Source organism: Kitasatospora sp. NPDC058478 (assembly GCF_042720345.1).
Lineage (GTDB): Bacteria > Actinomycetota > Actinomycetes > Streptomycetales > Streptomycetaceae > Kitasatospora.
On record NZ_JBHXML010000020.1, the window covers coordinates 74,750 to 115,357 of the forward strand.

Genomic DNA, 40,608 nt, shown 5'->3' on the forward strand with positions numbered 1-40,608 from the left:
ATCTGCGTGCGCAGGGTGAGTTGCAGCGGGAGCTGCGTGCGCAGGCTGAGAAGGCTCGCCAGGCGAGGGAGGCGTTGAATCCGTCGCAGGCGGACGGTGACGGGGCCAAGAAGCCGGGTGATGGCGAGAAGGAGCCGCTGCCCGACCCCGGGTATTCGTCGCAGGCCGAGGCGTTCCGGCAGCTGCGTGAGCAGGGCGAGAAGGATCGTGCGGCGGCTGCTGAGGCTGCTCGTAAGGCGAAGGAGGAGGCGTCCGGTCCGCCGAAGGCGGATGAGGAGGCGCCCAAGGAGCCTGGCGGCGACGGTGAGAAGGAGCCGCTGCCCGATCCCGCGTACTTGACGCAGGCCGAGCTGCACCGGCAGCAGCGTGAGCAGGGCGAGGCGGATCGCAAGGCGAAGGCGCTGGCGGATCCGTCCTTCGTGGAGCGCGAGGAGGCCAAGGCTCTGGCCGACGCCAAGAGGCCGCGTTCGACACGGGAGCTCAAATTCCGCACGATCGACGATCTGAACGCCAAGAAGGAGAGCGACGGCTCCGGTGCCGGCGCGCCGGACTCCGGCTCGGACGGGCGGCCCGAGGGCGGGCCCGGCCCTGCCGGTAGCGGAGTGCAGGACCGAGGACGGTCCGAGGGCAGCCAGACCCAGGTGGAGCCGGCCCCCGCCGACTCCGAGGGTCCGGGTGGTGGCGAGCAGCAAGGTCCGGATCGGAAGTCCGGGGTTCACGGGCTCGGTGACCTGAAGGATTCGGGGAAGGGTAAGGCTCCGGCGGAGAAGTTCCCCGGCGCGGGGCACTTGTTGACGGATGATGCTCCGCCGGTGCCGCCGAAGGACGGGGCGGAGGGTTCGGGTGGTGGCGAGCAGCTGAGCCCGGATCGGAAGTCCGGGGTTCACGGGTTCGATGACCTGAAGGATTCGGGGAAGGGTAAGGCTCCGGCGGAGAAGTTCCCCGGTCAGGGGCGGACGGCTGCTGGTCCGCCGGCGGTGCCGCCGAAGGACGGGGTGGTTGAGGGTTCGGGTGGTGGTGCTGGGACGGTGCCTCCGGATCGGAAGTCCGGGGTTCACGGGCTCGGTGATGTGAAGGGTCCGGAGGTCAAGGCTCCGGTGGAGAAGTTCCCCGGTCAGGGGCGGACGGCTGCTGGTCCGCCGGCGGTGCCGGCGAAGGACGGGGTGGTTGAGGGTTCGGGTGGTGGTGCTGGGACGGTGCCTCCGGTCCGGAAGACGGGCGTTCACGGGCTCGGTGATGTGAAGGGTCCGGAGGGTAAGGCTCCGGTGGAGAAGTTCCCCGGCGAGGGGCACCTGCTGACGGACGAGACCGTGGCGGGCCCGCAGGAGGAGCACCCGCCGGCGGTGCCGCCGAAGGACGAGGGGTCGAAGGATTCGGGTGGTGTCGGGACGGCGCCCCCGGTCGTGAAGACCGGGGTCCATGGGTTGGGCGACGTGAAGGGCGGGTCGGAGTCGGAGGGCAAGACCCCGACGGAGAAGTTCTCCGGCAAGGGGGAGAAGCTGGGCGGCGAGGACGCCACCCGGGACGGGCGGGTCACCGAGTCGGGCCAGCGGGACCAGCGCCGCGACGTCGCCGAGCAGCGCCGGGAGGAGCAGAAGAACGATCCGGTCTTCCAGCAGGAGGCCGCGCGGCGCGAACGGGAGGCGGCGGAGGCGGAGACGAAGCTGGCCGAGCGCCGGAAGCAGCGGGCGGCCGACGCGGCCACCCGCGCCGAGGCCGACCGGCAGGCCCTCAAGGAGCGGGAGCGTCTGCGCGCCGAGGAGGAGGCCCGCGAGCAGCAGCGGGAGACCGAGCGGCAGCGTCTGCGGGCTGAGGAGGAGGTCCGCGAGCAACAGCGCGAGGTCGAGCGGCAGGCGCGCCGGGAGGCCGCCGAGGAGGTCGCATGGCAGCGGCAGTTGGCCGACATGAGGGACAAGTCGGGTGGCAGCGGTGGTACGCGCGGTGACGTGACCCTGGCCGAGGCGCGGAAGCTGCTCGCCGAACACCGCGCCAACGGGGTGGCCGACCCCTGGCACCGGCTGGCGTCCGAACTGGGCGTCAACGTCGAGTCGTTGCGGCGTCGTGACCTGATGCCCGAGTTCCCGGGCACGCAGGGGGAACGCGAGCACGTCACCAAGGTGGAGGACACCGAGCCGGCGTCCTCCCGGAACCGCTTCGGCGAGGACGACGCGAGCCTCGCGCCCAAGAAGGCCGCGAAGAAGCCCGCTGCCCCGGCGGCACCGGAGGCGGTCGTCACCCGTGGCATCGACGGCACGGGCGGCACCGTCGACCGCGACGCACTGGACCACGCCGCCGGGGAACTCGCCAAGGACCTGGACGCTTCGACGACGGTCCCGTCCGGCGAGGAGTCCTCGTCGTCCGCACCGTCCTCGAAGGAGCGGTTGGCCGCCGGGGCGCTGCTGAAGATCCACGACGACCTCTACCACCGGGACGATTCCCCCGGCGGGATCACCCGCGACTTCGACAAGGTCCGTGCGCTGCGCCGCCTGGAGAACCTCGCGCGCGACGAGTACCGGATGCGGGTGCCCTCCCTGACCGGTGGCTGGCTGGCCGGCATGGCCCATGAACTGAACGGGCTGCCCGACCGGCAGCGCCCGCTGCCGGAGCACCTGCGGGCGCTGGTGGACGCGACCGCGCAGAGCGACCCGGCCCTGCGCGGGGCCGCCCTGCGCGCCGCCCTGCGGAACGTGCTGTCGCCGCATGCGCCGACGAAGGAGCCCGCCCCGGTCGCCGCCCCGGTCGACCCGGCGCCGACGAAGGAGCCCGCCCCGGCGCCGCCCCGGTCGATCCGGCGCCGGGGGAGGAGACCGTCCCGGTCCCCGCCCCGGTCGACCCCGCGCCGAAGACCGAGCCCCCCCCCCAGGAACCGGCCCAGAGCCAGGACAGCGTCCCGGTCCCCGCCGGGACCGCCCCCGAGCAGCAGGCACCGGAGAAGCGCAAGACCCGCTACCAGACCCGCCCCCTGACCACGTCCGGCGGCGCCACGGTCGGCATCGTGGTGCGGGGAGGGCGCTGGCCGGAGACCGAGCCGGTGGCGGCCGAGGACGTACGGGCCGTCTATCACTGGTCCGAGCCCGGGAAGCCGTCCAACGGCGCCCCCGAGCCCGTGCAGCGGCCCGGCGACCAGCCGGGCGAGGACACGCAGGAGAAGAAGGACAAGCACTACAGCCTGACCGAGGTCACCGGGCACGAGCCGTTCCTGGTGCTGATCCCCAACAAGCTGGACGAGCTCGACCCCGAAGCGCTCGCCAAGGGCGTCGCGGCCGACCTGCCGCACGACGTCCTCACCCCCGAGACCCCGCTGGTGCTGGTCGGTCCGGGCGCGCTGGGCACGGAGCTGGACTTCCCGCGGGCGATTGCCAAGGCCACCGGCCGCACGGTGTGGACCAACTCCGTGGGGACGTCGCTGACCGACGGCCTCGTCAAGGTGAAGGCCAAACTGCGGTCCGAACTGAAGGACAGGAAGCACACGAAGGCCGAGCGGGGCTTCTGGATCAAGGAGGTTCCGCCGGACCCGGCCCTGCCGGAGAACGACGAGGACAGCTCCATCCCGACCAAGGGCGTCCGCTCGGAGAACGGCCGCATGGTCGACTCGAACACGCCGGACGTGGTCGACGAGACGGACCTCGACAGCCAGCCCATCCTGTTCCCGCTCGGCCGGCAGTCGGGCGGCCGCTTCTACCGGGACAGCTCCCTCACCCGGAAATGGGAGCCGGTGCGGGACGGGTTCGACCCGACCAGCCCGCACTTCGAGTACCTGCCGTCCGACTACTTCGACCGGAAGGACACCAGGCCCGCCGCCGAGTCGGACAACCCCGACCTGAGCACGATCGGGCTCGTCCCGTGGAACGTCTCGGACCCCCTCTACACGGTCATGACGCACGCCACGCACCTCGCGGCGGCACTGACCACCCTGTCGGAGCAGCCCTCCGGGAAGAAGCAGGTCCACGTCTCCGGTGAGGGGCTCGGCAAGGTCGTCCGCCGGCGGCCCAGCTTCCGGCGCATGCCGCCCGGCACCCAGATCGTGTTGCTCGCCTGCCAGGCGGGCGCCCGCGGTGACAACGGGAAGGTGGTGGCGCAGGAACTCGCCAACGCCACCGGGCGCGTCGTGTGGGCGTCCACGACCACGATCAGCCTGAGCATCGGGCAGGGCGTCGCCCCGCTCGGCATCCTCAGCGACGAACACGGCACGCGCGGACGCTGGGTCAGGTTCGAGCCGGGCACGGAGGACCCGGACACCGAGCAGGGTTCACACCGGCCCGTGGTCGTGGAGAGCTCGGAGAAGTCGGACAAGAAGGGCAAGAGGGGATCCCGGTACGACGGCACGTTCGGCGAGACCGGGCAGGGCGGCGTCCCGGCCGCGGCCCCGCAGGCGCCGGCCACGCGGGAGTGGCCGGTCTCGGGGCAGAGGTCGACGGCCGACGGGTCGCAGTTCGACGTCCTGCGGGTCCCGGGCGACGGCAACTGCCTGTTCACGTCGATCCTGGCCAGCGCGCCCCGGCAGCTGGACTCCTGGGACCACGGGCACCTGGACGTCAGGGGCGCGCGCACGGCCGTCTCGCAGTGGTTCCGGGGGGCGGAGGGCACCACGCAGCGGGAGGACCTCAACTCCCTCGGGATGAGTCCCCTTCGGTTCCTGCTCTCCGATCACGACCTCACTCATCAGCAGTTGGAGGCGATCGCCGGTGCGGAGGGCCTGGGGCTCACCAGGGAGGACGTGCTCGAACAGCTCCTCATGGTGCTGGGTGCGGACGGGCCGCAGCAGGAGCCGGCCTGGGCCCGACTGCTGGAACGGATCCCGGCGCTCCGGGAGCGGGTGTGGGTGCAGCCGGGGGACAACGATCCCCGGCACCTGACGCTGTCCGACCTGACCGATCGGCTGCTCAGCGATTTCGTGGACATGGCGGTACGCAACCGCGTGCTGTGGAGCACCCCGTTCTACGACGAGATCGCGGTGGTAGCCGCCCACGCCTTCGGCATCCAGCTCAGGGTGCACGACCAGAACCCCGTGCCCCGGCTGATGAACGAGGGGTCGGGGCGGATCGTCAACATCCTCCGCTCGAACGAGGAGGACATCCGGGTCACCCACTACAGCGCGATGCGGCCGACGACGACGCCTCGGCCCACCACGCAGCGCCCGGCCGAGGCGCCTGCGGTCACCGAGTCGCAGACCGAGCCGACTCCGCCGCCGCTGAAGGTGCCTGAGCCGACGCCGATGCCGACGCCCGCGCCGAAGCAGGAGGATCTGCCGAGGGAGCCGGAGCAGGAGCAGCCGAAGCAGGAGGATCTGCCGAAGGAGCAGCAGCAGGAGCTGCCCAAGGAGCAAGACCTGCCGAAGGAGCCGGAGCAGGAACAGCCCAAGGAGCAGCAGGAGCTGCCCAAGGAGCAGGAGAAGCCCAAGGCGCCGCCCCTGCCTGCCCCGCCGGGCCGGATGACGCAGCAGGGCCGGATCGGTGCGGGCGACCGGGTGATGAAGGTCGAGGGGGCGGACGACCAGGTCGTGGCGGCCGTGCTCGGGCAGCTGCCCGCAAGTGTCTCGGCGAGCCGGCGGGAGGAGATCCGGCAGCGGCTCGCCGAGCAACTCGACGTCGGGATACTGAAGCCGAACCTGTCGCGGATGACCCGGGGCGACGATCTGCTGGTGCCCCTGGACCTGGGTGGCGGCACCGGGACGCTGCGGATCAGTGCCACGCTGGAGAAGCCCGTCACCAAGGATCAGACGGAGAAGTTCGAGTTCGAGGACGGCGGCGACTCGTCCGCCGGAGCGGGCACCCTGCGCGAGAGCCGGTCCCGGTGGGCCGGGGGTCTGGTGGTGAGCGGCAAGCCGGCGTCGAACACCGGCTTGTCCGGGCCGGTGAGCGGGACGGTCGACCGGAGCAAGGCGGAGACGGTCGCCGCGACCGGCCGGATGACCCACCGGAGGAAGACCGCCGAGCCGGTGCTGTGGGTGGACGGGACGGTCCGGTTGGACCTCGACTTCTCCGGCGTCCCGGGCGTTCGGACGCTCACGCCGCCGTTCTCCCGGACCCCGGTGGTGGACACCGGGCGGACCGGCGCGCAGGAGCGTCCGGAGCCGCTGCGGGTCCCGTTGTCGGTGCGGATCGTCACGCCGGTCTCCGAGGCCGCCCCCGCCGGGTCGTCGCCCGAGCCGACCCGCCACGCCCCGCCGCTCCGTGTGCTGCAGACGGCGGGGCTGGGCGGGATGGACGTGGTCAAGGACGTCGACACGCTGTACGGGCGCGGGGACGCCACCGCCGGTGACACGGCGCTGTTCGGACCGGCGTCGGCGCCCTCCGGGCTGGAGGCCTTCGGGCGGCAGCGGTTCGGCGACGCCTGGAGTTCGGTGCGGCTCGAGATCCTCGCCCAACTGGACCTGCCCAGCCTGCAGACCCAGCTGAGGTCCATGACGGCCGGTGAGCTGCTGGAGATTCCGCTGTCCGGAGGCCGGGGCAGCATCCTGGCGTCGGCGAAGGTGCTGGAGCTGTCGCACCTGCGCAACACCGACAAGGGAGAGTTCAACACCGGCTCCGACGTCACCAGTGCCGTCACCTCGTCCGACGCCAGGACCCGGACGTTGGCGCTGGGGATCTCGGCCAAGCAGTCGGACGGCGGAAAGGACTTCCTCGGTGGCACCGGTACGGGGGGCCTGAACGGACAGCGCGGCAGCGACCGGAACACCATCGGGCAGAGCTCCCAGCGGACCGGAACGGCCCTCAAGGCCAAGGTCGAGGGCACGATCTTCGACGGCACGGCCGAACTCAGCCTGGTGCACCAGGACGCGGAGGGAACCGTCGTCGCGGGCCGGGCGACCACGCGGCTGAGCTTCAAGGTGCTCGTCGAGACCGCGGAATGCCGACCCCCCGGGGCCGAGAACACGTACCGTCCCGACGCCGAACCCGGTCCGCTCCAGGCGCCGGAGCTGAATCCCGGCTCCGCCGCCCGGGAGCCCAAGCCCGAGCTGTGGGGGTCCGACCCGGCGAAGGGCAAGAACGGGCTGCCGCTGGGCACCGTCGTGCTCGACGTCGTCCCGTCCGCTCCGGGGCACGGCACCACCGAGTCCGTCCGGCCGCTCAGGGAGGTTCTGGAGGCGCTCGGGCGCCGGACCTTCGGCGCCCAGGACTGGAGCGAGCTCGGCCCGCTGGTGCGCGGGGCCTTCCGCCACGAGCGGCTCGGGGCCCTGCTGACCGGGATGAGCCACGGCATCGACCTCCGCTCGCCACTGCTGGTCAGGACCGGTGAGCGGGACGCCCTGGTGCTGGCCGGGGCGAAGGTCCAGAAGCTGGAGTACGTCCGGGAGTTCGAGAAGGACGCCGAGCTGAACTTCGTGAACGAGTGGGCGGCGGGCGGCGGCGTCCGGGAGAACTCGTTCCACGCGGCGGGCGGCCAGTTCCAGGGCGGGCCCGAGTTCAAGGCCCCCGGCACCGTCATGGCGGCCACCGGCGGAGCCGGCCGCACCACCCGGTGGCGCACCGGCGACCGGGCGGCCGACTCCGTCAGCGGCACCGCCAACGCGAAGTTCGCCGAGAAGATGGTCGTCTACCTGGCCACCGTCGAACTGGACGTCAAGGTCGCCGAGAACGGCGGGGACGGTGCGACCGCGCCCGAACGGGCCCTGGTCCGAGCGCTGTTGGCCGTTCCGCAGTCCCTGACGGCACCGCACCGGACCCCGGAGGGCGAGGGCCTCGCCCCGGCCCGCCTGGCGTTCGACCGCCCGAAGGTCCAGCACGTCGACGAGACCCCGCACGCTGAGGAGGCCCCGTTCGTCGAGGGAGGCGAGGGAGCGGCGGGAGTCGAGAACATCCCGCTCGTCCCGAAGATCCCCAAGCCGATCCTCGCGCCGGACCGGACGCCGAGCGTGCAGCCGCCGTCCCGGGTGTCCCGGACCGGCGAACTCGGACCGTCCGACCCCGTGCTCGGACTGCACGACGCGCGGGCCGTCCTCGACGCCGTGGGCGCCAAGCTGAAGCCGCTGTTCGGCCGTCACTGGGCCTGGGTCGAGGCCGCCCTCGCCCCCCGCCTCGACGAGACGGCGCTGCGCCCCCGGCTGTCGGCCCTCACCACCGGAGGCGGCCTGAGCGTCTCGGTGTCGCATCAAGGGTTCACCGTCGAGGTCCGGGTCGTCCGGGCCAAGGTGATCATGCGGGATTACCAGGACCTGATCGAGAAGTGCGAGTTCGAGCGCGGCGGTGAGACGGTGTCGTCCACCGGGACGCTCCGCGACGTGCGCAGCGGAACCAGTGTGGCGGCATCGCTCGACGCGAAGCTCCCGTACGTCGCGGTGACGCTCGGTCAGTCGTCCGCCGTGCAGGAGACGGTGGGCTCGACGCGGGACGTCGTGACCGGCCGGTCCGAGAAGGAGAAGACCGTCGAGCGGGCGGCCCGGTTCACCGGTGACGTGGGCTTCGACGTCGAGATCGTGGCGAAGCCGACGCGATCGACGGTGCTGCTCGGCCGGTCCGAGCGGCAGAAGCTCGACCAGGCCTCGGGCCGGACGACCGCCGTCACGGCGGCCGACTTCGTGTTCCCCGTCCGCGAACTGCCCATCGACCCGAAGACCGGTGTCGCCCCGGCCCCCGGCACCTTCCGTTCGGTGCCGGAGCGGATCGTCTCCTCCGGCGTGCTGAGCGGCTCCGACGTGGTGCTGCGGGTCTGGGCACCGGAACCCGAGGGCGGCGACGCGTCCGGCCAGGAGGACGGGACGCCGAAGCCCCCCGTCGGCGCCCAGCCGGCGGGCGGTGGCCAGGTCGTCCGCACCTCGTTGCTGGACCAGCTCGACGGCCGTGGACGGGAGGTGTACGGCGCGAGCTGGGGGCGGGTCCGGCGGAGGCTGGAGCCTGCCCTGCTGCCGGGAGCGCTGCAGTCCAGGCTGCGGGCGCTGATGGCCGGTCAGGAGCTCTTCGTGAAGGTGCCCGGTGGCACCGTCGTGCTCCGCTGGGCCGGGGTACAGGAGATGCGGCACACCGCCGACACGGCCGAGACCGAGTTCGCGACCGGCGGCAGCAGCGGCGTCGCCCACGGCGGCCCCGACGGGACGGCCGGCCAGAACCGCGGCACCGACGACACCTTCACCGGGCGGGTGGTGGGCACCACCGACCCGCTCGGGGCGGTGCCCGCCGCCATCGTGGCCGGCGGCACCCTGAGCCACGTCCGGGGCCAGGAGCGGACCGCGGAGCACGACGGCGTCGGCCGGACCGGCGTGGCGACCAAGACCAAGGTCGCCGGCAGCGTGTTCGAGGGCACCGCGATGATCCAGGTCGAGATGCGCCGCAAGGGGTCGGCGCGGCCCGTCCACGGCGTGGCCCCGCAGGAGGCGCGGGGCGAACGGCTGCGCCAGGAGGAGCTCCGGCGGCAGAGCGAGAAGCTGCCTGAGGGCGCCCCGCTGCCCAAGCCGTTCGAAGACGAACTCATTCGGCAGGGTCAGCGGATCCAGGACGCGGCCCGCGCCTGGCGGGAGAAGGAGAGCGCGAAGGGGACCTCGAAGGAGGAGGCTCCGAAGGACGGCAACGCGGAGAACACCGGTCCGAGCGCGCCCGTCGCGCCGCCGACGCCCGGGCGGGGCCGCCGTCAGGCCACCGTCCCCGTCGAGCTGGGCTTCGAGGTGCTGCTGGAGACCTCCGACACGCAGCCGGTCCCCACCCGGGAGCAGGCCTCCTACCGGGCCCCGCGCCCCGGCCAGGAGACGACCAAGCCGAAGCGCGAAACCGCCGAGACCACCCACCCGGTGCCGCCCAAGGAGGTCTGGCAGGGCCTGCGCGCCGAGGACATGGTCGTCGACCTGCCCGACGTCGGATCGCTGCGTAACCTGCTCACCACCCTGGGCCGGCGCGAATTCCGGCTGGACGAGAACTCCGCCGCCATGCGCAAGCTCAAGCGGATGTTCGACCGGGGCACCCTGATCGACGCCCTTCCGGACCTGACGGCGGGAGGGGAGTTGGCCAAGACCCTTCGACTGGGCTTCCTCGACACGGTCAGCGTCACGGTCAAGGCCGAACTGGTCGGCCTCGGCCAGGGGCGTGAGGAGAAGAAGTCGGAGATCTCCCAGTCCGCCGAACTGGCGACCCGCTTCACCGAGCGGGCGCTGTCCTCCCGGATGACCCAGCTGATGGGCCAGCTCGGCGTCGAGTTCTCCAAGGTCAAGGGCAAGATCATGGCCGGGATCACCTTCGGCGGCGGCGCGGGCCGCCGCACCGGCGGTGAACGCACCCTCGCCGAACGGGCCGTGGCCAACTCCAAGTTCCCCGAGCCGCTGGTGAGCTTCCAGGGACGCGTGAAGTTCACCTTCTCGTTCCAGCACCGTTCCGGCCCATGGTCGTGGCGGCCGGAGGTAGTGGCCGGCAACGTCCCGGTCGTGGTGGGCATTCCGAAGCGATCGGTCACGCAGGAGCACACCGGGCCGAGCGACGTCTACTTCACCAGGGAGAACTGGCGCACGGGCCGTCGGCCGTCCGACCGGTACGACCTTCCGCCGGACACGGAGGACGTACCGAAGTCCGAGGAGCTGAAGCCTGCGGAGCCCAAGCCTGCGGAGCCCAAGCCCAAGCCCGAGGAGCTGAAGCCTGCGGAGCCCAAGCCCGCCGCCCCGGCGTCGAACGACATCGCGGGGCAGGCCGCCGAACTGCTCGGTGGCGCCGCCGGACCGCTGAAGCCGTCTGCCCCGAAGCCCAACGAACAGCCCAAGCGGCCTGAGCCGGAGCGTCAGGCCGAGGAGCTGTCCAAGCAGCCCGAGCCGGAGAACCAGGAGCTGTCCAAGCAGCCCGAGCCGGAGAACCAGCAGAAGAACCAGGCCGAGGAGCTGCCCGAGCTGCCCAAGGTGCCTGAGGCGCCCGAGGTGCCTGGGGCAACCGTTCCGCAGACCACCGCCCCGGTGGTGCACCGGCCGGGCGAGGGTGCCGTCCTGAGCCGGTCGCTCAGCGAGTTGGCTCCGGGTCTGCGGGGCCACTGGATCGTCGATCCGGCGATGCCGGAGGCCCGCCGGGTGGAGATGGAGCGCGCGCTGGCCCGGTTCCCCCAGGACCCCGGGCGGTTCCTGCTGGTCGTCGACACGGGAGCGGACGGACTGCCGCAGTACAACGGGAAGCCCGTCACGCCGGCAGCGATGGTGGACCTGCTGGCCGGGCTGCGTCGGAACGACTCCTGGAACGGGACGGACGAGCTGGTCTTCGTGGCCTGCGGCCTCGTCCGCGGCCTGAACTCGACGTACATGCTGGAGCTCATGCAGCTGCTCGTGAAGGAGAGGCTCGGCACCAGCGTGGTGGCTCCCGACCGGCCGGTGTGGTTCGGTCCGGCGTTCGGCCCCGACGGCACCACGCCGGTTCCGGGCTCCGGTCACCTCATGGTGTCGGCCAAGGTCGGCATCGACGGCAACGGCCGACCGGTGATCGAGACCGGCGGTGACTGGATCCGGTACCTCCGGACCGAGGACGGCGCACTGGATCCGCTCCACCCCGTGCTCGGCCCCTACCTCCCGCCGACGGGCCGCGAGCACGCGTCCCTCCCGGAGCACTACCAGGAGGTCACGGAGGCCACCGGCCTGGATCCGCTCCCGGACGCGATCCGCTTCGGCACCGACGACGAGGAGCCCGCGGGCGGCGCGGCAACCCCGCGCCCGCGGAACCTGTGGACCGGTACCAGGCTGTACCGAATCCTCGAAGTGGCGGGCGACGGCGACTGCCTGCTGAACGCAGTCCTCGACAGCGCGCGGACGCTGGACGGGTGGCAGCACGGTGCGCTCGATGCCGACGGGCTGAGGGCGCTGGCGTCGGAGTGGTTCCAGGGGGAGGGCGGCGCGGACCTTCGCCGGGCCGTCAACAGCCGGAGCGAGCACCCCGAGGTGGCGGCCACGGACTCCTGGCAGGTGTACCGGGCGGCGGGGGACCGGGAGTTGTCGACGATTCGCGGGGACGAGATCGCGTCGATGCCGATGAGCGACGTGTACGACCTGGCGCTCCGGAACCGGTCCCTGTGGAACACCCCGTTCTACGACGAGGCGGCGATCATCATCGCCCGTGCCCTCGGCATCTCCCTGACCGTCGTCGAGGGGGAGGGCCACACCGTCGTCGGCGGCGAGGGCTCCCCCGTGGTGTACCTCTACCGGGTGCCCGGACCGGGGGGGCTCACCCCGCACTTCTCAGGGCTGCTGCCGGACGAGCGGAGGGCGGTGGCGGCGACCGTCGCGGAGTCCGTTCTTACCGGTGTGCGGAAGGAGTTGAACTCGCGGATCAAGTCCGGGGAAGGTGAGAAGGGCATCGTCGTCGTCACCCTGCCGGCCGACACGACGGTCTTTCGGGTGACCGACGCGATGTCGGTGCGCGGATACCTGCTGGAGGGCGAGTTCGGCAAGGTCAACAACAAGAAGGGCTGGGCCCAACTGGGGCCGGGTCTCTACACGGGCGACGACTTCAGTCACGCGGCCAACTACAGCGACGGGCTCAAGGGTCTGCCGGTGGTCATGGAGTTCCAACTCACCCGCCCGGCCAAGGGCGTGGACGTGGACACGAAGTCGAACAAGGACTGGACGGCCGGCGACATACCGAAGACGCTGGCCGAGTACGACTTCGTCACCGACGGGTCGCAGTTCAAGTTCCACCCGCGATTCTTCGACGGGCTCATCCGCGTTCCCGAGGCAGGCCTGGCACCCGGGGAGGAGGAGAGCGGCCTCAGGGTCACCGGTCTGAAGGTGAAGGAAGGAGCGAGGATCTGGAACCACTACGAGACCGAGGACTTCGTGCCCGAGTTCGAGGGGTACCTGATCTCCTCGCACCAGCAGAAGGCGGGGGAGCGCCTGGACGCCGAGGCGCTGTCTGCAGCCGACCCGACGGCGACCCCGACCCCGACGCCGGAGTCCGACGCCCTGCGAGACGCTCCGCCCGCCTGGCCCGACGACCTCCAACGCATGCGCTACCTCGACCACGCCGAGGCCTTCGAGCGGCGGCTCGCCACCTACCTGCTCGGGCGCGAGGACGTTCAGCGCGAGGTCGCGAAGCTCGTGCGGACGGCGTGGGACCTCACCGCCAAGAAGGACAAGAGCAGTCTCGGGACCAGGTTCACCACCGTGACCGGCATGGTGGGCACCGACCGGCACATGCTGGAACGGGTCGTCGAGCAGGGCAACATCCGGGAACGGATGGCCCTCCTCTACAACGGCTACACCTCCCACCACTTCGCCAGGCTCATCGGTGAGAAGGAGCTTGCGCGGCCGAAGGAGCTGGACGCGGAACGGAAGGACCGCAATCGCGTCGAGCCGACGGTCGTCACGCCGCTGATCGCGGAGATCAAGGAGCGCTACAAGAACCTGCTCAAGCCGCCGGCCGAGGGTGCCGGTGAACCGCTGGAGCCCTTCAACCTGTGGTCAGGGCCGGTCGTCGACAAGATCAGGAGCGACTACGCGGAACTCCGGGCCCAGGCGCTTCCGAAGTGGCAGCTGGAGCAGGAGGCCCCGATCAAGCAGAAGGCCGCGGAGCGGGCGGCCCGAGGCCTGCTCGAAACGGACCTCAACCCCCGCGACGTGCGACCGTCACTCAGCCGGGACGAGTGGTACAGCGCCGTGGACAAGGACGGGCGGCTGGGTTGGCAGCCGGGCGCCAAGTCGGCCTACTACAAGCTGAAGTCCGAGCTCCACGAGGGCGCCCACCTGAGCGGAGGTCTGGCCAGCACCGGTACGTCCGGCACGGCCTACGGGCTGCTCCAGGCCGCCGAGGCGATCCGCAAGGCGGCGGAGAAGCAGGGGATCAAGGACTTCGCGGTCGACAACCAGCTCCTGAGGCTGGCCCTGCTCGGCTGGATGCTGGAGTCGGACGACCACACCTTCCACGAGATCATGGCCGGATGCCGGCTGTACGACGAGGGTCTCGCCTATGACGAGTCGTACTTCCGCTACCGGTCCCTCGCGCCGCTGACGGAGGACGAGCTCCGCAACGAGGTGGCGCCGGACCGGCGCTTCCCGGACGAGCACCTGGGGGACTGGGCCCCCGCATCGGCAGTCCATGAGCAACCCCCCGTGACGGCAAGCTCGTTGAGCGGGATCGGTTCGCGGGCACGCGGGCTGTGGATCGACGATCCGGCCGCCTCGCAGGAGGCCAGGGACCAGCAGCGGGAGGCGCTCAGGAGCTTCCCGGCGCATCCGGGGCGCCACCTGGTGGCGGCGCACACGGGGGCGGACGGTCAGCCGTCCTGGATGGGTCGGCCGGTCAGCCCGGAGGAGATGGCCGAGCTGCTCGCGCAGGACACGGACTGGAACGGGACGGACGAGTTGATGTTCGTCTCGTGCAACCTGGCGTCGGCACTGAAGGCGGGGTACGTGCCGGAGGTGTTGAGGCTGCTGAAGGAGAAGGCGAAGGGGACGTCGGCACTGGTACCCAACCGGGTCGCGTGGTTCATTCCGGGCCAGGACGGTGCCGGGAATCTGGTCGTCACGAGCGGGATCGGCGTGAACGAGCAGGGGCAGACGGTGGTCCTGATGGACGGTGGATGGGCCAGGCACCTCAGCCCCGCAGAGGGTGCGGAAGGTCCGCCCCCCGTGCAGAACCACGGGCCGTACCTGTCGCCGACGCAACCGGATCCGCAGGAGCAGCTGCCGGCCGGTCTCCACGCGGCCGGGGAGAACGGCGTTGACGGCATGCGGCTGCCGCCCAATGCGGTGTCCTTCGGGCGGGTGATCGACAACGGCCCGGCCGTCACCGACTCGCACCTCGCCGACTCGGGCCGCTCCGGGGGCCCTTCGTCCCGGAACGCGGACGTGGGTGACCAGCAGCCGGGCGGGCCGGTCGCGACCCCGGCCGGCGGCCCCGTGGTCAGGCGCCAGGCCCCGGCCCGTCGCGTCCCGGCGTTCTCCGCCGGGGCGGGACCGGAAGGACGGGACCTGCACAAGGTGCTGGGCTCGGACCTGCGGGTGCAGAGCCGCCCGCTCGGTGACGGCGGGCGCGTGCTGGGACGTGCCTTCCTGGAGCCCGAGGACTTCCTGGACCTGGATGCCGGGCACGCCGAGGGGGAGTCGGAACTGACCGCCTTCCACGGCGGACTGCCCGACTTCCGGCACGCCCTGGTGGACGCGGACCGGGAGCCGGACGAGCCCGGCTACGTCCAGGAGGACCTGGGGCGGTCAGCCGTCCCCTGGGCGGCCGGTCCCGACCCGTACTTCGTGCTGTCGGCCTCGGCCGACGGCACGCTCCGGCTGACCGACGAGCACGGCAAGGTGATCCTCGTCGAGCGCGACCGGTTCGCGGCCATGGTGGCGGACGACCCGGTGCTGGCCGACCTGCCCGAGGACGTCCCGGTGGTGCTGCTGATGCCGCGCGCCGGAGCGGGCGGGCTGGAGATGCCCCGGCAGATCGCGACCTGGACGGACCGCACGGTGTACGCGATCACCGGGGACATGGACATGGTTCCGCATCCCGGCGGCGGTTGGGAGTTCGGCCTCAAGGCCGCAGCCGTCGGCGCGGACGGCCACAGCGAGCCGCGCGGAACGATCATCCGGGTGGAGCCCCCGTCCAGGGGCGGAGCCGACCCGGAACTGGGCGCCGCCGGCGGGAGCGTGCGCACGGTCGACGGCCAGGTCATCCCCGACGAGCGGATCCGGACCCGGACGATCCCCTCGGCCGCCCGCCCGCAGACCATCGGGCGGGCCTCCTTCACCGACCGGGACTGGGTGTTGCGCGAGGGGGTCTACCCGGAGCTGGACCGGATGGACACGTTCGAACCGACCGGATCGGGACTGCACCGTCCCAACCCCTACGACCCGGCCCACGCCTACTTCTTCGCGGGGCACGCGAGCGACCGCGGCTTCGCGCTGGAGGTGGCGCCCGACCCGGGAACCGCCAACCCCGACCCGGCGCACGTGGTGGTCAGCGGCGCGGAGATGGGTGCCTTCCTCAGGCGCAGGCCCAGTGTCCAGGCGCTGAAGCAGGCGGCCGACGAGGGCCGGCCGGCCTCGGTCGTCCTGCTCGGCTGCCACTCGGCCGGCCTCGCCCAGGACGTGGCGGAGGAGGTCGGCCTCAGGGTGCACGCGCCGACCGAGTCGGTCGGCGTCGAACAGGCCGACCCGTCCAGGCCGTACGACCGGCCGCAGGACGCCTGGCTCTTCATCGACCGTTCCGCCGGGAACGGGGAGGGGGAGTGGCGCACCTTCGAGCCCGGAGGCGATCCGGCCCGGCCCGCCGTGACCCCGGTCGCGCCGACCGGTACCGAAGGGCGCCCGGACACCCCGACGGGCGATGGCGCCGCAGCGGTGATCCGGCCGAGCGGGGCGAGCAACACCCTGCCCACGCCGCCGTCCGGCCCCCACGAGGGCGACGACGGCCAGCAGGCCGTGCCGGCGGACGCACCGGCAGACGCACCGGCACCCGAGGCTGCGCCCGCCAACGGGGGGAACGGCCCGTACACCGACGCGGGGGAACTCGTCCGCGACCTGACCACGCGCACGCGGCCGGATCTCGCCACCAGGGAGGGGGCCCGGGGCCCGCTCGGCCCCGACCTCTTCGGCCTCCGAGCCCCCGCCGACACCCCGCCCTTCCTGGTCGGGATCGACCACTCGGCCCTGACCGAGGACCGACAGCTCGACTACTTCGCCTTGCTGGACCTGCGATTCGAGGCTCCGCTCCTGGAGTACATGCAGGAGCTGAACCAGGCAGAGGACTCGACCTGGTCCCGCCCGGTGCCCCTGGAGGCCCGGACCGCGTGGGCACCGGCCGACGTCCCGCCCCTGCCCGAGCAGCTGGTGCTGCCGGGGATCCGCCACTCCATCTGGCTCGGCGGACCGCTGGGCAACGAGGGCTCGATGGGGAGCTTCCGGGAGGTGCTCGCCGCCCAGGCCCAGGAGATCCCCATGGTGACGCTGTGGACGGACGTGCCGCGCAGCGCCTTCGACCTGGTGCGGGGCGGCGAGGTGCCCGAGGGCCGTGCGGACCTCGCCCGGGTCCTCGACATGCACACCTGGGCCGAGGCGAACAACGTGTTGCTCATCAGCGTCGACGAGGTGTTCCACGCGGGGGCCCCGATGTCCCTGCACGAGCAGTTCAGGACCGAGCACGCCAAGCAGATCGGGCCCGGCTACGCGGCGGCGAGCGACATCCTCCGTCTGGAGATCCTGCGCCGCTTCGGCGGTGTCTACTGCGACGGGGACAACCGGATCACGGCCTTCGCGAGGATGGAACAGGTCCTCCACACCCCGTCCGGCTACGCCCTGCACTCCATGGGGCGTCCGGGGGAGGTCGGCAACGACCTCATGGTGATCCCCAGGCGGCACCCGATCGCCGACGTCTTCCTGGACGTGATCAGGGACAACTACACCAAGACCCAACGTGAGCTCTACGGACCCGCAGCGGAGCAGACCCAGCCGGGGGGCTACCGGAGGGAGGGCGAGCTCGCCAACCGCAGGTACTCGACCATGCTGCGCACCGGGCCCGACGTCCTGGCCTCGTTGGCGGACAGACTGGGGCTGCCCAGCTACGCCCAGCTCCCGGTGATCGGGCACAGCCAGACGAACAGCGCGGGGAGCTGGCTGCGGCCGGCTCCCGGCGCGGCGACCGCCGAGGTGGCGCCCCCTCCGGAGACGACACTGGCACTGACCCAGCGGGTGGTGCAGACACTGGTGCGCGAACTGCACAACCGCGAGGGCGACCTGCACCTGAGCCTGGTGGCCCCGGTGGTCGACCGGCATCCGCAGCGGGAACTCGTGTGGACGGCGGCACTTCGGTACCTCGCGTCCCAGCCCGACCTCGCCCGGCTCGTCCGTACGGTCACCGAGCGGACCTTCTCACCGGCGGGAGAGACCCGTGTCCGCCTGCCGGGAGAAGCCAACGCGGTGATCGCCCGCACCGGCAAGCCGGCCGAGGGCACCTGGTGGCTCAACGGCTACGCCAGGTCGGCCACGCTGCGCCTCCCCGCCGACGGCGGCGGGCACCCGGAGAACCCCACCGGCACCCGCGTCGACGAGCTGTGGGCCGAGTTGAGGCACAACAAGGAGTCGGACGTGCACTGGCTCGTGGACCCGGCCACCGGGAGCGGGGGAGTGCCGATCGCCGACACGCTGTCCCGCTTCCCCCGGGACGACCGGTTCCGCACCGTCGCGCTCCACAGTGGTCCGGCCGGTCGCCCGCAGTGGCGGGGCGAGCCCGTCACCGCCCCCGACCTGGTGCACACGCTGGTCGACAGGGCCGGGAACGGCCCCTGGGACGGCGGAAAGCCACTGCTGCTGGCCTCCTGCTTCACCGGCCGGGGCGGTGCCCGTTCCTACGCGGCCGACCTGCTGCGCGAGGGGGGAAAGCTGATGCCCGACCGTGTCCTGGAGATGTACGCCCCGGAAGGCCAGGTGATGTTCTCACCGAAGCCGGACGGGCCGCACCGCGTCGAGAGCACCGGTCCCGGACACCTCGTGGTGACGGGCGGTCTCGTCTTCGACAAGGACGGCAGCCTCCGGATCGAGCAGGGCGGCCGCTGGGTGTACCTGCGTCTGGAGCCGGGCGAGACCGAACCGACGGTCAGTTACCTCGCCGCCCACCTGCCGGTGGACGGCAGCCTTCCGCCGAGTTCTGTCGCCGCACCGGACGACTTCACCACCGGCGCCCCGGCGGAGGACGGTGCGTCCCCGGACGGGCCGCAGCCGGAGCGGAGCCCGGTTCCCGGCGCCGTCGCGTTCGTCGAAGGGACATCCAGGTCTCAGGACCCCGCCGCGAGGCGCGCGATCGATCTCTTCGCCCCGCCCGGCGGGGCCGACCTCAGCGCGGTGCTCGCCTCCCGGCCGGTCGTCGAGGGCCGCCCGATGCGGACGATCACCGACTACCAGCTGGTCTCCCCGCACCTGAACAGCCTCCAGGACGCTTCGCCGGCCGAACTCCTGGCCAAGGCGCCCTTCTCCGCGCGGGACGACGCCGAGATCAAGGTGGTCTACGGGCCGGACGCCTCGGAGGCCTTCGGGAGCGGCCCGGGTGACCTCACCTCGTTCCCGCTCCACCAGCCGGTACGGCAGCCCCAGGACCTCGGCAAGCCCGAGCTGCGGGTGTCCGGTGACGGCACGCTCGCGGCGGTGGACGAGACCGTCTTCCGGGAGTTCTACGCCGTCCAGGACGCGGTGGAGTACGCCAACCGGATGCTGGAACTGGCCGACAGCAATGTCACCCTGAAGCTGCACACGGACACCTACATCGAGTTCGAGCACGAGGGCGCCCTGGTCCGTCTGTACAAGGTCGGCCCCTCGTTCAGCAGCGAGCCGAAGGACGTCTGCCGGGACTTCTCGGCGGACGTGCTGGGTGGTGACCACTCGCACCTGGTGCTCCACGACGAGCGTCCGCCGGAGTCGGGCGGACGCGGCGGTACGGTCGCGGCACCGATCAACACCTCGAACAACGTGGAGGTTTCGGGGCTCGCCCGGCTGGCCGAGGGCATCGCGAGCGTGGTGAACGGGGCGACCGGGAACGAGGGAGCCCGGCTCGACTGGGCGCGGTCCCTGGTCGCCGGCGAGCTGAAGACCGAGGCCAACAGCTGGCCCGTACCCGGTGAGGCGTACGGCGGGATCCAGTTCAAGGCGCTGCGCGGAGACGGCGCGGAGCGCCTGGCGGACCTCACCCGACGGCTGGGCATCAACGAGGACGCCTACGCCCGGCCCGGCGAGGGCTATGTCGTCCAGTCACTGCCGGCCGACCGGGTGGACGGCATCCGCTCGTACGAACGGGATGTCGCCCATGACACCCAGCACGGCGGATACGGGTACCACTTCGCACCGGTGGTGGTCGCGAGCCGCGACGGAAGTGCCCAGATCGCACTTCAGAATGCCAACGTGCGGAGCAAGACCAGCGCCCTCATGCGGGAGGCCGTCGAGCGGAGCCTGTCGTACCACGGCAGCCACCTGGAGGGGCTGATCGCCGAGCTGAAGCGCACCGCGAGTTCGGCCGGGGACGGGCCCGACGACCGCCGCCTCCGGCTGGCCGAGGCCATGCGACAGATCAGGGACGCCCGCAAGGATCTCGAACTGCTGGAAGCGGCCCAGCTGAACAACAGGTCCACGGACCCCATGATCGGAAAGGCCGTCGCGGACCGGAAGGTCGTGGAGAGCGCGGGTGTGACCGCTGCGGCCCGCGCGATGGTCGGCATCACCGGAGCCGCCTACGGCAAGTCGGGGGACGCCTGGTTCCTCACCATGCACGGCCGGCTCCCGGAGGACAGCTTCTTCGAGGCACGGGGTCACTCGGGGGGCTTCAGCAACCCGATGGCCGTGGTGGTCAAGGGTGGTCACTTCGACGAGTCGCGGGACTTCCCGGTGCGCGCGGGTACCGACGCGCTGGACGCCGTCACCAGCCGCTGGGTGCGCGACATCGCCGACCACGTCGCGAAGATCGCCCTGTGGCAGGCCGAACAGGGCATGGCGATGCCCGGTGTCACCGTCGTCAGCAAGGTGCATCCCGAGCAGGCCCTGCACGACCTCGACGCCCGGGCGGACGCGCTGATGACGGTCTTCCACCGGGAGTTGAAGGAGAGTCTGGACCGGAGGCAGGACGTTCCGGTCGGGCAGGTGAGGCTCGGCCCGGAGCACATCCGAGTGGTACGGGACGTCGTCCTGCGATCCGCCGACTACCGTTCGGCCGGCGCCGGGGCGTCCGACGGCATCGATTCGGTGGTGACCCTGCGGACTTCGGCGGACGACAGCCTCGCCGGGAGGCTCGGCCTGGAGGTCGGGCAACTGGTCGGACTCGCGCGGGAGACCGGGATGGTCGAGGGCGTGACGGCGACCGTGACTGCGGAGGACGCGGCGCGGATGAGGAACGTGGTCCATCTCGTCCGTGACGTGACGGGTGCGCCGGGGATGCCCCCGGTCGAGGCCCTGACGGCCGGCCGTCGGCTCGTCGACGTCCTGCGACGGGAGTTCGACGGCTCGGTGGGGGCCGGCGTCACGGAGCTGGACCCCTTGGTCCGCAGTGTCCTCGGTCTGGCCGGGGACCATCCGGTCGGGGCCAGGGAGCGGCGTCAACTGCTGGCGCTCGCCCGTGAAGAGGGAGGACGGGGTCAGCTCCTCAGTTCGCAGCTACTGCGCACCGCCCACCAGCGCCGGGTCCGTGCGACCGGTGAGGGGCCGTCCGGCTCGCGCTTCGCGCTGCCGCCGCGTTCGGATTCGTTGCCTCGCAACGCTGTGCCGCCGCGTTCGGATTCGATGCCTCGCAACGCCGCGCCGCCGCGCTCGGATTCGATGCCTCGCAACGCTGTGCCGCCGCGTTCGGATTCGTTGCCTCGCAACGCCGCGCCGCCGCGCTCGGACTCCCTGCCGGACTTCGAACCGTCCCCGCAGTACGGGGGGCGGACGCCCCGGCGTACCGATACGGCGAACCGGAACGCGGCTGGACAGGGATCCCAGGCCAACCTCTCGGACACCGTCTTCGCCGCCCTGGGGTCCGCCGGGCCCCCGCCGGGGGGCGAGCAGGAACCGGAGTGACGGCTGATACCGGAGTCCGCCGTGGCACCGGGAGGGCCGCTCCTGCCCGGGGCGGCAGCGGCAGGTGAACGGCGCTGGTGATCCGCGCCGTTCACCCGGTGAGGGCTCCCGGTGGGCGGGGCCGGTACCGATGGGGAGTGGCACATGGAGCGGCAGGAGCGGCGGGCGACGGAGGAGTTCCGGCTGGCGGCGGTGTTCGACGTGGTCGACCCGGTGACCGGCCCGGGGTTCGCGCCGGACCGGCCGGTGGTGGAGGACGAGGAGGAACGGGCCGCGCTGGTCGCGTACCTGCGGGCCGGGGCGGCCGTGCTGATGACGCCGATGCTCATGGACGACGTCTTCGACGCGTACCGCCGGGGTGTCGTCCCGCTGAACTACCGCACCGACGGCGAGTGGATCTGGACCGACACCGTCACGTACTACCTGGAGGAGTACACCGTCGCGCCGGAGCCAGGGCTCCTGGCGTACCTGCGCGAGCGGGGCGCGGACCGCCCGGAACCGGACGCGGCGACGCTGGAGCGGGCGGTCGCCTTCATCCTCGACCCCCCGGAGCCGGCCGAGCCGGTGTGGCGTGTCGACGGCAGCTGAACCCGCGGGGCCCCGCCGTCCGTGAGTACGGAAGGGACGTGTCCGTCGTACGGCCGGTGAGGGTCGCGGCGGGGCCGTCCCTGCCGAGCATCGTCATCGAGGGCCAGGGGGCCAGGGTGGGCAAGGACCGGAGCGGCCGGGGGAGTCGGACGGAAGGGGCGGAGGGCGGAGGGATCCAACTGCCCGCCGTGGCATGGGTCGTGCCCGAGGAGTTGGAGGCCCGCCCGGCGTCGTCCGCGAGCGTTGCGTCCGCGAGCGCTGCGTCCGCGAAGGCGGAGCCTGCCAAGGCCGAGCCCGCGGCGGTGCCCGCCGCCGGCGCCGTGCCCGCCGTCGAGGCCGCGAAGCCTGCCACGGTCGCTGCTGCCGCGGCCGCCGAGGCGCCCGCCGGTGTGACCGCCGTCCCCGGCCCGTCCCCGGCCGAGGAGGAGGGCGTCGGGCCGCGCCGGATCTCGCGGCCGATGGTGGCCGCGGCCGTGATCGCGGGCCTGGTACTGGTCGGGGTGCCGCTGGGCATCGCGAAGTTCGGCGGGGACGACCCCGGTCCGTCCGGTGCGGACGGTCCGCCGCCGGCCGGGTACACGCAGCAGGACGGCGGTAACGGGTTCGTCCCGGGTGCCGACGCTCCGGGGAACCCGGTGGGCGAGCAGCCCGTGCAGGTCGCTCAGCCGGTCGAGGGCCCGCCGCCCGGTGACGCCGGCGCGGCGGCGGCCGGTGGGGCGGCCGCCGCGGCCGGCGGTGCCGTGCCGGACCAGGGCGGCGGCCAGGCCGTACCGTTCGCGGGTCGGGTCCCGGCGGGCGGCGGTGCGCCGTCGACCAGCGGGAAGCCGGACGCGGGCAAGAACGCGGGCGGCGGTGCACCGGCCAACCAGGGCGGTGGCGGCGGTGGCGGCGGTGGCGGTGGTGGCGGTGGCACCGCGGCGGGAGGCGGAGGCGGAGCCCCGCAGACCCAGCCCCAGACGCAGAACCAGCCCCAGCCGCCGCCCGCCGCCGCCCAGCAGCCGGCGCCGTCCGCGCCCGCCCAGCCCCCGGCCAAGCCCGCGCAGCCGGCCCCGCCGCCGGCGCCGAGCTTCGCCGCGGTGGCGGGCCCGGGGTGCAGCGGCGGGGGCGCGCAGGCGCGCGGCTGGTACGACAAGGGCCAGGAGGGCTGGCGGAACAACTCCGGCGGCTACTCGGGGGACGGCTGCAACGGCGGCTACTACTCGATGCCGATGTCGGGTGACGCCAACAAGGACCACGACAACTCGGTGGTCTGGACGTTCTCCACGGGGTCGGTCACCACCGGCACCTGCAAGCTGGCGGTGTACGTGCCGAACAGCGGGGACGTCAAGGCGGTCGGCGGAACGTCGTCCCTCTACACGGTGCAGAGCGGTTCGGGGTCGGGCTCCTTCAACGTCAACCAGGTCGGCAACCGGGGCCAGTGGGTCACGGTCGGCCCCTTCCAGCTCAACGGCGGCAAGCTCGCCGTGACGCTGCACGACCGCGGCCAGGACTGGCAGGGCAGCGACAAGCAGACCTTCGCCCACCACGCCGCGTCCGCGATCCGGGCCAACTGCACCGGGTGACCCCGCTGCACCGACGTACGGCAGCACCGGCACGACAGCCAAGAACGACGGAGGAGAACGCACCATGACCCGCCATGTGCTGACGGTCAGTGCGGAGCAGCGCGACGGCGGTGGCTACCGCACGATCGGCGCCGCGCTGGAGGCGGCCCGCAGCGGCACGGTGATCAGCGTCCGCCCGGGCCGCTACGAGGAGAACCTGGTGATCACCAAGATGGTGACCATCACCGCCGAGGAGGCCCGGGGCAGCGTCCGGATCTCGCCGCGGCGGGGCGCGGTGGTGCAGGTGGTGGCCGAGGCCGTCCAGCTGACCGGGCTGGTGCTCCAGGGCCAGGACGAGGAGCTGCCCACCGTCGACGTCCCGCGCGGCCAGGCCGCCCTGGAGGACTGCGAGGTGGCGGGCAACTCCTGGACGGCCGTGCTCACCCGTCAGCAGGGCGCCCTGGCGATGCGCGGCTGCCGGGTCGTCAACCCGGCCGGGGCCGGCATCGTGGAGACCTCCACCGGCTCCAGCGTGATCGAGGACTGCGTGGTCGAGCACCTCGGCAGCTCCGCCGTGGTGATCGGCGAGCGGGCCAACCCCGTGATCCGGGGCTGCGTGCTGCGCGACGCCCGGGGCAACGGGGTGTGCGCCAACGGCGAGGGCCGCGGCTCGATCGAGGACTGCGAGATCTCCGCCACCGACAAGCCCGGCATCGCGCTGGAGGAGAACAGCACGACCAGGGTGCTGCGCACCACCGTCCGGGACGCCTCGATCGGCATCTACCTGAGTTCGACCGCCCAGGTGCTGCTGGAGGACTGCACGGTCAGCGCCACCCGGGGCCACGGCCTGGTCCTCACCGGCGGCACCGACCCGGTGGTGCGGCGCTGCCGCACGATGCGCACCAAGGGCCACGGCATCCACGTCACCGGCCGCTCCCGGGGCACCTTCGAGGAGTGCGAGGTGGCCGGCGCGGAGGCGGCCGGGATCGTGGTGGACGAGTCCTCCAGCCCGTCGCTGACCCGGACCGCGGTCGGCGACAGCGGCGAGGCGGGGGTGGAACTGGTCGGCGAGAGCGCCGCCGAGTTCGACCGGCTGGAGGTGCGCGGCGCGGGAGGCGCCGGGGTGAGCGTGCGGGACGGTGCCAACCCGCTGCTGCGCCGACTGGACATCGCCGACGTGCGCGGCCACGGCGTCGAGGTGCTGCGGGAGGGCCGCGGGCGGCTGGAGTCCTGCGTGCTGGGTGCGACCGGCCGGGCCGCGCTGCTGGTGGCCGACGGCGGCAACACCCAGGTCGGTGGCACCACGGTCCGCGGTACCGCCGCGACCGGCGCGCCGGGGACGGCCAAGACCGCAGGGACCCCGGGGATCGAGGTCGGTCCGGGCGGCGTCGCCTCGCTCCGCGACTGCGACGTGGCCGAGTGCACCGGCGACGGGATCGTGGTCGAGGACGGCGGCGAGCTGACCATGGCCCGTTCCCGGGTGCACGGCAACCGCCGGCACGGCGTGCTGCTGGCCGCCGGCAGCCGGGCCGCCCTGACCGGCTGCGAGCTGGTGGGCAACACCCGGGACGGGCTGCGCGCCGAGTCCGAGGAACCGATCCGGATCACCGGCTGCACCGTCACCGGCAACCGCGGCTCGGGCCTGTGCCAGACCAGGCCCAGCGAGCGGCTCTCGGTGGAGAACCTGACCAGCCGGGACAACGGGCGGGCCGACAGCCACGGCACCGCGACCGCCGGCGCCGACGACCTTCCCGCCGCCGCCCGCCCGGCCGGCGCGCCCGAGGCCGACGGCGCCGAGGCCGAGGCCGAGCGCCCGGCCGACGACCTGCCGCCGCCCGAGCCCGAGGGCCCGCAGGCGGCCCTCCAGGCGCTGGTCGGCCTGGAGGGGGTCAAGGAGCAGGTCGCCACCCTGGTCAACCTCAACAAGCTGGCCCGGCGCCGCGAACAGGCCGGGATGCCGGCCCTGCCGATGGGCCGGCACCTGATCTTCGCGGGCCCGCCCGGCACCGGCAAGACCACCGTCGCCCGCCTCTACGGGGCGATCCTCGCCGAACTCGGCGTGCTGCGCAGCGGCCACCTCACCGAGGTCGCCCGGGCCGACCTGGTGGCGTCCATCGTCGGCGGCACGGCGATCAAGACCACCGAGGTGTTCCAGTCGGCGCTCGGCGGCGTGCTGTTCATCGACGAGGCGTACACGCTGTCCGCCGGATCCGGCGGCGGCACCGGGCCGGACTTCGGCCGCGAGGCCATCGACACCCTGGTCAAGCTGATGGAGGACCACCGCGACGACGTGGTGGTGATCGTCGCCGGGTACTCGGACGAGATGCGCTCCTTCCTCGGCTCCAACCCCGGCCTCGCCTCCCGGTTCAGCCGCACCGTGGACTTCCGCAACTACTCGGCGGAGGAACTGGTCACCATCGTCGAGCGGGCCGCGGTCGGGCACGGCTACGAACTCGCCGACGCCACCCGGGAGGTGCTCGGCACACACTTCACGCGGATGCCCAAGGGCGCCGACTTCGGCAACGGCCGCGCCGCCCGCAAGGTGTTCGAGGAGATGGTGGACCGTCAGGCCTCCCGGCTGGCCGAGCTGGCCGACATCACCGACGCCGACCTCGCCCGACTGCTGCCCGAGGACCTCGGCGAGGAGCACTCCGACGCGGCCCGCGCGGCCGCGGCCGGCGGACCGGGCGCCGAAGGCGGCAGCGACCTGCTCGACCAGCTGCGCGCCATGGTCGGCCTCACCGCCGCCAAGGAGCAGGTCGAGAACCTGGTCAACCTGATCACCCAGGCCCGCCGCCGGGAGGAGGCCGGCCTGCCCACCGCCCGGATCAGCCACCACCTGGTCTTCGCCGGCCCGCCCGGCACCGGCAAGACCACCATCGCCCGGCTCTACGGGGCACTGCTCGCCGAACTCGGCGTGCTGCCGCGCGGCCAGCTGGTCGAGACCGCCCGGGCCGACCTGGTCGGCCGCTACATCGGGCACACCGCCCAGCTCACCCGGGACGCCTTCGAACGCGCCCGGGGCGGCGTGCTGTTCATCGACGAGGCCTACACCCTCACCCCGCGCGGCGGCGCCGCGAGCGGCGACTTCGGCCAGGAGGCGGTGGACACCCTGATGAAGCTGATGGAGGACCACCGCGACGAGGTCGTGGTGATCGTGGCCGGCTACCAGGAGGAGATGCAGGGCTTCCTGAGCTCCAACCCCGGTCTGGCCTCCCGGTTCCCCCAGCAGATCGCCTTCGACCACTACAGCGCGGACGAACTCGTCACCATCGTGCGCCGCCAGGCGGAGGAGGCCGGCTACGTCTGCGCACCGGAGACCCTGGCCCTCCTCGGCGAGCTGTGCGCGGCCGTCCCCCGGGACCGCAACTTCGGCAACGGCCGCTTCGCCCGGCAGACGCTGGAGGCGATGGTCACCCGCCAGGCGGGGCGGCTCGCCCGGCTCGACGTCGGCGACCTGTCCGAGCTCAGCCTGCTGCTGCCCCAGGACATCCCCGGGCTGCCGCAGGGGAGCGCGGTGTGACCGGCGCACCGGGCCGCCCGGCCCGGGCCGCCGCGGCCGCGCTCTGCTGCGGCGCCCTGCTGGTCCCGGCCGCCCCCGCCTGGGCCGCCCCGAGGCCCGCCGCGACCTCCGCCCCGACGCCGGCCGCCACCTCGGGCACGGCCGCCACCTCAGGCGCGGCCGATCCGGCCGCGCTGCCCGTCATCGGCCAGAACCGGGGTGCCGGACGGCCGGACGGCTGCGTCAAGCCCTCCGACAAGGGCACCGACCGGACCCCGTGGGCGCAGACCTACCTGCGGCCCGAGGCCGCCTGGCAGCTCAGCCGCGGCGCCGGGGTGACCGTCGCCGTGGTCGGCTCCGGGGTCGACCCGGCGTCCGGGGTCCTGGAGGGCCGCCTCACGCCGGGGCCGCGTGAGTACGGCCCCGGCGACTCCACCCGCGACTGCGTCGGCCACGGCACCTTCCTCGCCGGGCTGATCGCCGCCCGGCGCCAGGACGGGATCGGCTTCGCCGGTCTCGCCCCCGAGGCGCGGATCCTCGGCGTGGCCGTCACCGACGACGTGGGGAACACCACCCCGGCCCTGCTGGCCAAGGGCATCCGGGACGCGGCCGACGGCGGCGCCCGGATCATCGCCGTCGGCCTGGCGCTGTCGACGGGCGAGGCCGAACTCGGCGACGCCGTCCGCTACGCCGGCGGCAAGGGCGCCCTGGTGATCGCTCCGGCCGCCCCCGACGGCGGCGGCGGCTCCCAGTCCTCCCCGAACTCGCCCCCCGTCGCGGCCTTCCCGGCCGCCCTCCCGGGCGTCCTGGCGGTCTCCGACCTGGCGCCCAACGGCGCCCCGCCCAGCGGTGCGGCGGACGCGGTCCGGGTCGACCTGGTCGCCCCGGGCGACGCCGTGCTGAGCGTCGGCCCCGGCGGCAAGGGCTACTTCACCGCCGCCGGGCCCAGCTTCGCCACCGCCCTGGCGGCCGGCACCGCCGCCCTCGCCCTCGCCTACCGGCCCGACCTCACCCCGGCCCGGCTCGCCGACCGGCTCCGGGCCACCGCCTACCACCCCGGCACCGCCCTGCCCGACCCGCACCTCGGGTACGGGACCGTCGACCCCCTGGCCGCCCTCAGCGCCCCCCTCCAGGACGGGCCCCCGGCCACCCCCGGGCCCGCCCTGGCGGTGTCCCTGGTCCAGTCCCCGCCCCCCGACCCCGCTGCCCGGCAGGCCACCCTGATCGCCGGCGGGATCATCGCCGGCGTCACCCTGGTCGTCGGCACCGCCGTGGTCTGCGCGACGGGCCGCCGCCGGGCCTGGCGCCCTGGCCGCTGGTCGGTCTGACGGGCCGACGGGAGCCCTCCGCGCCCTGGGCCGGCAGGGCGGTGCGGGGCCGCCCGTGCCACCGACACGGGCGGGGCGTTCAGGCCCTGTCCGGCCGGTGGTGGACGCTGCCCGCCACCGGGCGGCGGTGCCGCCCGTGCCGTGCAGGCGCCGGGCTGCTCGATCCGGGCTTGGGCGTGTCTGACAATTCGCGGCGGATCAGCGCGCGGCGGGAATTGTCAGACACGCCCTAGTGGAGGGCGGCGGCGGCGTGGGGGCCGGCGGCGGGCGGGGCGAAGTGCATGCCCTCGGCGACCAGGGCGGTGAGGTCGAGGTAGGCGCGGCGGGTCTTGGGGCGCAGCTTGGCCGGGTCGAACTCCCCGCCCAGAGCCAGGTGTTCGTCGAAGGGGAGGACCACGACGCCGCGGCAGCGGTTCTCGAAGTGGGCGACGAGTTCCTCCACCCGGATCGTCCGGCCGCTGCTGCGGACGCTGGAGATCAGGGTCACGCTGCGCTGCGCCAGCGAGCCGTAGCCGTTGGTGTACAGCCACTCCAGGGTGGCGTCGGCGCTGCTCGCGCCGTCGATGCTGGTGGTGGCGGTGATGACCAGCTGGTCGGCGAGGTCGAGGACGGCGCGCATGGAGCTGTGCAGCAGGCCGGTGCCGCAGTCGGCGAGGATGATCGGGTACTGCCGGGCGAGCAGGTCGACGAGCCGCCGGTAGTGCTCGCCGCTGAAGCTGTTGGCGATCGCCGGGTCCGAGTCGTTGGCCAGGACCTCCAGCCCGCTGGGGGTGAGCGAGGTGAAGCGGCGGACGTCCATGTAGCCGGTGATGGTGGCCTCGGCGGCGAGCATGTCGTGGACGGTGGCCCCGGTCTCCCGGTGGACCCGCTTGCTGAGGGTGCCGGTGTCCGGGTTGGCGTCGACGGCGACCACCTTGTCGGCGCGGATCTCGGCGAGGACGGAGCCGAGCGCCAGGGTCGTCGAGGTCTTGCCGACACCGCCCTTGAGGCCGATTACCGCGATCCGGAAGGAGCGGTGGAGCGGGGTGCGGATGGCCGCCGTCAGCCGTTCCCGTTCCCGTTCCCGCTCTCCCCGGCCGAGGCCCAGGCCGGCGGGCAGGCCCAGGGTGCGGCGGCCCCGCCGTGCGGCGGGGGCCTGCGGCGGCGCGGAGTGCGGGGTTTGTGGGGCCAGTGGGGCAGGCATGACCGGTATGGCCGGAAGCGCGGCCTGGGGGAGCTGCGGCAGCAGGGCGAACGGCTCCGGGGGCAGCGCGGCCGGGGCCGGCCGCGCCTGCGGGGGCACCAGGACCGTCCCGAGCACATCCAGTGGCTGCTGCCAGTCCGGCCCGGCGAGGTGTCCGGCGGGCGGCGCGGCACTCGGGACGGCGCTGGGGATGGCGGGCGGCGCGGCGCTCGGCCCGGCAGCGGGGACGGCGCTCGGGATGGTCGCCGTTGCGACGGCCAGGGCGCCGGCCGCCGGGAGGACGGGGCCGTAGTCGGGGGCGAGGTCCCAGTCCGGGCCCTGCGTCAGACGGTGCACCCGCCCGGTGTGCGTGTGGTCGGCCGCCATGTGTTCGCCTCCTGCTCGCCGTGTCGGCCCTGTCTGGTGCACCGGATTCCGGCGCCCCCCGCGCCGGCCGGGTACGGGGCCGTCCGATCGGTTCAACGGCCCGGGCCGGGAGCACCGTTCAACGGGAGCGCGGGACGCTGCGGCCCGCTCGCGTCCCACCCCCCTCGGGAAGGGGCTCCCGGCCGTGCGCGGCCCAGCACGGCCCGGTGGAGCCGGGCGACGTCTACGGATGGCGGGCCGGTTCCGGTTCACCCGGCGCCGTCGCCGGGGCAGGGTGAACCGCCCCCGGCGGACGGCCCGTTGAGCGGGTCGGGGCGCGCACTGTGCCTCCCCCGCGCTTGGAGGACCTGATGGGCACCACCCCCCACCGCATCGGCCGCCCGGCCTGCACCCCCGAGCACCGGCCGGTCGGCTAGGTCCTCTCGTTCGGGCCTCGTCGCCGGCCGAACCGGTGTGCGGGCGGCAGCTGAGCGGCAGCTGCCCGGCCGTACCGGAAAACCCTCTGCTGGACCGGCTGTCAGTAGATACCGTCTTCGGATGGCACTCGATGCGGAACGAGTGCCATGCAGGAGCAGCCGGCGTGACTCCCGTGGGACGGGATGGGGGAGGGACAACGATGGATCCGGACGGGCCGGACGTGCGCGAGGTCGTCGCGGCGCTGGTACGGCAGGAGGAGCCGAGCAGGCCCGGGCCGCCCGCGCTGGTGGTGCCCGAGGGCACGGCGGAGGAGGTGACCGCCGCCGCCCGGCGGCTCGCCCTGCGGGCGCTGCCGACCGAGCGGTGGAGGCCGGAGCCCGCACCGGGGCTGCGGGAGCTGGCGGCGGCGCTGGTGGTCGACGAGCACCCCTCGGCACCGGCCTGGTCGGCGGTGGAGCGGGAGCAGCTGGCGACCTGGGTCGCGGTGCTGATCGAGCACCGGGGGGAGGACGGGGTCCAGGAGCTGGTGCGCGTGCTCAACGAGGCCTGAGGGGCGGCCTGGTGGCCACGGGATGGGCGCGGGGTGGCCGCGAGATGGCCGGGAGGTGGCCGTGCGGAGTCCTGGCCTGCGGCCCGGCCGTGCGGGGCCGGGGCGTTGGCGGATCGTTGGTGCGGCCTTGGCGGCTGCGGGCAGTCTGCTGCTTGTAGCCGCCGGGGAAGTCCGGTCGGTGTGTCGCCCTGCCCTTGCCCGATCTGAGAGGCCGCGCGTGTCGAAGCAGCCCGTCGCCCAGCCCACGTCCGTCGCCCAGCCGCCCGTCGGCCCGCCGGCCGGCACGGACCCGTCGGCCACCACGGGATCCGCCCCCGCGCCCGGCACGCCGAAGGCGGCCCGCCCGACCCTCGACCCGGACACGCTCGCCGAGATCCACCGGCTGCACGGCGGCTACCTGCTGCGCGCGCTGCTGCGTGCCACCGGCGGCGACCGGGGCAAGGCCGAGGACATCCTCCAGGAGACCCTGCTGCGCGCCTGGCAGCACCCCGAGGCGCTGGCGGCCGGTGCCGAGCAGAGCCGCCCCTGGCTGTTCACGGTGGCCCGGCGGATCGCGATCGACCACTACCGGATGGCCGCCGCCCGCGCCAAGGAGGTGATCGGCGAGCCGCTGGAGGACCGTCCGCTCGCCGAGGACCCGTACGAGCAGGTGGTCGTCGCCCGGGACATCGCGCTGGCCCTGCGCCGGGTGCAGAAGCACCACCGCGAGGTGTTGGTCGAACTGCACCTGCGGGACCGCTCGGTGGTGGAGGCGGCGGCCCGGCTCGGGGTGCCGCCGGGGACGGTCAAGTCCCGCAACTTCTACGCGATCCGGGCGCTGCGCCCGGTCCTCGCGGCGGAGCACGGCTACGGCCCGGCCGACGGCCGCGGCCAGGCCGCCGCGCTCGACCGCTCGGGTGCCGCCGTCTCGCGCTGACCGCTGACCGGCTTCCCGCTGACCGGCCTCCGGTGACCGCCTCCCGGCGACCGGGGGCGGACGCCCGGTGGCCGGTCAGTGCCGGCGTGGCGAGCGCGAGTTCAGCGACTCCTCCAGGCTGGTGGTGAACTCGCTCTGCACCCCGGCCAGTTGATCGTGGCTGCGGAAGCGGTCGAGCGCCGAGCGCAGCCGGTCCAGGGCCTCCGGTTCACGGCCGCGGCTCAGCAGGTAGGCGGCGTGCGACTGTTCGGCGATGGCCTGGAGGTAGAGCAGGCCCGCCTCCTCGCAGCCGGCCAGCAGCCGGTGCCAGGCCAGGTCGACGGTCTCGCTGCGCCCCTGCGGGGGCAGGGTGTGCGCCTCGGTCAGCATCGACCAGAGATGGATCGAGGTGACCGGGCGGGCGGGCAGCAGCTCCCTGGCCTCCCGGGCCTGCCGCAGCGCGCCCTGCCGGTCCCCGGCCAGCATGCTCACCCAGCTGTGGTGGACCAGGGCGACGGCCAGCGGCCGGGGGTCGCCGGACTCCACGGCCAGCGCGGCCGAGCCGGACGCCAGCCGGGCGGCCTCGGTCGCGCTGCCCAGGATCGCGGTGATCAGCGACTGGGTGGCGAGCGCGCGGGCGTACGCGGCGCGGCCCGCGGGCCCGGTCGCGGACTCGCCGGCGGCCACCGCCCGGCGCGCCGCCTCGGCCGCCTCCTGACGGCGCTCCAGCCCGAGCAGCGCGTTCGCCCGGGAGCCGTGCAACTGGGCGGCGGCCAGCTCGTCGCCGCACCGCTCGGCCGCCCGGACGCCCGCGCGCAGACAGCCCAGCCAGTCGGTGAACCGGCTGGAGCCGTAGTACAGCGGGCCGGCGGCCTGAGCCAGCCGCCAGACCCGGTCCGGGTCGTCGGCGGTGCTAGTGATCAGCGCGCGGATCGCGGGCTCCTCGGCCTGGAACCAGTCCAGTGCGGCGCGGATGCCGTCGGCCGGCGGCAGGGCCCGCGGCGGGTGGACGAGCGTGTCGAAACCGTCCTGGCCCGGCTCGATGAACTCGCCGCCCTGCCGCAGCGCCGCCTGGTAGTAGTCCAGCAGCCGCTCCCGGGCGAGGCGCCGGCGCGGCTCGGGCTGCTCGGCGAGCAGCCCGGTGCTGAACAGCCGGACCAGCTCGGCGCGGCCGTAGCGCCCGGGCGCCGCACCGGTGAGCAGGTGGTGGGCGGCGAGTTCGCCGAGCGACCGGCGGGCGGTGGCCGGGTCGGTGCCGAGCACGGCGGCACTGGTCAGGGTGTCCACCTCCCGGCCCGGGTGGGCGGCCAGGAGGGTGAGCAGCTCGGCGGCGCCGGGGGAGAGGCGGCGGTACGTCAGGAGGAGTTCGGTGGTGACGCCGGTCGCGCCGTCGGCGTCCAGGACGGGCAGCCTGGTCTGCTCGTCGGCGAGTTCGGCGACCAGTTCGGCGATCGTCCAGTCCGGGCGGGTGGCCAGCCGGGCCGCGGCGATCCGCAGCGCCAGCGGCAGGTGGTCGCAGAGCCCGGCCAGTTCGGCGGCGGCGGCCGGTTCGGCCCGCAGCCGGTCGGGGCTGAGCGCGCGCTCCAGCAATCGCAGCGAGTCGTCCTGGGGCAGCGGGGGCAGCCGCAGCAGGGCCGCACCGTCGGCGGCCACCAGCCCCTCCAGCGAGCCGCGGCTGGTCACCACGGCGGCGCAGCCGGGCCCCTGCGGCAGCAGGTCGGCGACCTGGTCGGCATCGGCGGCGTCGTCCAGGACCACCAGCAGGCGCCGCCCCCTGGTCCGGTCGCGGTACAGCGCGGCCCGGCCGTCCCGGTCCTCGGGGACGGCGCCCTCGGAGACCCCGAGGGCCCGCAGGAAGCCGCCGAGGGCGGCCTCCGGGTCGGCCGGGCCGGCCGGGTCGAGGCCCCGCAGGTCGGCGAACAGCTGCCCGTCCGGGAAGTGCGGGGCGCGGCGGTGCGCCCAGGCGGTGACCAGCGCGCTCTTGCCGGCCCCGGCCGGTCCGACCACCAGGGCCAGGCCGTCACCGGCGCGCTCCGGGCCGCACTCGCCGTCCAGCCAGTGGCTCTCGCCGTCCCGGCCGACGAAGTCGACCGGGCGGCGCGGGAGTTGACGGGGCACCCGGGGCGCGGCCGGAGGAGTCGCCGAGCGGGCCGGGGCCGGCTGCTCGGCCCGGCCCCCGGACAGCACCTCGGCGAGCGCCGCCTGGAGCGCCGGGCCGGGCCGGATCCCCAGCTCGCGGTCCAGCCGCACCCGGGCCTGGTGGTAGGCGGACAGCGCGTCCGCCGGCCGGCCGGCCTGGTGCAGGCAGCGCATCAGCAGCGCCACCAGCTCTTCGCGCAGCCCGTCCGTCCGCACGTGCTGCTCCAGGGCCGGCACCGCCGCCACCCCGCTGCCCTGGCGCAGCCGCAGCCCGGCCCAGCTGAGCACGGCGGCGGTGCGGGCCTGCTCCAGCTGGTCGACCACGGCCGCGCGCACGGCGGTGTCGGGCAGGTCGGCCAGGGCCTCGCCGCGCCACAGCCGCAACGCCTGTTCCAGCAGCGCGATCGCCTGCGCGTCCGCCGTGGCGCAGCCGAGCCCGGCCTGTTCGGCGGCCCGGTCGGTCAGCGCCTCGAAGCACAGCGCGTCCACCTCCTCGGCCGGACCGGCCAGCAGGTAGCCGGACGAGCGGGTGTGCAGCACGAACGGGGTGTCGGCGATCGCCTTGCGCAGCGCCGCCACGTGCCCCTGCAAGGCGGCCCGGGCGCTGGCCGGCGGCCGCTCGCCCCACAGCAGCTCGCAGAAGCCGTCCACCCCGACCACCCGGCCCAGCCGCAACGCGAGCAGCGCCAGGATCGCCCTGCGCTGCGCCCCCGGCAGCGAGGCGAAGCCGTCCGCCCCGGCCCGCAGCTCCACCGGGCCGAGGAGCCGAATCCGCACCAGTACCCCCACTTCACCCCACGACGGGCAGGGCGTCCCCCCGCCCCATTGATGTCCCGGGCGTGCCCCGGGGTGGAGCAGTGTAGTGCCCTGAAGTGTCCTGTTCGCGCCAGATCGCCCGCTCCCCGGGCGCCACCGGGTGGCGGCGCCCGGCGCAACGGACGTCGAGCCCGGGCCCTGCGGAACCCGCGGGGCCCGCGTTCGACCCGACAAGATCCACAAATCCCGAGCAGACCCCATCCGGCCGCGTGCACGTGACCGGACCAGGCCTATCCTCTGACGACGCCGGGAAGACGCCGGAGGTTGTCGTCGGCGGCGGATCCGATCGGCGACAGGGGAGGAGAGGGCCGCATGCACATCGACCTGCTCGGGCCGGTCGCCGTACGACGGGACGACGGGACGACGGTCACACCCTCGGCCCCCAAACGCCGCGCCCTGCTGAGCACCCTCGCCATCCGGCTCAACCAGACCGTCGGCACCGACGAGCTGATCGAGCTGGTCTGGGACGGCGACGCGCCCCCCACCGCCCGCGCCGCGCTCCAGGGGCACGTCGCGGCCCTGCGCCAACTGCTCGACTGCCCCGGGCTCACCCTGGGCACCCGCGGCGCCGGCTACCTGCTGGCCGGCGACCCCGACCGGGTGGACCTGCTGCACTTCCGCGGGCTCTGCGACCGGGCGGGCGTGCTGCGGCCCGCCCCGGCCGCGCCCGCCGCGAGCACCGAGCCCGAGCCGCACGATCCGGCCGTGCCCCTGCTGCGCGCCGCCCTGGACCTGTTCCGCGGCCCGGCCCTCGTCGACTGCGGGTCCGTCCTGCTGCGCGAGCGCACCCTGCCGCACGTCACCGACCTGCGGCTGCGCGCCCTGGACCGGCTCGCCGAGGGCCTGCTCGGGGCCGGCCGCGGCGGCGAGCTGGCCGCCGAGCTGGCCGAGGCGGCGGCCGCCCACCCGACCCGGCAGACGCTGGCCGCCCGGCTGGTCCGCTGCCTCGACCAGGCCGGCCGCCGGGACGAGGCGGCGGCCTGGTACGACCGGGCGGTGGCCCGGCTCTCCGGCCCGCCCGGCCCGGAGCTGCGCCACGCCGGTGAGCGGTCGGCGGACGGCCCCGAGCGGGACGGGCTGCCCAGACCCGCCCGGCTTCCGAGGCGCGGTGCGCCGGACCGCAGGTTCACCGGCCGGTCGGCCGAATTCGCCCGGCTCGACGAGGCCCTGGCCGCCGCCGTCCGCTCCGGCCACCCGATCCTGGTCACCGGGCCGGCCGGGGTCGGCAAGACCAGCCTGGTCCAGCACTGGTTGCAGCGGTCCGCCGAGCACTTCCCCGACGGAGTCCTGCACGCCGAGCTGGGCGGCTTCGACCCGGCCGGGCCCCGCGAACCCGCCGACGTGCTGGCCGGGTTCCTGCTCGCCCTCGGCGAGCCGGCGGGAGCCCTGCCCGCCTCGCCCGAGGAGCGGGAGCAGCGCTACCGGGAACTGCTGGCCGGCCGCCGGCTGCTGATCGTGCTGGACGACGCGCGCTCGTACGAGCAGCTCGCCCCGCTGCTGCCCGACCCGCCCCCGCCGGGGGACGGGGCCGTCGGGACTCCAGGGGACGGGGACACCGGCACCCCCGTCGTCGTCGTCACCAGCCGCAGCCGGCTGCGCGACCTGCTGGTCCGCGACGGCGGCATCCCGCTCCCGCTGGGCGTGCTCGGCGCCGAGGACGCGGCCGAACTGCTCGCCCGGACCCTCGGCCCGGCCCGGGTCGCCGCCGAACCGCAGGCGGCCGCCGACCTCGCCGCGGCCTGCGACCACCTGCCGCTCGCCCTGCGGCTGGCCGCCGCCCGGCTGGCCGCCCGCCCCGGCTGGACCCTGGGCGACCTGGCCGCGGAACTCGCCGACGAGCAGACCGGCCTCGCCACCCTGGCCGGCACCGACCGCGGCCCGATCGGCGTCACCACCGCCCTGGACCACACCTACCGCACCCTGCCGCCCGCCCCCGCCCGGCTGTTCACCCTGCTCGGCCTGCACCCCGGCGCGGTGATCGACACCGCCACCGCCGCCGCGCTCGCCGACCTGCCGCCCGCCACCACCCGCACCCTGCTGACCCGCCTCGACGCCGTCCACCTGCTGGAGGAGACCACGCCCGGCCGCTACGCCCGGCGCGAGCTGGTCCGGCGCTACGCGGCCGGGCAGGCCGCCGAACTCACCTGCGACGACCGGTTCGTCGCCCTCGACCGGCTGATCGCCCACTACCTCGCGGTCACCGCGGCCTGGACCACCGGAGGCTGGACCACCGCGGCCTGGACGCCCGAGGGCGGCGGCGCGGCCCCGGCGGACGCGGCCGCCTGGTTCCGCCGCGAGGAGAGCGCCCTGCGCGCGGTGGTGGTCTGCGCCGAGCAGTTCGGCCGGACCGCCGAATCCTGGCAGCTCGCCCACCGGATAGGCCTGCTGTACGAGACCACCGGCCACGACCGGACGCACTGGCGCGCCGTCACCGAGGCCGGCCTGCGCGCCGCCCACGGCTGCGCGGACCAGGCGGCCGTCGCCCGGCTGGCCACCGACCTCGCCGTCCTGCACGTGGACCGCGCCGCCCACCGCACCGCCGTCCAGCAGTTGGAACGGGCCGTGGCCGCCGCCGACCGGGCCGGCGACCAACTGCTGCGCCACCACTGCCGGGCCCGGGTGGCCGGTGCACTGCTGCGGGCCGGGCGCTACGACCAGGCCCTGCCGCTGATGACCGACCTGGTGAGCGCGGCCCGCACCCCGGCCGTCGGCGACCTGCTCGTCCGCGCGCTCACCGACCTCGCCGACGCGCTGGTCCTGGCCGGCGCCCCCGGCCCGGCCCTGGTCCACGCCGACGAGGCCGTCCGGGTCGCCACCACCCGTTCCGGCGCCGAGGCCGTCCTCGCCACCCAGAGCCGGGCCCGCGCCCTGCAGGCGCTCGGCCGCCGCGACGCCGCCCTGTCCACGGCCCGACTCGCCGTCGCCCTGGGCCGCACGGTCGGCGACACCGGGCTGGAGTCCCGCACCCACGGCCTGCTGGCGGACCTGCTGTGCGAACTGGGCCGTACCACCGAGGGCGCCGTCGCCAGACGGCAGGCCCGGGCCCTGGCGGCGGGGGAGCGCTGACGGTGCGCCGCCCCGCCGCAGCAGCAGCCCTGTCCCGCCCGTACCGCTCGCCCTGCCCGCTCGCCCTGTTCGTCCCGTCCGATCGGCGCAACCACAGGCGGAACTATGGGCAGAACCAGCACGCGCGGCCGTCCCACCAGCGGGTGGGACGCCGCGGCCCGCGCCGGGGTGCCCGGCGCCTGAGCTGGGCGCTCGATGCTGGGAAAGAGCTGGGTACGAGGCATACTTCTGCCCGGGAATACTTCTGCCTGGGACGGTCGATCAGGCACAACGCCTGGCAGAAGTAACGGCGCTAGCAGGGGCGGGACATGACGGCTGTGAGCGGCACGGGAACGGGCACGGACTCCGAGGGGGCCGGCGACTTCGGCCGCCTGCTGGCCGGGCACCGGGTGGCGGCGGGCCTGACCCAGGAGGAGCTCGCCGCGGCGGCCGGCGTCAGCCTGCGCGCCGTCGGGGACATGGAGCGCGGCCGCACCCGGGGGCCGCAGCGGCGTACCGTCCGGGCCCTGGCCGAGACGCTGGGCCTGGACGCCCCGCAAACCGCCGCGCTGGACCGGGCCGCCCAGTGCGGCCGCCCCCGGGGGACCAGGCCGGTGTCGGCCGCCGCCCCCACCCGTGGACCGGCCGCCCCCGCCCCGGCCCCCGTCGGACCGGCCGAGACCGGGGACGCCGCGCCCGCCGCCCCGCTCGTGCCCGGCGCCCTCGCGCTGCCCCGCGACATCGCCGACTTCACCGCCCGCGAGGACGCCCTCGCCCTGCTGGCCGAGCTGGCCGAGGACGACCGGCCCGCCCACCCCCGGGTGGTGCTGATCAGCGGTCAGCCCGGTCTGGGCAAGACCGCCTTCGCCCTGCACGCCGCCCACACCCTGGCCCCCTTCTTCCCCGACGGGCAGCTCTCGCTCGACCTCGGCGGCATGGCCGCCACCCCGCTCTCCGCCCGCGACGCGCTCGGCCAGGTGCTGCGCGCCCTGGGCGTCGCCGACAACGCCGTGCCCGCCGGGACGGAGGAGCGGGCCGGCCTCTACCGGGCCCTGGTGCGCGAGCGCCGGCTCGTCCTGGTCCTGGACAACGTCGCCGACGAGAGCCAGGTGCGCCCGCTGCTGCCCGGCTCCGGGCCCGCCGTGACCCTGGTGACCAGCCGCAACGCCCTGCCCGGACTGGAGTCGGTGCTCCGCCTGCGGCTGGACGCCCTGGCCCCGGGCGAGGCCGCCGACCTGCTGGCCCGGATCGCCGGCCGCGAGCGGATCGACGCGGCGCCCGACGCCACCGCCGAACTGGCCCGGCTCTGCGGCTACCTGCCGCTCGCGCTGCGCATCGCCGGGCAGCGGCTGGTGGCCCGCCCGCAGCAGCCGGTCAGCCATCTGGTGCGCCAACTGGCCGCCGAGGAACACCGGTTGGACCTGCTGGAAACCGGGGACCTGGCCGTCCGCCCGGCCTTCGCGCTGTCCTACCGGCGGCTGCCGGCCGAATCCCAGCTGGTGCTGCGCCGCTCCGCACTGACCGCCGGGCACGACTTCACCGCCGCCGTCGCCGCCGCCTACGCGGGCCTGCCGCCCGGCCGGACCGAACTCGTCCTGGAGCAGCTGATCGACGCCGGGCTGGTGCAACTCGCCACCCCGGAGCGCTACCGGCTGCACGACCTGGTCCGGCTCTACGCGGGCGAGCGGCTCGACGCCGACGAGGGCCCCGAGGCGGTGGCGCAGGCCCGGGCCAGGGCCGGTGACTGGCTGCTGAACCGGGCCGCCGAGTACGGCCTGCGGTTCGACCCGGACCACGCGACGGCGGACCCCGACGCCGACCCCGACGCCGACGCGGACCGGACCGGCCCCCCGGTGCCGCTCACCGAGGCGGCGCGCTGGCTGGAGGAGGAGCACCCGGAGTGGCTGGCCGCCCTCCACCAGGCCTTCGCCGCCGGCCGGCACCGGGAGGTGATCGACACCGCCGAGGCCATGCACTGGTTCTCCGACCGGCTGCTGAGCTGGGACATCTGGGCCGAGGTCTTCCAGTTGTCGGTCGACGCGGCCCGCGCCTGCGGCGACCAGCTGGCCGAGGCCGTCCACGTCAACTACCTGGCGTGGACGTACGTCACCTGCCTGCACCGCTACCAGCGCGGCATCGACCTGGCCAACGAGGGGCTGGAACTGGCCCGCCGGATCGGCGCCCGCGAGCAGGAGGGCTGGGCGCTGACCTACCTCGCGGCGGGCCTTCGGCACCTGCACCGGCACCGGGAGGCCATCGACGCCTACCACCGGGCCGCGGACGCCTTCGCCGCCGTCAACAGCCGCGCCGGCTGGATCGGCCGGCTGGTCACGCTGCGCGGCGCGGCCAACTGCCTGCGCGACTCGGGCCGGGCCGAGGAGGCGGTGGAGTCCCGCCGGCGCGCGCTGGCCGGCGCGCTGGAGCTGGTGGAGCGCTGGTCCTCGCCGTTGATGCACCTGGCGGCGGCCATGACGGCCCACGAACTCGGCCTGGACCGCGCCGCGCTGGGGCGCTGGCCGGCCGCCGAGAAGGCCTACCGGCAGGCCCTGACCCACTACGAGGAGGTCGGCCGGCCGGACAGCATGACCAAGACCCTCACCGAGCTCGGCACCGCCCTGATCGAGCAGGGCCGCGCCGAGGAGGCCCGCGAACTCCTCACCGAGGCGCTCACCGACCTCAGCGCGGACGGCCCCCGGCAGGGGCGGCGCCGGACGGGGTGAGGTCCGCACTAGTGTCCTGAGTCTGGAATTTCATTCATAAATATAGACTTGGCCTATGGCGCGGACGGGTCGACCAAAGGTCGAGTTGGTGTTGTCGGACGAC

The 40,608-nt window shown here is 74.4% G+C and carries 13 protein-coding genes; 10 read left to right on the plus strand and 3 right to left on the minus strand.

The genetic code is table 11. The features are described from left to right. Window positions 1–692, minus strand: a 692-nt coding sequence (locus ACFWPT_RS13705) for a hypothetical protein (protein ID WP_380481833.1), incomplete at its 3' end; no start/stop codon positions are given. A gap of 573 nt (window positions 693–1,265) precedes the next feature. On the opposite strand from ACFWPT_RS13705, the gene ACFWPT_RS13710 reads away from it, so the two are divergent. The 6 genes from ACFWPT_RS13710 to ACFWPT_RS13735 all read left to right on the plus strand — a co-directional run bounded on the left by ACFWPT_RS13710 (window position 1,266) and on the right by ACFWPT_RS13735 (window position 28,374). After that, window positions 1,266–2,966 carry a hypothetical protein gene (locus ACFWPT_RS13710; protein ID WP_380481835.1) on the plus strand — a complete coding sequence of 567 codons (1,701 nt, stop codon included), beginning with the start codon at window positions 1,266–1,268 and terminating at the stop codon, window positions 2,964–2,966. Window positions 2,967–2,995: 29 nt separating this feature from the next. Next, a complete protein-coding gene (locus ACFWPT_RS13715) occupies window positions 2,996–21,415 on the plus strand; it encodes a hypothetical protein (RefSeq protein WP_380481837.1) in 18,420 nt (6,139 codons plus the stop codon). Between the two features lie 144 nt (window positions 21,416–21,559). Further along, window positions 21,560–22,003 (plus strand): hypothetical protein, encoded by a 444-nt coding sequence (locus tag ACFWPT_RS13720; protein ID WP_380481839.1) that lies wholly within the window; start codon window positions 21,560–21,562, stop codon window positions 22,001–22,003. 188 nt (window positions 22,004–22,191) lie between these two features. Further along, window positions 22,192–23,565, plus strand: coding sequence for a hypothetical protein (locus tag ACFWPT_RS13725; protein ID WP_380481841.1), 1,374 nt, complete (start codon window positions 22,192–22,194; stop codon window positions 23,563–23,565). Between the two features lie 64 nt (window positions 23,566–23,629). Next, complete coding sequence (locus tag ACFWPT_RS13730; RefSeq protein WP_380481843.1) at window positions 23,630–27,067, plus strand: right-handed parallel beta-helix repeat-containing protein; 3,438 nt, start codon at window positions 23,630–23,632, stop codon at window positions 27,065–27,067. Then, window positions 27,064–28,374, plus strand: coding sequence for a S8 family serine peptidase (locus ACFWPT_RS13735; protein ID WP_380369969.1), 1,311 nt, complete (start codon window positions 27,064–27,066; stop codon window positions 28,372–28,374). The genes ACFWPT_RS13730 and ACFWPT_RS13735 overlap by 4 nt, the downstream gene beginning before the upstream one ends. A 229-nt stretch (window positions 28,375–28,603) precedes the next feature. Here ACFWPT_RS13735 and ACFWPT_RS13740 read toward each other — a convergent pair whose 3' ends face one another. Beyond that, window positions 28,604–29,923, minus strand: a complete 1,320-nt coding sequence (locus ACFWPT_RS13740; RefSeq protein WP_380481846.1) for a MinD/ParA family protein — start codon at window positions 29,921–29,923, stop codon at window positions 28,604–28,606. A 616-nt stretch (window positions 29,924–30,539) separates the two neighbouring features. Here ACFWPT_RS13740 and ACFWPT_RS13745 point away from each other — a divergent pair. Next, window positions 30,540–30,890: a hypothetical protein gene (locus ACFWPT_RS13745; protein WP_063350555.1), complete on the plus strand. Its 351-nt coding sequence runs from the start codon at window positions 30,540–30,542 to the stop codon at window positions 30,888–30,890. Window positions 30,891–31,107: 217 nt separating this feature from the next. Next, window positions 31,108–31,806: a sigma-70 family RNA polymerase sigma factor gene (locus ACFWPT_RS13750; protein WP_063350556.1), complete on the plus strand. Its 699-nt coding sequence runs from the start codon at window positions 31,108–31,110 to the stop codon at window positions 31,804–31,806. A 75-nt stretch (window positions 31,807–31,881) separates the two neighbouring features. Here the strand turns inward: ACFWPT_RS13750 and ACFWPT_RS13755 are convergent, their stop codons facing one another. Further along, on the minus strand, window positions 31,882–34,701 hold the full coding sequence (locus ACFWPT_RS13755) for a BTAD domain-containing putative transcriptional regulator (protein ID WP_380481848.1): 2,820 nt from the start codon (window positions 34,699–34,701) through the stop codon (window positions 31,882–31,884). Window positions 34,702–35,052: 351 nt separating this feature from the next. Between ACFWPT_RS13755 and ACFWPT_RS13760 the strand changes: the two genes are divergently transcribed. Next, window positions 35,053–37,806: a BTAD domain-containing putative transcriptional regulator gene (locus ACFWPT_RS13760; RefSeq protein ID WP_380481850.1), complete on the plus strand. Its 2,754-nt coding sequence runs from the start codon at window positions 35,053–35,055 to the stop codon at window positions 37,804–37,806. 308 nt (window positions 37,807–38,114) lie between these two features. Continuing rightward, window positions 38,115–40,505 (plus strand): ATP-binding protein, encoded by a 2,391-nt coding sequence (locus ACFWPT_RS13765; protein ID WP_380481852.1) that lies wholly within the window; start codon window positions 38,115–38,117, stop codon window positions 40,503–40,505. Window positions 40,506–40,608: the final 103 nt, after the last annotated feature.

Excerpts from the sequence above, each read along its gene's own strand:
- ACFWPT_RS13720 (WP_380481839.1), top strand. The coding sequence starts at position 21,560 with ATGGAGCGGCAGGAGCGGCGGGCGACGGAGGAGTTCCGGCTGGCGGCG.
- ACFWPT_RS13730 (WP_380481843.1), top strand. The coding sequence starts at position 23,630 with ATGACCCGCCATGTGCTGACGGTCAGTGCGGAGCAGCGCGACGGCGGT.
- ACFWPT_RS13740 (WP_380481846.1), bottom strand. The coding sequence starts at position 29,923 with ATGGCGGCCGACCACACGCACACCGGGCGGGTGCACCGTCTGACGCAG.
- ACFWPT_RS13745 (WP_063350555.1), top strand. The coding sequence starts at position 30,540 with ATGGATCCGGACGGGCCGGACGTGCGCGAGGTCGTCGCGGCGCTGGTA.
- ACFWPT_RS13760 (WP_380481850.1), top strand. The coding sequence starts at position 35,053 with ATGCACATCGACCTGCTCGGGCCGGTCGCCGTACGACGGGACGACGGG.
- ACFWPT_RS13765 (WP_380481852.1), top strand. The coding sequence starts at position 38,115 with ATGACGGCTGTGAGCGGCACGGGAACGGGCACGGACTCCGAGGGGGCC.